Below are 57,671 nucleotides of genomic sequence, written 5' to 3'. Positions count from 1 at the left end.
TCTGTTCCTCAACGGCGAGAAGAAGGTCAGCACCGACAAGCTCGGCAAGCTCACCTACGACCCGCGTACCAACCAGGTCCAGGCCGAGGACGGCCTGACCGTCACGTTCACCGCGACTACCGGGGCCGACGTCCCGAGCGCCGTCGACACCCCGATCGAGGACACCCGCGTCGTCGATTACCTCAAGACGGCCGGCATCGACCTCACCGAGGACGCGCCGAACCTGGCGGCCGGCGCCGACCTCAGCTCGTCGTACACCCAGCAGGGCGCGCGGCCCACGCCGTGGCGGCAGTTCCACACGCCCGGCTGGAGCAGCACCTCGATGAACCACACACCCGGCGCCATCAAGGAGACCGAGCGGCCGGTGTCGCTCGCGGCCGTGACCGACGGCGTCACCGCCAACGAGCCCTACTGGGGCAACTACGGCACGACCGACAAGAACGGCTACATCGAGCTGGACCTCGGGTCGGCCAAATCCTTCGACAACGTCAAGCTGTACGCCGTCAGCGACCGCCAGGCCGGTGGCTACCGCGAGCCCGCGCGCTGGTGGGTGCAGGTGCCCGACGGCGACGGCGGCTGGAAGGAGGTGCCCGGCCAGTTCAAGAACCCGACCGTCCCGTCGGCGAAGTTCAACGAGGCGCTGTTCGACACCGTGACGTCGAGCAAGCTGCGCATCGCCTTCACGAACAACCCGACCCACTACACGGCGATCTCCGAGATCCAGGTGTTCAACTCCGGACGGGACGTACCGGAGGTCTCCAACCAGGCTCCCGTGGTCACCGCCGCACGTGACGGCTCGGCGGACGGCAACCTGTCCACCAGGCTGGCCGGCACGGCGTCCGACGACGGCGTCCCCTACGACAGCGAACTCACCTTCGGCTGGGAGACCGTCTCGGCCCCGCCCGGTGCTGGCGTCATCTTCTCCGACCCGAAGGCGCTGACCACCCGGGTGACCGGCACGGTCGAGGGCGACTACGTGTTCCGGCTCTTCGCCAGCGACGGCGAGAAGCGGTCGGAGGCCACCGTGGCGGTGACCCTCGCCAAGCGGGACGTGGTCGCCGAGTTCGGCTCGTCCGCGACGATCAGCACCAGCGGCACCTCGTCGTGGGAGAACCACCAGCGGGTCAAGGAGAGCACCACACCGAACAGCTCGAACCCGGGTGCCGGAAACGGCTGGGGCAACTGGGGCCAGCCACAGAACGGCACCAGCCCGGAGCGGGAGGCGTGGATCCAGTACCGGTGGACCGCGCCGGTGCGGCTGTCGTCGACCGACATCTACTGGTACGACGACAACGGCGGCACCCGCCGGCCCACCGGCACCACGTACGCGATCGAGAGCTCCGCGGACGGCACCACCTGGACGCCGGTCACCCTCACCGGGGACTCGACGTACGCCGGCGGTCTCGCCACCAACGCCTACAACCACTTCGACTTCCAACCCGTCACCACCAGCTACCTGCGCGTCCGCATCTGGGGCCTCATGGGCAGCGGCGCGGGCACCGGTGTGCTGCGCTGGCGCGCCAACGGCGAGACCGTCGACTCGGTGCGCTCACCGGTGCTCATCCGGACCACGGTGGGCGACGTGCCCACCCTGCCGAGCACGCTCGACGCGGTCTACGCCAGCGGCGCACGTGGCACCGTCGCGTTCAACTGGCAGGAGATCACGCCGGCGATGGTCGCCGAGACCAACGTCGAACCGTTCGTGGTCTACGGCACGAACGACGCGTACGGCCTCATCGCCGAGGCCCGCGTCTACGTGCGGCCCGAGACAGCCCCGGGTGGCATCTCCATTCAGGGCGCCGAGACGTTCGAGCGGACCGTCGACGTGGGCGAGCTTCCCCACCTGCCGGACAAGGTGGAGGTCTCCTACAACGACGGGTCACGGGACAACCAGGCCATCGGCGTCGACTGGGACTTCGACGAGGACATCGTCGACACCCCCGGTCGCTACACCATCATCGGCAACCTGATCCTGCCCGACTACGTCAGCCAGGCCGGCGCCACCCGGACCACGTTGACCCTCACCGTGGGCGACCCGCCGGAGACCCCGACGTGGGACGTCGAGGTGCAGGCGCGCACCCAGTGCATCGGCACCCGCGCGTACGTCTCGGTCAACGCGCGCAACGCCGGGGACGTGCCGCTCACCATCGAGCTGGTCACGCCCTACGGGTCGCGCACGGTGTCCAACGTCGCCCCCGGCGCGTCCGCCTACCAGGCGTTCACCACCCGCGCCTCGGCCGTGCCGGCCGGGGTCGCCACGGTGAAGGCCACCGGCAGCGTGGACGGCCAGCCGGTGACGGTGGCGTTCGAGGCGCCGTTCGGCGCGCTCGCCTGCGGCTGACCCTTCGTGGTGGCGGCGCCGCACCGGCGCCGCCACCACCTCCGGACAACAGTGAGGAGATCGACACCGTGAACACCACAGTGGTGCGCGGCGCCGCCCCACCAACCGGCCGGCCGGCGCGTCGGCTCCGCAGGGCGCTCGCCGCGACGGCGGTCGCCGGACTCGTCGCCGCCGGCCTGGTCGGGGTCGCCGCCCCGGCCCACGCCGCCGACTCGTACACCTTCACCAACACCGTCAACCCGATCCTCGGCGACGGCACCTACTACTCCGCCGACCCGGCGCCGGTCGTCGTGCCGGCCGGCGCTCCCGGCAACGACAGCGGCACGGACCAGCTCTACATCTACACCGGGCACGACCAGGCCGGGCCGTCCACCAACGACTTCATCATGAACGAGTGGGGCGCCTTCCGGACCACGGACGTCGAGGCGGGGGAGTGGACCCACTACCCGTCGCTGATGCGCCCGGAACAGGTCTTCGCCTGGGCGACACCCGGGCGCGCGTATGCCGGTCAGGTCGTCCGGGGCGTGGACGGTCGCTACTACTGGTACGTACCGATCAACGAACAGGACAGCCCGGCCTCGGACAAGTTCGCGATCGGCGTGGCCGTCTCGGACAGCCCGACCGGCCCGTGGACCGACCACGCCGGCGGGCCGATCATCTCCCAGCGGGTGCCGACGCCCAACACCATCCACAACATCGACCCGACGATCCTCATCGACGGCACCGCCCCGAACCAGCGGGTCTACCTGTGGTGGGGCTCGTTCAGCCAACTGCGGATGATCGAGCTCCAGCAGGACATGAAGACGCCGGTCACCACCCAGCGCCCGGTCACCGGCCTGACCGGATTCTTCGAGGCGGCCTGGGCCTTCAAGCGCAACGGCACCTACTACATGGCGTACGCCGGGAACAACGCCGGCCCGACCTCGCAGTGCACCCCGGCGAACTACCACGCCTGCATCGCGTACGCGACGGCGTCGTCGCCGGAGGGGCCGTGGACCTACCGGGGCACCATGCTCCGGCCGGTCTCCTCGACGACGAGCCACCCGGGCATCCTGGAGTTCGACGGCCGGTGGTACATGGCGTACCACACCGCGGACGCCGTGGGCGGCGGCCACTTCCGCCGTTCCGTGGCGATCGACCCCGTCGAGTGGGACGACACGCAGAGCCCGCCGCGGCTGAAACTCGTGACGCCGACGCCGGTCAGGGGACCCGACCGCACCCCGCGGGCGAACATCGCCCAGGCGGCGACGGTCACCGTCTCCAACCAGCCGGTGCCCACCCAGTACTGGGTGAAGGCGCTCAACGACGAGATCGTCCGGTCCAACCCGCTGCCGCCGGACATGTGGGGGACCTGGACGGGCAACAACCCGCCCCAGCAGTGGGTGCAGTACACGTGGGACCAGCCGATGCGGATCTCCGGGTCGCAGATCGACTTCTGGAACGACCAGCCGCAGGGCACCGGCGCGGGCGTCGCGGCGCCCGCCCGCTGGCGCATCCAGTACTGGAACCTCGACAGCGGTCAGTGGGCCGACGTGCCGAGCCCCAGCGGCTTTCCGACCGGCACGCAGGGCTTCCAGAACACCTCGTTCGACCCGGTGACCACCACCCAGGTGCGCGCCGTGTTCGACGCGTCGACCAACGGCAGCACCTATTCGGGCGTGGCGGTCGAGGAGTGGAAGGTCCTCGCCGCTCAGCCGGAGTCCGTCACCCCGCCGGCGATGACGGTGGAGGTGGGGGAGACCGAGCTGCCCGACGGTCTGCCGGTGTCGTTCGGCGCCCAGACGCTGCGGGTGCCGGTCTACTGGGACCCGGTGACGCCGCAGGACGTCGCGACGCCCGGGACGTTCACGGTCGGGGGAAGCGTGCTCGGCTACGCCGCCGGCCGCGTCTCCGCGCAGGTCCGGGTCATCTCACCGGAGGACACCGAGGGTGACGAGACCCCGCCGACGCTGACGCTCACGCCCAGCGGCAGCGCCGGCACCGCCGGCTGGTTCCGGTCCGCGGTGCGCGTGCGCATCGCCGGCGTCGACGATCGGGGCGGCCGGATGACCATCCGGTCGCGGGTGGACGACGCCGAGCCGGTCGTCGCGAGCGCCGTACGGTCCCTGGACGCCACCGTCTCCGGCGACGGCCAGCACACCGTCACGGCGACCGCGACCGACCGCGCGGGCAACACCTCGGAGCCTGCGAGCCTGGCCGTCCGCATCGACGCCACGGCACCGGCCAGCACGGCCACCGTGGACAGCGCCACCCGGGCGGTCACGGTGACCGCGAGCGACGCCACCTCCGGGGTCACCCGCATCGAGTACGCCGTCGACGCCGGAGCGTGGACCGCCTACAGCGGCGCCGTCGCGGCGCCCGACCCGAACCGGCACACCGTGTCGTTCCGTGCCTTCGACGCGGCCGGGAACCTGGAGACCGCGAAGACGGTCACCATCTCGGCGGACCTGTCGGGGCCACTGACCGGCAACGTCGGGCCCATCGCGACCCCGACCGCCTCCTACACGGCGGGGTGGAACAGCGTCGCCGCCCTCAACGACGGCGCCGACCCGGCGAACCCGAGCCAGGCGCAGGTCTGGGGCACCTGGTCCGGCAACCGTCCGGCCACCCAGTGGGTCCAGTACGACTGGACGCGACCGGTGCGCGTCACCGGCACGGAGTTGAAATTCTGGCGGGACTCCAACCGCGGCACCGGCGACGGAGTCGCCGAACCCGACGGGTGGGTGCTGCAGTACTGGGACGAGGCGACCTCGGCCTGGCGCGACGTGACCGGCGCGTCCGCCTACGGCACGAGCACCACCGCGTTCAACACGGTGACCTTCGATCCGGTCACCACGCCCCGGGTGCGGGCCACGATCCGGGCCAACGGGAACGGCACCACGTACTCCGCGGTCGCGATCACGGAGTGGCGGGTCGTCGCCGACGACCCGGGCGTCCAACCCGTCGTGCCGGTCACGGTCAGCGCGCAGGCGCGGTGCGTCGGCGGTCGGGCGTACATCGCCGTGCAGGCGCGCAACGAGCACGACGCGCCGGTGGACATCGTCCTGGAGACGGCCTACGGCCAGCGCTCCGTGGCCGACGTGGCACCCGGTGCGAACGCCTACCAGTCGTTCGCCACCCGGACGGCCTCGGCGCCGGCCGGCTCGGCGACCGTCCGGGCCACCGGGCCCATCAACGGTGTGGACGTGACGACCGTCCGCACCGCAGACCACGCCGGCGCCGACTGTGCCGGCGATCCCCGTCAGGCCCCGTAACCACTAGTGACGATGGAGCGGCAGATGAACGCAGGAAAACGTAGGCGGTTGCTCGCGGCCGGCGCCGCGGGCGCGATGCTGGCCGGGACGGTGGCGCTGCAGGCCCCGGTCCAGGCCGATCCCGGCGACAGCACCGACGTGCGGGTGACGGTCGACATCGAGGAGATCGTCGAACCCGGCGTGCTCGCCATGTCGATCGCCGGCAACTCGGTCGCGCTGTCCGAGGACGGCTCGACCCTGTTGGTCCGCCAGTTCGTCGGCAGCCTGCCGACGGTGACGGTCACCGACACCCGCACGGCCGAGGAGGTGCCCGACGACGCCGCCTGGGCCGTGCTGGGTAGCGCCACCGACTTCGTCGGCGGCGCCGGCCAGGCGCCGATCAGCGCCGGCCACCTCGGCTGGAAGCCGCGCCTGCTCGACGGCGGTGACACCGGCCTGGTCACCGAAGGCGAAGAGGTGGTGACCGTGCTGGACGAGCCGACCCAGCCCGGCAACAACGTGGGCCTGGTCGACCAGGAGCTGCTGGTGTCGACGTTCGACTCCGAGGCGGTCACCGGCGACGCGTACTCCGTCGACGCCGACCTGTACCTGCGCACCCCGGCGGATGTCGCCGCCGGCTCGTACACCTCGACGTTGACCCTCTCCCTGTTCGAGTGACGCCCGGGTGGGGGCCGCGTCGCCGTGGCCCCCACACCCACATCCCTCCGTCGAAGGACCCCGCGATGATCCGGACCTCGCCGCGGACGCCGCTGCGACTGCTCGCCGTGCTGGCCGCAGTGTTCGTCACCGTGCCGATCGCACCCGCCACCGCGATGGCGGAACCAACCAGCCCGACGCTGACCTGGGCGGTCCAGCCGGCCAACCAGCAGGGCCCGGACGGCCGCCGGTGGGTCGAACGGACCCTCGACCCGGGCCAGGTGGTGACCGAGCACCTGGCCGTGCGGAACCTCAGCGACGGCGCGGTGGTGTTCGCGCTCAAGGCGGCCGACGGCTACCTCACCGACAAGGGGCGGTTCAACATGCTCCCGTCCAACCGCGAGTCGGTGGACGGTGGCACCTGGATCCGGGTGCAGGAGACGGTCAGCGTCGGACCCAAGCAGACGAAGGTGGTGCCGTTCACCATCACCGTGCCCCGCGACGCCACGCCGGGGGACCACCCGGCCGGCATCGCGGCGGCGGTCACGAGCGCGGGCGGCACGGTCGCCGTCGAGAGCCGGGTCGGGTTCCGGGTCATGCTGCGAGCCAGCGGCACGGTCACCGCGTCCCTGGCGATCAGCGGCCTCACCGCCCGGTACGAGCGCTCCTGGAACCCCTTCTCGGCCGGCACCGTCCACCTCCGCTACACCACGACGAACGACGGCAACGTCGCGGTGACCGGCGACGGCCGGACGACCGCCGCCGGTCCGCTCGGTCTGACCACACGGCGGACCACGACGAACGTCGAGGAGACACTGCCCGGCGGTAGCCGCGAGGTCGAGGCCCGCCTCGACGGCGTCTGGGCGGTGGGACGACTCCAGACGCGCGTCGACCTCACACCGGCCGTCCTCGGCGGTGACGGGGCCGGCGCCGAGATCAGGCCCGCCACCGCCACCGTCACGATCTGGACGCTGCCGTGGCCGCAACTGGCCCTCGCTGCCGCCGTCGCGGCCCTCGCCCTCGCAATCCGGAGCACCCGTCGCCGACGCCGGCGGCGACTCGCGCAGTTGCTCGCCGACGCCCGGGACGAGGGCCGGGCGGAAGCCCGGACATCGGCCCTGGCCGGCAACGCGCCAACGGCTCCCTGACCCCCCGCTCGAAAGATCCCCGCTCGAAAGGACGATCCGCAATGGTGGAATCCGACAAGATGCCCGTCAGCCGACGTCAGGTACTTCAGGCATCGGCCATCGGCGCCGCGGCAGTGGCCGCCGCCGGCGCGCTCCCGGCGACCGCCGCGGAGGCAGCGACGGCCACCGGGACGACGACCGGCCTGGCCTCTCCGGGCGCCGTCCCGGCCGATCCCGGCCCCGGCGGCACCGCCCCGGTCCGGCCGTTCCAGCTGCGTGACGTGACGCTGGGCGACGGCCTGCTCCAGGAGAAGCGTGACCGCATGAAGAGCTACCTGCGGCAGCTCGACGAGCGGCGCTTCCTCGTGCTGTTCAACAACCAGGCCGGACGACCGAACCCGCCGGGCGTCTCCGTCCCCGGGGGCTGGGAGGACGGTGGGCTGCTCAGCGGCCACTGGGCCGGCCACTTCATGACGGCCCTGGCGCAGGGTTACGCCGACCACGGCGAACCGATCTTCAAGAGCAAGCTCGACTGGATGGTCGACGAGTTGGCGGCGTGCCAGGCCGCGATCACCGCGCGGATGGGCGGGGGCGGCCCGGGCGGCGAGGAACCGGAGGAGCCGCAGATCGGCCGGGTACCGGGTCGCTTCGGAAGCGGCCTGCGCCTGAACGGCCCGAGCCAGGCACAGCACGTCGCCCTGCCGCAGGAGGCGATCAGCCAGCTCGCCGACTTCACGATCGCCGCCTGGGTGAATCTCGCCTCCACCCAGAGCTGGAGCCGGCTGTTCGACTTCGGTCAGAACACCACGGTCAACATGTTCCTGACCCCGCGCGCCGGTGTCACCGGCAACGTGCCGAGGTTCGCGATCACGGTCAGCGGGGGCGGTGGCGAGCAACGGATCGACGGCGCCGCGGCCCTGCCCACGAACCAGTGGGTGCACCTCGCCGTCACCCTCACCCAGAACACCGGCACGCTGTACGTGAACGGTGAACAGGCCGGCCAGAACACGGCCATGACTCTCAGCCCGGCCAACCTCGGAAACCCCGGGAACCGGTGGATCGGGCGGTCGCAGTACGGCGACGCGTACCTGGACGCCACCGTCGACGAGTTCCACATCTTCGACCGGGCCCTGAGCCAGCCGGAGGTCCGGTCGCTGCTGGACTCGGCTGCCGGGAGCACCGGCGGCGGGTCGATCGCCTGGTACCGGTTCGACGAGGAGGGGGGCTCCACCATCAGGGACGCCTCGCCCAACGGCCGGGACGGCGGCATCGTGGCGAGCCAGAGCGGGGGAGCGGCCGACTGGATCCCGACCCACCCGGGCTACCTGGGCGCGATCCCGGAGGACGCGGTGCTCCGGCTCGGTCCGCCACGGTGGGCCGTCTACGGCGGCGACCTGAGCACCAACACCTGGGCGCCGTGGTACACGCAGCACAAGATCATGCGTGGTCTGCTCGACGCGTACTACCACACCGACAACCCCAAGGCCCTCGACGTGGTCGTCAGGATGGCCGAGTGGGCCCACCTGGCGCTGACCGTCGGGGACAAGAACCATCCCGCGTACACGGGCCCGATCACCCGGGACAACCTGAACTACATGTGGGACCTCTACATCGCCGGCGAGACCGGTGGCGCGAACGAGGTGTTCCCCGAGATCTACGCGCTCACCCGCGACGCGCGGCACCTGGACACCGCCAAGCGCTTCGACAACCGGGAGTCGCTCTTCGACGCCTGCGTCGAGAACCGCGACATCCTCGTCACGACGCCGCAGACCCGTCCCGGTCGTCGCCGACCGGATCGGCTGCACGCCAACTCGCACGTGCCGCAGTTCGTCGGCTACCTGCGCGTCTACGAGCACAGCGGTGACCCCGAGTACCTCAAGGCCGCCAAGAACTTCTTCGGCATGGTCGTCCCGCACCGGATGTACGCCAACGGCGGGACCGGCGGCAACTACCCGGGCTCCAACAACAACACCGAGTTGTTCCAGAACCGGGACAACATCGCGAACTCGATCGCCCAGGGTGGCGCGGAGACCTGCACCACCTACAACCTGATCAAGCTGGCTCGTAACCTGTTCCTGCACGAGCACGACCCGGCGTACCTGGACTACTACGAGCGCGGCCTGCTCAACCAGATCCTCGGTTCGCGTGCCGACAACACGAACGTCAACAACCCGCAGGTCACCTACTTCCAACCGCTGACCCCGGGCGCCACCCGCAGCTACGGCAACACCGGCACCTGCTGCGGCGGGACCGGCATGGAGAACCACACCAAGTACCAGGAGACGGTCTACTTCAAGTCGGCCGACGGCAGGGCGCTGTGGGTCAACCTGTACGTGCCGTCGACGCTGACCTGGGCCGAGAAGGGCTTCGTCGTCACCCAGGAGACGAACTACCCGCGGGAGGACCGCACCAGGCTGACCGTCGACGGGCGCGGGCGGCTCGACATCAAGCTGCGGGTGCCGGGCTGGGTGGAGAAGGGCTTCGTCGTGACGGTCAACGGCGTCGTTCAGAAGGGCGCCGCCAAGCCCGGCACCTACCTGACCGTGAGCCGGACGTGGAAGCCGGGCGACACCATCGAGATCCGGATGCCGTTCAGCATCCGGATCGAGCGGGCGCTGGACCGCCCCGACACCCAATCGATCTTCTGGGGTCCCCTCCTGCTGCAGATCCTCGGAAACCCGGGTGTCGGCAACTACCGGGAACTGTCCCTGTACCGCCACCTGAAGCGGGACGGCGACTACGCCCGCGCGGCGATCACAGCCGCCGGCAGCACGGAGGCGGGCGACGCGCTCTTCACCACGCACGGCTTCACCCTGCGGCCGTACCACATCGGCGACACGCAGGCCGCCTCGTCGTACTTCCGGCGGGTCGAGCCGACGATCGTGTTCGGGTCGGTCGACACCGGTGTGCCCAACCGCAAGCGGAACGACGGGTTGCCCAACTACGACGTACCCGTGGCGGGCGTGCCGTCACCCGGCACTGACGGCCCGACCTTCCTCGACCTGCTCTGGGATCAGGCGCCCTTCTCCAACCACGGCCAGTTCGTGTCGGCCGTCAACCACCTCGCGCAGTCGTTCGTCAAGGACGGGCTCCTGAGCCGGGAGGAGAGGTCGATCGTCGTGACGAGCGCCGCGCGGTCCAACAAGGAGCTCGCTCCGTAGGCGTCGCCGGATCGCGGTACGCCCGCGTGCCGGATGGCCGTGGCCCGGTCGACCCGACCGGGCCACGGTGGTTTCGGCGTCGGCGCCATCGTTGGCGCTGCCGCGACCGGCACCGATGTTTCGAGCGTTTTCGGGATGCGCAACCAGGCCCGTGCCGGGGCGACCAGCGCCCCAGGTAGTGTCCGCTCCGGTAGGGGGGCCCGCGCCTGCTGCCGGGGCACACCCGCGCCGCAAGATCTCCGAAAAGGTTTTAGGATGTGCTCCGCTGGCTGATCGACAAGACACCCGGCGACGGCCTCGCCGACGCGCAGCGCACCTGTGTCGGTCGCTGAGAGGGAGCATCGCATGACCACCGAACCCGAGGTCCCCGCCTACCGCCCACCCACGCTCACCGATGTCGCCAAGCTCGCCGGGGTGTCGGTCGCCACCGCGTCCAAGGCCATCAACGGTCGCGGTGAGGTGCGGTCGAGCACGAGGGTCCGGGTGCTGGAGGCCGCGGAGCTGTTGTCCTTCGCGCCGAACGCCCTGGCCCGGGGGTTGCTCAGCGGGCGCACCGGCACCGTCGGCCTGCTGACGAGTGACCTGGAGGGGCGCTTCTCGATCCCCATCCTGATGGGGGCCGAGGACGCGTCCGGAGCCGGGCAGGTCTCGGTCTTCCTCTGCGACGCGCGCGGCGACGCGATCCGGGAGAAGCACCACGTGCAGGCGCTGCTGTCCCGGCGGGTGGACGGCCTGATCGTCGTGGGTTCCCGCACCGACCCCCGGCCGCCGCTGGCCGGCACCATCCCCGTGCCGGTCGTGTACGTCTACGCCCCCTCCGCCGACCCGGCGGACATCTCGATCACGGTCGACAACGTGGGTGGTGGCCGGCTCGCCATCGAGCATCTGCTGGCGTGCGGCCGACGCGCCATCGCCCACATCACCGGGGAGGCCGGGTTCCAGGCGGCGAGGGACCGGGCGGAGGGCGCGGCGGCCGCCCTCGCCGCCGCCGGCCTGCCCATGGTCGGCGACCGGCCCTACTTCGGGTCGTGGGACGAGTCCTGGGGGAGAGCCGCCGCGCACATGGTCATCGAGCAGCATCCCGAGGTCGACGCGATCTTCTGCGGCAGCGACCAGATCGCCCGTGGTGTCCTGGAGACGCTGCGGGACTTCGGACGGGACGTGCCGCGCAGCATCTCGGTCATCGGCTTCGACAACTGGGAGGCCATCGCCGCTGACTCCCGCCCACGACTGACCAGCATCGACATGAACCTGAAGCACCTCGGCGAGGTGGCCGGCCAGCGGCTCTTCGCGGCGATCGACGGCGCCGCGCCCAGCTCGGAAGAGTTTCCCGGTCGCGTCGTGATGCGCGAGTCGACCCTGCCCGTCGGCTGAGCACCGTGCCGCCGTCGCGGTGGCGGTCTCAGTGGTGCAGAACCGGGCCGGTGGACTCACGGACCACCAGGCGGCCGGGTTGCCGGATGACCCCGCTGCCGGCGTTGCCGTCCATCGCGGCGAAGAGATGGTTGACCGCGGCGGCCCCGAGCTGTTCCAGATTGAGGTCCACGGTGGTCAGCGGCGGCCGGCAGTCGGCCGCGAAGAACTCCCAGTTGTCGTATCCCACGATCGCCACGTCGTCGGGGATCCTCCGACCGAGGTCGCGCAGGGTGTCGGCCGCGCCGGCGGCGACCTGGTCGTTGCCGCAGAAGATCGCGTCCACGTCCGGCCGGGCGGCGAGCAGCAGCCGCGCGGCGTGCCGGCCCCACCGTTGCGACCACTCGCCGTAGAGCGGGTCGCCGGCCGGGGTGAGCCCCGCCTCCGCGAGCACCGTTCGGAGGCCGGCGGCGCGGTCACGTGCCGCACGGTACGTGTCCGGCCCGGTGATGTGCCCGATCCTGCGGCGGCCGTGCGACACCAGGTGCTCGGCGGCCAGCCGGGCGCCGCCCTCGTCGTCCGCCACGATCGACAGGTCGTTCGGATCGGTCGACTCGGCGTACGCGTAGACCACCGGGACGGGGATGTCCTGTGTCAACGACGGGCGCACGTCGTTGCTGTCGCCGACCACGATGAACCCGTCGACCTGGCGGGCGAGCAGGGTACGGATGTAGTGCTGCCGGCGGATCGCGTCGCCGCGCGCGTCGCAGAGCAGCACGGACATCTGCCCGTTGCCGAGGGCGTTCTCGGCTCCGAGCAGGATGGGTATGGCGAACCGGCCGCCGAGTTCGTCGGTGAGCAGCCCGACCGTGCGGGTGCGCCCGGAGATCAGCCCGCGAGCCAGCACGTTCGGCTGGAACGACAACTCGGCGGCGGCCCGCAGGACGCGTTCGCGGGTCTCCGGGGCCACCTCGGCTCGGCTGTTGAGTGCCTTGGACGCGGTGGCCACGGAGGTGCCAGCGCGGTTCGCCACGTCGCTCAACGTCACTGACTGGGATCGTCGTCGGCCCACCGAAAGCCTTTCGCAATCATTTCAGGGTGATGAGCGGGTGTCAGCTGCCTCCTGCTCCTCGCAAGCGTAGTGCGCAGGCTGCCTCCCGGGAAGTCGGCGGAGCTGCCGAGACCGGCGATCGCTCGATGCCCTCGACCCCGCTTTGAAACGGTTTTCGGAGAGGACTTTCGGCCCGTCACCGTGAAGTCCCGTCGCGGTCGACCCGCTCCGGGCCGGCTTGTTTCGCTCTGCCGAACCCATTGACACGGTTGTGATCCACCGGAACCATCAGCGACAGTCCACTGCTCCTGCCTCGGCGTCACGAGTTTTCATGACAACGATGTCAGGCTGCGGCTCCGAAGGACCGACCGCACCAGCGACGGTCCACTCTGCCCAGACGTTCGACGTACTCGACCCCGCTCGAGGCGAAAGGCCCTGCCCCTCATGTCGCATCCCCCCACCGCGCGCCGCCTGTCCCCCCGCCTGATCGCCGCGACAACCGCGATCCTGCTGCCGGTGGGACTCATCATCGGCGCGCCCCTGGCCAGCGCCGCGCCCACCACCGCGCCGCCCGGCAACTTCAGCTCCTCGTTCGAGGCGGCCGACCCGCAACCCGCCGCGACCACCGTCGAGGTCGACGCGAAGGGCAAGCCGGTCCAGGCGAACCTGACCGGATCGAGCCGCCGGGTGCTGCCCGGCAGCCTGCTCGACCAGGTCGGCGCGGTGACCGCGAGCGCCGAGAACGCGCCGAACGAAACCGCCGCGAAGCTCGCGGACGGCGATCCGTCGACCAAGTGGCTGGCGCGCAGCCGGACCGGCTGGGTGACGTACCAGCTGGCCAAGCCGTCGACCGTGGTGCGGTACGCGCTGACCTCCGCGAACGACGAGCCGACCCGGGACCCCAGGGACTTCACCGTGCAGGGGTCCAACGACGGCGACACCTGGGTCGACCTGAACCGGCAGACCGGGCAGAGCTTCGCCGGGCGGTTCGCCACCAGGACCTACAGCTTCGCGAACACGACCGCCTACGGCTACTACCGGCTGAACATCACCGCCAACACCGGTGACCCCCTCGTTCAGCTCGCCGGCTGGGACATCAGCGACGGCTCCACCGTCCGACCGCCGGCCGCCCCCATGGTCAGCGTCGTCGGCGCCGGTCCGGCCGACGGTTACACCACCAAGCCGGGGGTCGGCTTCACCGGACTGGCTTCGCTGCGGTACGCGGGCGGCGCCGTAGACGACGGCCGGTCGTACGCGACCAACCGGCTGTTCGACGTGCACATCCCGGTGGGACCGAAGACGCGGCTGTCCTACAAGATCTTCCCCGAGTACACCGGCCAGGACCCCGGGTACCCGTCCACCTTCGCGGCCGTCGACCTGCACTTCACCGACGGCAGCTACCTGAGCCGCCTGTCGCCCGTCGACCAGCACGGTTACGCGCTCACCCCGGCCGGACAGGGCGCGTCGAAGGTGCTCTACGCCGAGCAGTGGAACGCGGTGCGGGCCGACATCGGCGCGATCGCGCGCGGCAAGACGATCGACCGCATCCTGCTCGCGTACGACAACCCGCAGGCAACGGCGGACACCCGGTTCCAGGGCTGGCTCGACGACGTCGCCGTGACGGCCTCCCCGGCGTCGATCGACGGATCGCGGCTCACCAACTACGTCGACACCCGGCGCGGGACGAACTCGACGGGTGGGTTCTCGCGCGGCAACAACCTGCCGATCACCTCGGTGCCGAACGGCTTCAACTTCTTCACGCCGGTGACCGACGCGACGTCCGACTCGTGGGAGTACCAGTACCACCGGGTCAACAACGCCGCCAACCTGCCCACGCTCCAGGGCCTCGCGATCTCGCACGAGCCGAGCCCGTGGATGGGTGACCGCAACCAGATGTCGGTCATGCCGGTGACCGGCGACGGACCCCTCACCGGGCCGCCCAGCAGCCGGGGGCTCGCGTTCAGCCACGACGACGAGACGGCGCAGCCGGACTTCTACCGGGTCGCGCTGCAGAACGGTCTGATCGCCGAGATGTCGCCGACCGACCACGCCGGGATCATGCGGTTCACCTTCCCGTCCGGGCAGGCGACCGGAAGCCTCGTCTTCTACAACGGCACGTTCACCATCGGCGCCGACGGCACGTTCACCGGCTGGGTGGACAACGGAAGTGGCCTGTCGGCCGGTCGTAGCCGGATGTTCGTGTCCGGCGCCTTCGACCGGGCGCCGACCGCGTCCTCCGCGACGGCCGCCACCTTCGACGTGTCCGCGAACCGCCAGGTGACGATGCGCATCGCGACCTCGTTCCTCTCGGTCGACCAGGCGCGCCGGAACCTCGACCTGGAGGTCACCGGGAAGAGCTTCGACCAGGTCCACGCCGCCGCCACCGCCGCGTGGAAGGACCGGCTCGGCCGGGTCGAGGTGCGGGGCGCGACCGAGACGCAGCTCGTGACGATGTACTCAAACCTGTACCGGCTGAACCTGTACCCGAACTCGCAGTCGGAGAACACCGGCACCGCCGCCGCGCCGCGCTGGCAGTACGCGAGCCCGGTGTCGGCGCCCACCGGCACGTCGACCGCCACCCACACCGGCGCGAAGATCGTCGATGGTCAGATCTACGTCAACAACGGCTTCTGGGACACCTACCGCACCGTGTGGCCCGCCTACGCGCTGCTGTACCCGGACGTCGCGGCCAGGATCTCGGACGGGTTCGTCCAGCACTACCGTGACGGCGGCTGGATCGCCCGCTGGTCGTCCCCGGGCTACGCCGACCTGATGACCGGCACCAGCGCCAATGTGGCGCTGGCCCAGGCGTACCTCACCGGCGTCAAGCTGCCCGACCCGATCGCGGCGTACGACGCGGCGGTCAAGGACGCGACCGTCGCCTCCGGCCGCAGCGCCGTGGGCCGCAAGGGCATCGAGACCTCGCTGTTCCTCGGCTACACGCCGACCTCCACCGGAGAGTCGGTGTCGTGGGCGCTGGAAGGCTTCATCAACGACTACGGCATCGGCAACATGGGCGCGGCCCTGGCCAAGGACCCGGCCACGCCGAAGTCGGAGCGCGACCGGCTCAAGGAGGAGTCGCGGTACTTCCTGGAGCGCGCCCGCAACTACGTCCACCTGTTCGACCCGAAGACGAAGCTCTTCCAGGGCCGCGACGCCTCCGGCGCCTTCCTCGCCGGTGACCCGCTGGACTGGGGCGGCGTCTACACCGAGACCAACGGGTGGAACTTCGCGTTCACCGCACAGCAGGACGGCCAGGGACTGGCCAATCTCCACGGTGGGCCGAAGGCGCTGCGCGACAAGCTCGACCAGTTCTTCGCCACCCCGGAGAACGCCGACCGACCCGGCGGTTACGGCCGCACGATCCACGAGATGCTCGAGGCGCGCGCGGTGCGGATGGGCCAGCTCGGCATGAGCAACCAGCCGTCGCACCACATCCCCTACATGTACGCCTACGCGGGCGCCCCGGCCAGGACGCAGGCGATCGTGCGGGAGATCCTGCAACGCCTCTACGTCGGCAGCGAGATCGGCCAGGGCTACCTGGGCGACGAGGACAACGGCGAGATGTCGGCGTGGTACATCCTCAGCTCGCTGGGCATCTATCCGCTGCAGGCCGGGTCGTCCCACTGGGCCATCGGCTCGCCGCAGTTCACGAAGATGACTGTCCGCCGCACGACCGGCGACATCGTCGTCAACGCGCCGGACAACAGCACCAGCAACGTCTACGTGCAGGGCGTCAAGGTCAACGGAAAGAAGCAGCGTGAGCTGTCCGTCGACGTGTCCGCGCTCGCCAGGGGCGGCACGATCGACTTCCAGATGGGCTCCAAGCCGTCGACCTGGGGCACCGGAAAGAACGAGGCGCCGCCGTCCCTGACCCGGGGCGACAAGGCGCCCGAGCCGCTTCAGGACGTCACCGGCCCCGGTCTCGGCACCGCGACCGCGACGGGCGGGCAGGACGCGTCGAAGCTGTTCGACGACTCGTCGACCACGCAGCTGACGTTCGCCACCGCGACGCCGCAGGTCAGCTGGGCCTCCCGTGGCGTCAGGCAGAAGCCGACCTACTACACCCTCACCTCGGGCGCCGACGTCGGCGATCCGACGGACTGGCGGTTGCAGGGCTCCAACGACGGCATCACCTGGAGCACCGTCGACTCCCGCAGGGGCGAGGCGTTCCGGTGGCGTAACCAGACCCGTCCGTTCACCATCGACAAGCCGGGCCGCTTCACGCAGTTCCGCCTCGTCGTGAGCAGGACGGTCGGCGCCGCGCAGGCGAACCTCGCCGAGATCGAACTGCTCGCCGGGGGCGACATCGAGATCGGCGGCGGCGACATCACGGTGACCGCCGCGGGCGCCGTGCACGCGACGTCCGGCGCACCCGTCTCGGTGCCACTGGCCTCCGTCACCGGGGGCACCGCCAGCGACTACCGGGCCACCATCGACTGGGGTGACGGCTCACCCGTCACCGAGGGCACCCTGACGTTGAGCTCGCGGGCCGTCTACAACGTCAGCGGCTCGCACACCTACGCCACGCCGGGTCACCACCAGGCGAGCGTCACGGTGACCGATGGCACCGGCCAGGGCTCGGTCACGGTCGGCGTCGACGTGGCCTACGCGCCGAGCTCCGGCCTCACCGCCGCGTTCGACACGGTCTGCGTCGGCGACGAGGGCGCCCTCGCGGCGAACTGCGACGCCAAGTCGTGGGCGTACTCGCGGGCCGCCCTGACGGCGGCCGGCGTGACGCAGGGCCAGCGCCACCAGGTGCCCGGAACGGAGCTGCGGTTCACGCTGCCGGAGATCCCGGCCGGGCAGCCGGACAACGCCACCGGCAACGGCAGGACGGTCGTTCTCGACCTTCCGGCCGACGCCCGGAGCATCTCGTTCATCGGCGCCGGCACGCAGGGCAACCAGAGCACCACCGGTACGGCGACGTTCAGCGACGGCAGCACGGCCAGCATCCCGATCCAGCTGAGTGACTGGACGCTGGGCGGCAACGCCAACGGCACCCCGTCGTACGGCAACATCGTGGTCGCCAAGGCCGCGTACCGGTTGAGCGGCACGAGCCGGGACGGCGCGCAGCCGTTCCTGTTCGCCACCGCGCCGTACCAGATCCCGGCGGGCAAGACGCTGGTCTCGGTGACCCTGCCGACGCAGACCGGCGACCCCGGCTCGGCGGGCCGGATCCACGTGTTCGCCATCGCGAACGACGGCACGCCGGCCCCCGCGCTGGTGACCACCGCCCCGGCCAACCAGACGGCCAACGCCGGTCAGGTCCTCACGGCCGCCCTCGGGTCGGTGCGCGGAGGCGTTCCCGGCACGACGGGCTACCGCGCCCGGGTGCAGTGGGGCGACGGCACGGTTCCGGACGACGTCACGGTCGGCTCGGACGGTGCGCTGAGTGGACGGCACACCTACGCGCAGGAGGGCACCTACACGGTGCACGTCACCGCCTGGGACACGGTGTCGAGCAGCACCGCGACCTTCACGGTGACCGTGGCGCGTGGCGGGTCTCAGCCGGCGATCGAGGTGTCGGCGTCCGCCACCGTGACCAGCGGTGACGCGGTCGCCGTCAACGGCAGCGGGTTCGCGGCCGGTGAGCGGGTGACGGTGACTCTCGGCGCCAGTCCGGCGCGGACCGCCACGGTCACGGCGTCGGCGGCGGGAGCGGTACGAGCCTCCGTCGCGACGTCCGGTGACGTGCCGCCCGGCCGGTACTCCGTCACCGCCACCGGCGCGTCCTCCCGGACGCCGGCGACGGCCACCGTCCAGGTGACCGACAAGGTGGAGAAGCCGACCTACGAACCGCAGGCGGCGCTGACGAGCACGTCGGGACCGCGGGGCACGTCGATCACGGTCGACGGCGCCGGCTTCGCTCCGAACGAGGAGGTCACGGTCAGCTTCGGCGACGGCCTCGCGGTCCGCACCGTGCGCGCGAACGGTGACGGCGTCATCGCCGGCGCGACGGTCAGCGTCCCCGCGGCGGCGAAGGTCGGCCCGACCAGCGTCGCGCTGACGGGTGCCATCTCGGTGACCAGGGTCGCCCAGCCCTTCACCGTCACCGGGTAGCGACACCGCTGTGGGCGGGCCGGGTCAGGGCCCGCCCACAGCGGGTACGGCGCCCGGCCCCGCGCCGTCGCCGAGGTTGCTCCGCGCAAGCCACCGACCACTCAACGGCCAGCCCGGATTGATGACGGCCGTCGCCGCCGATCGCGACACGCCCGACCCCGACATGTGGGGTGTGACAAACGAGGTCGTCCCTATATATGGTGTCGAGCGCAGCTGGTTCGGCCGCTCATCCGCAGTGGTCGAGGCAAGAGGGAACCCGGTGGAAATCCGGGACTGCCCCGCAGCGGTGAGTGGGAACGATCGCCGTCATCAGCACTGGGCCGCCACGCGGCCTGGGAAGCGACGGCCAGTAGGAGACCGGCGAGCCCGGTCGTGCCCACGAGTCCGAAGACCTGCCAGCGCGCCGCGCACCCGCACCCGGGTGTGCGGCGGTCCGACGCCGCGTGGGACGGCCGACGCCCCCTGACCCACGCCCGGCGTGGCGTCCGCCGGTGTCTGTCTCCTCGCGTCCGAGGGCCATCAGGTCTCGAACTCGCGAGGAGTGAGTGGTGACAGTCACCCAGGTGGTCCCGACCGGCGGCGACACCGCCCAGCCGGGCCGGCGGCGCACGCAGATGCACGTCCGCAAGCGCGACGGCGCCAGCGAACCGGTGGACGTCAACAAGATCGTCCGTGCGGTCGAGCGGTGGACCGACGACCTGACCGACGTCGACCCGCTGCGGGTGGCGACCCGGACGATCAGCGGCCTCTACGACGGTGCGACGACGGCGGAGCTGGACCGGCTGTCCATCCAGACCGCGGCCGAGATGATCGGCGAGGAGCCGCAGTACTCGCGCCTGGCCGCCCGTCTGCTGGCCGGTTACGTCGACAAGGAGGTGCGCCGGCAGGGCATCACCTCGTTCAGCGCGGCGATCCGGATCGGCCGGGCCGAGGGACTGATCGGCGACGAGACCGCCGCCTTCGTCGCCGCCCACGCCCGGACGCTGGACGACGCCGTCGACCCGAACGGCGACCGGCGGTTCGAGTACTTCGGCCTCCGCACGGTGTACGACCGGTACCTGCTGCGCCACCCGACCAGCCGGCTGGTGCTGGAAACGCCGCAGTACTGGCTGCTGCGGGTGGCCTGCGGCCTGTCCCGTACGCCCGACGAGGCGATCGACTTCTACCGGCTGATGTCCAGCCTGGCCTACCTGCCCAGCTCGCCGACGCTGTTCAACTCCGGCACCCGGCACACCCAGATGTCCTCCTGCTACCTGGTCGACTCCCCGCGCGACGAGTTGGACTCGATCTACGCGCGGTACGCCCAGGTCGCCAACCTGTCCAAGTTCGCCGGCGGCATCGGCATCGCGTACTCCCGGGTCCGGTCCCGGGGCGCGCTCATCCGCGGCACCAACGGGCAGTCCAACGGAATCGTGCCGTGGCTGCGCACGCTGGACGCGAGCGTCGCCGCGGTCAACCAGGGTGGCCGGCGCAAGGGCGCCGCCTGCGTCTACCTGGAGCCGTGGCACCCGGACGTCGAGGAGTTCCTGCAACTGCGGGACAACACCGGCGAGGACGCCCGGCGCACCCACAACCTGAACCTGGCCAACTGGATCCCCGACGAGTTCATGCGCCGGGTCGAGGCCGACGAGGTGTGGTCGCTGTTCGACCCGCACGAGGTGCCGGAGCTGCCCGACCTGTGGGGCGACGAGTTCGACGCCGCGTACCGGACGGCCGAGGCGCAGGGCCGCTACGTGCGGCAGGTCCCGGCGCGGGAGCTGTACGGCAAGATGATGCGCACCCTGGCCCAGACCGGCAACGGGTGGATGACGTTCAAGGACGCGGCCAACCGGCTGTGCAACCAGACCGCCGAACCGGGCAACGTGGTGCACCTTTCCAATCTCTGCACCGAGATCATCGAGGTGTCCAGCGACGCCGAGACGGCCGTGTGCAACCTCGGCTCGGTGAACCTCGCGGCGCACCTCACCGACGGCGGCATCGACTGGCAGCGGCTGCGCGCCACGGTCCGTACCGCGGGGACGTTCCTCGACCGGGTCATCGACATCAACTACTACCCGACCGCGCAGGCGGCGGCGAGCAACCCCCGCTGGCGGCCGGTCGGGCTCGGGCTGATGGGCCTGCAGGACGTTTTCTTCGCGCTGCGGCTGCCGTTCGACTCCCCGGCGGCGCGGGAGCTGTCCACCCGGGTCAGCGAGGAGCTGTACCTGACCGCCCTGGAGACCTCCGCCGACCTGGCCCGCCGCTTCGGCGCGCATCCGGCGTACGGGCAGACCAGGGCCGCGCGGGGCCGGTTGCAGCCGGACCTGTGGGGTGTCGAGGGTACGCAGACCGCCCGGTGGACCGCGTTGCGCGAGCGGGTGGCCGCCCACGGGCTGCGCAACTCGCTGCTGGTGGCGGTCGCCCCGACCGCCACCATCGCCTCGATCGCCGGTTGTTACGAGTGCGTCGAGCCGCAGGTGTCCAACCTGTTCAAGCGCGAGACCCTGTCGGGCGAGTTCCTCCAGGTCAACACCGCTCTGGTACGCGAGCTGAAGGCCCGCGGCCTGTGGACCGAGCGGGTCCGGTCGGCGATCAAGCGGGCCGAGGGGTCGGTACAGGACATCGCGGAGCTGCCGGCCGCCGTACGCGAGCTGTTCCGCACCGCGTGGGAGCTGCCGCAGCGGGCGCTGATCGACCTGGCCGCCGCCCGCGCGCCGTTCATCGACCAGTCGCAGTCGCTGAACCTGTTCCTGGCCTCGCCCACCATCGGCAAGCTCTCCTCGATGTACCTGTACGCCTGGAAGGCCGGCCTGAAGACGACCTACTACCTGCGGTCCCGCCCGGCCACCCGGATCCAGCAGGCCACCGTCGCGCCCACTGCCGTCGCCCTCGTCGCGCCGTCCACGGCCGACGCCGAGGCGCTGGCCTGCTCCCTGGAGAACCCCGAGTCGTGCGAGGCCTGCCAGTGACCGCCGCCGCCGACGCCACCACCGACACGAGGACCACGCACATGCTGCTCGACCCCGGGATGGACCTCACCCTCCGCCCGATGCGATACCCGCACTTCTTCGACCGGTTCCGCGACGCCATCCGCAACACGTGGACCGTCGAGGAGGTCGACCTGCACGCCGACCTCGCCGACCTCGACAAGCTCTCGCCCGCCGAGCGGCACCTGGTCAGCCGGCTGGTGGCGTTCTTCGCCACCGGCGACACCATCGTCGCCAACAACCTCGTGCTCAACCTCTACCAGCACGTCAACAGCCCCGAGGGCCGTCTCTACCTGTCCCGGCAGCTGTTCGAGGAGGCGGTGCACGTCCAGTTCTATCTCAACCTGCTCGACACGTACGTGCCCGACGAGAACGAGCGGTTCGCCGCCTTCGCCGCCATCGAGAACATCCCCTCGATCCGCCGCAAGGCCGACTTCTGCTTCCGGTGGATCGACTCCCTCAACGACCTGCGCGAGCTGCGGTCCCGCGAGGACCGGCGCACGTTCCTGCTCAACCTGATCTGCTTCGCCGCCTGCATCGAGGGGCTGTTCTTCTACGGCGCGTTCGCGTACGTGTACTTCCTGCGCTCCCGCGGTCTGCTCCACGGCCTCGCCTCCGGCACCAACTGGGTGTTCCGCGACGAGTCCATGCACATGGCCTTCGCGTTCGACGTCGTCGACACGGTGCGCGCCGAGGAGCCGGACCTGTTCGACGACGACCTCGCCGACCAGGTCCGTCAGATGCTCGCCGAGGCCGTGGAGTGCGAGGTCCAGTTCGCCGAGGACCTGCTCGGCCACGGCGTGCCCGGCCTGACGCTGGCCGACATGCGGGAGTACCTCCAGCACGTCGCCGACCGGCGTCTCGCCCAGCTCGGGATCGCGCCGCACTACGGGTCGGCCAACCCGTTCGCCTTCATGGAGTTGCAGGACGTGCAGGAGCTGTCTAACTTCTTCGAGCGGCGGGTGTCGGCGTACCAGGTCGGGGTCAGCGGAACGGTCGCCTTCGACGACGACTTCTAGTGCCGAGCAGGCGACGGCGGGAGACCGCCGTCGCCTGCTCGACGGGTCCCGACGCCGCCGAAATTAGGTGAGGCTAACCTGTCGTGGTCGCAGGGAGGGTTCATCTCGTGTACGCAACTGTCCGGCTCGTCGACGGCCCGGCCCGACCATCGGCTCGGCTGTCATGATCCGCCCGCCCGTGGCAGCCGGCGAGACCAGCGCTGGTGTCGTGCTGCGCCGCGCCCTGCGGCGCCAGCGCGGCCGGGTGCTGGCCGGCACCCTGCTGCTCTGTCTGCACCAGGTCACCGAGGTCCTCGTCCCGGTGGCGATCGGCGTGATCATCGACCGCGCGGTCGCCACCGGGGACGTGCGGGCGTTGCTGCTCTCGCTCGCCGGCCTCGCCGCCCTCTTCACCGTCCTCGCCTTCGCCTACCGGACCGGCGCCCGGCTGGCCTACGCCGCCGTGGAACGGGAGGCGCACGCCGTGCGGGTCGAGATCGCCGGGCGCGCCCTGGACCCGCGCGGACACCGCTCGGGCATGCGCGACGGCGAACTGCTCTCGGTCACCGCCTCCGACGCCGAGCTGTCCGCGCTCGTGGTGCGGGTCGCGGGGCTCTCCGCCGCGGCGATCACCGCGATCGTGGTCGCGGCGGTCGCGCTGCTCGTCGTCGACGTTCCGCTCGGTCTCGGGGTGCTCGTCGGCGTACCCCTGGTGGTCGTCGCCCTGCAACGGATGGCGCCGTTGCTCACCCGGCGCAGCGCGAGTCAGCAGGAGGCGCTCGCCACCACGACCGCGCTCGCCGTGGACCTCGTCAGCGGTCTCCGCGTCCTGCGCGGCATCGGCGCCCAGGACCACGCCGCACGCCGGTACGCGGCCACCAGCCAGCAGGCACTCGGGGTCACCCTGCGCGCGGCCACCACCAAGGGCCTGCACGCCGGGCTCACCACCACGGTCAACGGCCTCTTCCTCGCGGTGGTCGCCGGCGTCGCCGGCTGGCTCGCGCTACAGGGTCGACTCACCATCGGTGAACTCGTCGCGGTCGTGGGCCTGGCCCAGTTCATCGCCGAGCCCGTGCAGACACTCGGGTACTGCGTCCAGCTCTTCGCCATGGCCCGCGGCTCCGCGGGACGGGTCGCCCGGGTCCTGGGAGCGGCGCCGGTCGTCCGGCCGGGCACCGCCGGACCGCCCGACCCGAGCCCGTCGCGACTCGTCCTCGACAGCGTCGGGTACGCGGGGCTCGACGGATTCAGCCTGCGCGTCGACGCCGGCGAGGTTCTGGGCGTGCTCGCCTACGATCCGAGCGAGGCCGAGGCGCTGGTCGCGCTGCTGTCCGGTCGCGTGCCCCGCGAGGACCACCGGGGGACGCTGTACGTCGACGGCGTGCCCGCCGAAGACCTGCACATCGACGCCCTGCGTGGCGCGGTCCTGGTCGAGCAGCACGACGTGGCGCTGTTCGAGGGGACGCTGCGCGACAACCTCGCCGCCGGCGCCGACGTGGACGAGACGGTCCTGCGCGCGGCGGTGCGCGCCGCGGCCGCCGAGGACGTCCTCGACGCGCACCCACAGGGCATCGACCGCCAGCTCACCGAGCGGGGGGCGAACCTCTCCGGTGGGCAACGGCAACGGATCGGGCTGGCCAGGGCGCTCGTCGCCGACCCCCCGGTGCTGGTGCTGCACAACCCCACGACGGCGATCGACGCCGTGACCGAGGCGTACCTCGCCGACGGGTTGGCTTCGGCACGCGGAACGGCGGGGGCCCACGGAACGGCGGGGGCCCGCAGCACGGTGCTGATCTCCAGTAGCCCGGCGCTGCTCCGGGTCACGCATCGGGTGGCCGTCATCGATCGAGGACGGGTCGTCGCCGAGGGCTCCCACGAGCACCTCCTCGCCAGCGACGCCCGCTACCGGGAGGAGGTCCTGCGGTGACCCACAAGACGACGGTGCCCGGCGGCGCGTCCCGGCAACTGCTGCCGACAGCCACCGGCCGGCGGACCTGGGCCGCTCTCCGATCCGAGTTCGCCCGGCTGCCCGGGCTCAGCGCGGCCGCGGGCGCACTGCTCGTCGTCGCCGCCGGGGCGGGGCTCGTCGCCCCCTGGGTGCTCGGTCGCCTCGTCGACGACGTCATCGCCGGCTCCGGCACGCGGCAGGTCGTGTCCTGGGCGGGTGTGATCGGGGGCGCCGCGGTGCTCGCCGGCCTCCTCACCGCCGCCGGGGCGACGGTCGCCGCCCGCCTCGGCGAGACCGTGCTGGCGCGGCTGCGGGAGCGGGTCCTCGACCGTGCCCTGCACCTCCCCTCGGCCACCCTGGAGCGGGCCGGGACCGGGGACCTGGTGGCACGGGCCGGCGACGACGTGGCCGTCGTGACGAACGTGATCACCACCAGTGGCCCCGCCTTCCTCGGCGCGCTGCTGTCCGTCGTGCTGACCGCGGCAGGTCTCTTCGCCCTCGACTGGCGGCTCGGGCTCGCCGGGTTGGCCGCGGCCCCGGCCTACGCGCTGGCGTTGCGCTGGTACCTGAAGCGCTCGGTGCCGTACTACGCGCGTGAGCGGGTGGCGACGGGGGAGCGGGCGCAGGCGATGGCCGGTGCGCTGCGCGGCTCGGCGACGGTGCGCGCCTACCGGACGGAAGACGCCCACGTCGGCCGGATCGCCGACCGCTCCGCCGTGGCCCGCGACCTGTCGCTGGAGATCTTCAATCTGCACACCCGGTTCGGCCTGCGGATCAATCGGGCGGAGTTCGTGGGACTCGCCGCCGTGCTGCTCGCCGGCTTCCTGCTGGTGCGCGACAACCTGTCCACCGTCGGCGCCGCCACCACGGCCGCCCTCTACTTCCACCGCCTCTTCAACCCGATCGGCCTGCTGCTGCTCGAGTCGGACTCCGTGCTCCAGGCCGGGGCGAGCCTCGCCCGGCTCGTCGGCGTCACCTCGCTGCCGGGCACCGATTCCGCCGACGGTCGCGGGCCCGCCCGGGAGGGACGGTCCGGCACGGTGGATCGCGGCACGGCAGGTCGTGGCACGGCCGAGCCCGCGGCGCTGGAGGTGGTCGTCGACCAGCACTGCTATGACGACGGACCCGTGGTGTTGCAGGACGTCGTGCTCCGGCTCGCGCCCGGGGAACGCGTCGCGCTCGTCGGAGCGAGCGGGGCAGGCAAGAGCACACTCGCCGGCATCACCGCCGGGCTCATCGCGCCCACCCGTGGCTCGGTGCGGCTGCGCGGCGTGCCGCTGGCGCAGCTGGGCGAGCACCGGGTCCGCCGTGAGATCGCCCTGATCAGCCAGGAGGTGCACGTCTTCGCCGGGCCGCTCGCGGACGACCTGCGCCTCGCTGACCCGGACGCCACGGACGCCGAGATGACCGCCGCCCTCGACCTGGTCGGCGCCACCGCCTGGATCCGTACCCTTCCGGACGGCCTCGCCACTGCCGTGGGCGAGGGCGGCTGGCACCTCACCGCCGCCCAGGCGCAGCAGCTCGCCCTGGCTCGGCTCGTCCTCGCCGACGCCGCCGTCGCCGTTCTCGACGAGGCCACCGCGGAGGCCGGCAGCGCGGGCGCACGCGACCTCGACCGCGCCGCGTCGGCGGCCACCGAGGGCCGCACGACGCTCATCGTCGCCCACCGCCTCAGCCAGGCGGCCACCGCGGACCGCATCGTCGTCCTCGAACACGGGCGCGTCGCCGAGCACGGCACGCACGACCAGTTGCTGGAGGCCGGCGGCGGTTACAGCCGCCTGTGGCGCTCCTGGAGCACGCCCGATCCGGTGGTGCGGCAGCGGCGCGGGAGCGAGGAGTACGCCGAGGGCGGCCCGCTGGACGGAATCGGCGTGTCGACGACGGTCCCGTAGCCGTCGGGCCGTCCTCTGGTCGAGCTCTCGGTCGGCCGGGTCGTCGCGCCCGTTCAGACGTCGTCGACGTTCACCGACACGCGATGCTCGCTGGATCTCCAGTTGGGCACGTTGATCACGTCGTACCCGCCGCCGCGCTGACCCACGGTGATCCGCACGACGCCGAGGTGCGCGGGCGCGGCCGGAATGAACACGTCCATGCCGGTGATGAAGGTCTGGCTGAAGAACTCCGGCAGCGGAGCGGTCAGGTCGGTGACGCCGTCACTGCCGTCGTCGAACGCGAAGACGGCGATCGTCCGCTTCACGCGCGGCGTGTTGGCCGGGTTCAGGACATCCCGGCCGTTGATCCACAGGTGGTCGCCGGCGTCTCCCTGGTCTCCCCACCACTCCTTCTGGCGCTGGATCGTCAGCGCCGTGTGCCGGTCGCTGGCGTCGACCAGCGCGCCGAGACCCTCGCCCGGCCGGCTCGTCGCCAGCCTCAGGAACGAGTCGGAGCGGAGGAACGGCTGGAAGTAGAAGTGGTGGGTCGCCGCTCCGGCGCGCACGATCGCGAACTCGTACCGGGCGGTCGCGAGCACCGGGAACGGTCCGAACGAGCCGTCGCCGGCGAGTGGCACCCGATGCGCGGGTCGGTTCGACAGCCGACCGCCGGTGAGGGAACTGACCGGGTAGACCTCGAGGGTCGCGTCGTCGACGCCGGCGTTGCTCGGGAAGAGCACCGCGCGGCCGGAGACCCGGGCGGTGCCGAAGAGTTGGGGCACGATGCTCGTCGTGCGTGGCGCACGGTCCCGGAGGAACCGGAAGATCTCGCGGAACGACTCCCGCGACGACACCGTCTGGGTGTGGGACTGGTCCGGGAAGTAGACGTTGCGCGCGCCCGCGACGGCCCGCGCCGGGTCCCCCTCGCCCCAGATCGCGAGCGTGGGTACGCCGCCCGGTGGTGACGCCGCGGTGCGCCCGTCCAGGTTGACGTAGTGCGCGACCCGGGCGGCCCGGTCGGGGGAACTGCTGAGGTAGCCCTGCATGACGAAGGTGCCCAGGGAGTGTGCGAGCAGATCCACCCGGTCCGCTCCGGTCGCCGTCAGCAGCCGGGAGATCCGAGCGTCCAGTCCCGCGTACACCTGAGGCAGGATCGAGGCGATGTTCGGCGAATCGTATTCGTGCGCCTCGATGATGTCGATCGGGTAGCCGTTGCTGGCCAGGCGCTTGGCCTGGGTCTGGAACTGCGACGCCGACCCCGCGCTGCCGTGCACGAAGATCACTGGACGGTACGCCGGCGCGGCGGCCTCGGCGACGCTCGGGACGGCGGCGACGGCCGGGCCTGCGGCGAGCGCCACGCCGGCGATCAGGGAGAGCAGTCTCCGTCGGAACGTGTGCATCGATCCTCCACCTCGGTAGACGAACTGTCTGCACCAGCAGTGCAGGTATCGTCTCAGGGTGGCGGTCGGTGGTCCACACCTTCCTCGCTACTTCCGGCCGGCGCAGCCGACGCACGTGCTCGCTGAGGGGCGGGCGGCGAGTCGCTCAGCGGGAATCGGGCGGGAGCATCGTTCACACACGCCGTAGGTGCCGGCCTCGATCCGCCGCAGGGCGACGTCGAGTTCGGCCAGGCGTCGGCGCGTCGCCTCCAGAACGGCGGTGAGCTGGGCCCGCTCGAACGCGATCGTGCTGCCTTCCGGGTCGTGTTCGTCGTCGGCGTTGGACGACCGGGAGGCCTCGAAGAGACTCCGCAGATCGCTGTCCAACGCGGCGGCCTGAGCCCGGCTCTGGTCGCGTAGGTGCAGCAGTTCCGCACGGATCGGGCTGACATCCCTGTTCATGGCCGTTCCACCGTACTGCGGACGGCCCATCCCGGCGTCGCCCCGTCGACGGCGTCTACATGAAGTTGCGGGTGTGCAGGGCGGAGAGCGCCGCCGCCTCGTCGGGCCGGAAGCCCAGCCGTACCAGCCGGCGCTGCCGGCCCTGGTCCATCACGTGGTGCAACCGCTGCACCTGCTCGAAGCCGGCGGACACGTCATCGGGGTGCCAGCCACCGGCCGCGAGCACCACCAGCGCGTCGAACACGTCCGCGTTGAGGCCGGCGGTGTCGACGAGCGCGTCGTGGCGGCGGTGGATGGCCGCGCGGAGCCGGTCCCGCAGCAGCGGGTCCACGCTCGCCTGGTGCTCCAGGTGCGCCATGCCGAACACCACGTGCCGGCGCTCGTCCTGCATCGCCAGCCAGCAGACGCGACGGGTCACCGGGTCCGGCGCGTGCTGCTCCAGGAAGGAGAGCAGGTCGACGAAGCTGCCCTCACCCAGGACGGAGAGCAGGAACGAGGCCAACGCGAAGTCGGACTCGGCGACGAGCGTGAAGAGCGACTGCCGACCGCCGGCCGACGACGTGCCCAGTGCGGCGCCCCGGAGCAGCGCCCGCCGGCTGAACACCTCCATGTGCCGGGCCTCGTCGGCCATCTGCACCGCGAGGAGCTGCATCACCTCGCGGAAGTGCGGGTGTATCCGCCCGACGAACCGCGCCGGCACGACGAGTGCGGCCTGCTCGTTCTCGACCAGGTAGGTCATCACCTGCACCACCGCCGCCTCGACGTCCGCCGGCAGCGCGAAGGCGTCGTCCCACGGCACGGCGGTCTCCGGGTCCCACTGCCGGGCCGCCGCCTGCGCGTACAGCTTGGGTGCGACGTCGGCCCACACCAGGTCGCGCTCGTCCAGGTCGAACCGCGCCTCGGGGCCACCGGCCTCCAGCAGCGCACCTCGGGCGCCGAGCCCCCACCGTGGCGGGGGGCGCCTGCTGAGCGCCGACGGCAGGGCAGGCCCCGCCCGCTCCGCGCCGAACCACCGGTCGTCATCCGCCGTGCCGCGCACGACCACCGCGACCAGCTCGCTCCGGTCGGCCGGATCCGGCCATTCGACCCGGTGGCCGCGGCTGCGGCACCAGGCCGGCAGGTGCACGGGCAGGGTCGGGTCGCGGCCGGAGACCGCCAACCGGCCGCCGGGCGGAAGTGCGGCGAGGGCGCGTTGCACCAGCAGGTGCGCGCCCCGACCGAAGCCCAGACCCTCGAGGTGGACCTCGGCGTCGGTGGCCGGCGCGCCGGTCACGGCCGGTAGTCCGCGGCGGTCACCCGCCCGTCGGCCGCGTAGAACCCGCTGGCGTCGACCGCCCGGGCGAGGGCGTCGTATCCCGTGGTGCGGCCGTCCTCCCAGGCGGTCAGCCCTTCGAGGTCCAGCAGTGGGCGTACCTCCGGGTCGGCGTACGACATGCCGCGCAGCAGCGTGCCGAAGAGCCGGACCCCGGCGGACGCCGGATCGCGGACCGTCATGTTGCAGTGGTCGTACCGTGCGGTCTGCGCGACGATCCGGGTGCCCTCGGGCGGCAGCGTGCCCTCCTGGACGAACGCCAGGTGGTTGGCGTCGATCATGCAGGCGGCGTCCACCTCCTTGGCCATCAGGGCCCGGGCGGCGTCGCGCTCGCCACCGATGTGGTCACCGTGCAACCCGACACCGACGTCGAACCGGCGCACGTCGACCTCGACTCCCGCCGCCGCGAGGTGCCCGAGTGGGATCAGCGTCGCCTGTGGACTGTCGACCGAGCCGACGCCGACGAGCGAGCCGGACAGGTCCTCGACCTGTCGCAGCGGTGAGTCGGCGCGCACCACCACGACCGAGGTGAGGTCACGGTCGGTGTCGCGCATGGTGAGGGCGCTCACCGTGCCGCCGCTGGCCGCCGCCAGCCGTTCGGCCCGCAGCCAGGCGAGCGGTGAGTTCCACGCCGCGTCGATCCGCCCGGCGACCAGATCCTCGACCTGCCGCTCGTAGTGCGAGTACAGGACGAAGTCGAAGTCCAGGCCGCGCCCTCGCAGCCAGGCGCGGAAGCCCTCCCAGATGGTCACCACCTTGGGGTCGTACGCGACCGCGCCCATCAGGACAGCTGGCGCCGGCATCAGCGGTTGGCCTCGTCGAGCAGCGGCAGCCCGGTCGCGACCCGGCCGACGAAGTCGTGCAGGGCGTCGGTGGTGGGTGCCATCACCCGGGCCGCGCGGGAGTCCCGGAACCGGCGTTCCAGGCCCAACTCCTTGCGGAACGCGCTGCCGCCGCAGAGCTGCATCGCGCCGTCGGTCACCTCGGCGGCCGTCTCACCGGCGAGCGCCTTGACCTGCAACACCCGCAGCATCGCGTCCTCCCGGCCGGTCTCCAGCGCGGTCAGGGTGTCGTCGAGGAAGGCGCGCAGGGCGTCGGTGCGGATCTTCAGTTGGGCGAAGGCGCGCCGGGTGACCGGCGCGTCGCGAAGGGCGGCGCCGGTGTGCGCGAGCGTGGTCCTCGTCAGGTGCCGGCCGGCCTCGCCGACCGCGCTGTCCGCGAGGCCGAGGCAGAACGCGGCGTTCAGGACCAGGAACCAGGGGAGGACCGCGCCGAGCGCGGTGTCGAGCCCGGCCCCGTCGACGGCCATCATCGCGCCGGGCGGGACGCGGACCCCGTCGGCGGTCATCGGCCGGGAGCCGTTGCCACGCAGGCCGAGCCCGTCGAACTCACCGGCGATGCGGAGGCCGCCGCTGCCGGCGGGAACGAGCCACAGCGTCATCGGGCCCGCTCCGGGGGCGAGGGGGAGGCTCGACCAGACGTAGCTGTCGGCCTCGCCGGCCGAGGTGACCCAGCTCTTCCTGGCGTCGAGCCGGACGGCGCCGTCGTCGCCGGCCGTCGCGGTGCCGGTCGGCGACCAGAAGTGGCTGCGCGAGCCGAACTCGGAGAACGCCAGCGTGCTCAGGTGCTGGCCGGCGGCGATGGCCGCACGGACATCACGCGGGCCGTGCGCCTCGATGACGGCGGTCGCCGCGTAGTGCATGAGAACGACCATCGCGGTGGAGCCGCACTCGGCGGCCAACCGTTCGACGACCTCCGCGACCGGGCGCATGCCCCTGCCGCCACCACCCACCTCGATCGAGGAGGCCAGGCCGAGCAGACCAGCCGCGGCGAGGGCGTCCACGCTCTGCCGGGGGAAGGTGCCGTCCCGGTCGACGGTCGCGGCCTGCGGACGGATCACGTCGTCGATCAGCCTGCCGAGCGGATCCAGATCGTCGGTGTTCGAGCGGACATTGTCGACACTGGCGGTCATGTGGATGTCCCTTCGGCCGGACCGATGGCACCGCCATCGAGGCTAACCCAGCCGAGGGGCGAGAGGCGAGAACGTCGGATGCCCGTCATGCGCGCCGGTCGTTCCGGTGGCGCCGCCGCGGAGGACGAGCAGCACCGCGGCAGACTCAGCGTCCGGCGCGGGCGTCCTCGCGGTGCGGGCGGCCGTGCCCGTCCTCGCGGTCGATCCGCAGCTCCCGCTCCAGCTCGGCGATCACCGCGCGCAGGTCGTCCAGCCGTTGGCTGATCGCGATGCGGTCCACCTCGTCCGGTACGCCGTCGCCGTCCTCGTCGAACCCCGGGGCCAGGCGTTCGGTCATCTCCAGCCGGCGTGCCTCCTCCATCGAGTTGACGATCACCGCGATGAGGATGTTGAGCAGCAGGTTGACGGTGATGACCACGTAGCTGACGTAGTAGAGCAGCGTCCACGGCGAGATCGTCATGCCCTGCTCGATGAGGTCCGGCAGCGTCTCCAGGGACAACAGCACGAACAACGTCAGCAGGGACCGGCCGATGTCGCCGTACTGGTCGGGGAAACTGCTCCCGAAGATCAGCCAGCCGGCCATGCCGTACACGTAGAGCGTCACCACGGCCAGGGCGAGGAAGCCACCGACGCCGGGCAGGCTGCGCCACAGGGCGGACACGATGGTACGAAGGCCCGGGGAGAAACGCACCAAGCGAACCATCCGGGCGACCCGCACCACGCGGAGCAGGGCCGGGTCGCCGTGCAGGCCCGGAATGAAGATCGCCGCGATCACGGCGAAGTCGAACACGTTCCAGCCGTGCCGGAAGAAGTCCTGTGGGCGGCGGCCGTAGGCGGCCAGCCGGATGCCGATCTCGACGACGAAGACGGCGCGGAAGAGCAACTCCAGCCAGTGCAGCGCGGCGCTCGCCACGGTCAGGTCGCGGTACGTCTCCAGGCCGAGGACCACCCCGTTGGCGAGGATGACCACGACGATGCCGATCTCGAACGGGCGCGACCGGGCGAGCCGTGCGCACGCGTCGACCACTCTGGACGTCGGGCGTGCGGGTGCGGTCGGCCCGCCGCGCTGCACGGGTACGCGCGCGCCACTCACCAGACGCCCGGCTCGCTGGTGCGTGCCGAGGCCGCCGGGCGGGCCCACCTCCGGCCGTCGTCGTGGCGGTGCGGGGGGCGTGCGGGCATGCCCATCACCCTAACCAAGCGCCCGAGCCGCAGCCGAGCGTCTCGCGCTCGGCCACGGGCGGGGGCGACCGGGCGGCGGGTCAGGGGTGGCCGGTACGTTCCGGCGTCACCGGCGCGCCGAAGAACGTGGCGAGCGGGTCGACGAGCCTCGGGTGGGCCCGGTTGACGGCGTCGTGACCGCTGCGGGGAATCACCAGGGTCCGGGCTCGGGGCAGCGTGCGGGCCAGCGCCTCGTTGAGGTCGACGTAGTAGGGCGGGCCGTCGGCGCCGCAGGTCAGCAGCACCTTCGCGGTGACGCCCTCCCACCGGCTGGCGGGGCCGTCGTTGGCCCGGATCAGGGCGGACTCGTCCAGGGTCATCGGCAGCAGGTCGCCCATCATCCGTCCGATCGGCGTCCGCAGGAACGCGCGGATGATGACCAGCCGTACGCCGAGCGGAAGCTTCGCCGCCGCCATCTGAGGGTTGATGCCGGCGGCCGTGATGGCGAAGCTCCGAGCGGTGTCCCCAACCCGCAGCGCCTCCTGTGCGGCGTCGAGCCACTCGGCGGGGAAGCCCCCGTCGATGGAGACGGCGGCGTCGTAGAGGGCGAGCCGGTGGATCGGCAGCCGGAGCGCGGCCTGGAGTGCGATGAAGCCGCCGGAGCTGTGGCCGATGACGTTGCCGGACCCGGTGTGCTCCAGCACCACGGCGAGGTCGTCGATGTCCTGCTCGAAGGTGTACGGCTCCGACCTCGCCGGGGCGTCCCCGCGCCCCCGCCGGTTGTAGAGGTGCACGGTGAACCGGTCGGCCAGCGCGGTGGCCAGCCGTCGGTAGACGTCGATGGTGACCCCGCCGCCGTGCACCACGACCACACCCGGGCCGGTGCCCGTCGAGTGCAGCACGATGCTCGCGCCGTCCCGTGCCGTGATCCGCTCCATCGTCGGCCCACCTCCCGTGATTGAACTGCGAACGACGTTTGCAGTTTACAGTAGATCGGTGAGCGACGCACCCACGAGATCCGGCGACGGTGACTCCGACCGGCAGCCGATCTGGACCAGGCCCGAACGCGGCAGCCGCGGGCCCGCCCCGGCGCACAGTCGCGACGCCATCGTGGCGGCCGCCATCGCCCTGGCGGACGCGGACGGCCTCGCGGCCGTGTCGATGCGAGGCGTCGCCACCGCGCTGGGCACCGGCGCGGGATCGCTCTACCGGTACCTGTCCTCCCGCGACGACCTGCTGGACCTGATGACCGACCGGGCGGTGGGGGAGTTGCGGCCGTACCCGCCGCCGGCGGGCGACTGGTTGGACACGATGCTGCTGCTGGCCCGCCGCCAGTTGGCGCTGCACCGGCGTCATCCGTGGCTGATCGACGTGATCCACCGGCCGTCCGGCATCGGTCCGGAGAGTCTGGCCTGGTTCGACAACTGCCTCCGGGTCCTGGAACCCGTCGGCTGCGCCGCGACCGCGAAATTCGAGGCGATCGCGATGGTGACCGGCGTGGTGAGCCTCTTCGCCCGCAGCGAGGCCACGGCCGGGTCGGTCACCTTCGCCGGCGCCGACCTCGCGGCGTACCCGCACCTGGTCGCGGCGTTCAGCCAGCCGTCGCCACCCGTGCCCCGGACGGACCTCTTCGAGCGGACCCTGCGTGGCCTGCTGACCGGTCTGCTCCTCGCCGAGCCCCCGGAGTCGGGCTGAACCCCGACGCGACGTCGGGCGGTCCGGCATCGGTGGTGGCGACGCGAACGATGATCAGGCCCGCGCCGCCCGGATCGCGTCGCGCAGCGGAGTGCTCGGCCGGCCGATCAGCCGGGTGAGGTCGTCGCTGTCGGTCGCCAGCTCGCCGATGGCGATCGAGTGGTCGAGCGCGGCGACGAACCCGGCGGTGCCGGCGTCGAGCCCGACGTTCTCCAGGGCCGAGGCCAGCTCGGGGGCCGACAGGTCCTGGTGGACGACCGTGGTGCCGGTGACCTCGGTGACGGCCGCCGCCAGCTCGTCGAAGGTGAAGGCGGTGCCACCCAGCTCGTGGACGGCGTTGCCGTCCTCCTCGCGGGTCAGAGCCGCGACGCCGGCCGCCGCGTAGTCGGCCCGGGTCGCGGCGGAGACCTTGCTGCCACCGGTGGCGCCGAGGATCGTGCCGGTCCGCAGGTACTGCGGGAGCTGGTCGGTGTAGTTCTCGGTGTACCAGCTGTTGCGCAGCACGGTGTGGGGGAGGCCCGAGGCGGCGAGGACCTCCTCGGTGGCCTTGTGCTCCGGCGCCAGCGGATTGGTGGTGGTGTCGGCCTTCAGAATGCTGGTGTAGATCAGGCGCTCGACCCCGGCGAGCCTGGCCGCGTCGATGACCGCGGTGTGCTGGGCCACCCGCCGGCCGGGCGCGTCACCGGAGATGAGCAGCAGTCGACGTACGCCGGCCACGGCGCCGGGCAGCGTCGACGGGTCGTCGTAGGTGGCCCGCCGGATCTCGACGCCACGCGCGGCGAGGTCGGCGGCCTTCTCCGGGGTGCGGACGACGGCGGCGATCTCGGCGGCGGGCACACCGGTGTCGAGCAACTGCTCGATCACCAGGCGGCCGAGGCGGCCGGTGGCGCCGGTGACGGCATAGGTGGGCATGACGACCTCCGATGGGTGATGCAAGCGGGTAAGCACTTACTAATCTACAGCGCATGCTACTACGTAATCGTGAGGTAACCTGGTGCGGTGAGCGACAAGCCGGCCCGGGACCCGGCGGGGCCTACCCAGGAACTCGTCAGCGATGTCTTCGCGCGGGGCTGCACCTCCCGCGCGGCCTTCGAGGACGTCACCTCGAAGTGGGCCTCGCTGGCCCTGCTGGCACTGGGTGAGGGTCGGTACCGGTTCAACGCGCTGCGCCGCCGCATCGACGGCGTCAGCGAGCGGATGCTCTCCCAGACCCTGCAGACCCTCGAGCGCGACGGCATGCTCACCCGCGAGGTCCTCACGGCGATCCCGCCGCGCGTCGAATACTCGCTCACGCCTCTCGGCGCCCGGGTCGCCGAGCAGCTTCGCGGCCTCGCTGACCTGCTGGAGGCCTCGGTGCCCGAGTTGCAGACGGCGCGTGACGCCCACGAGCATGACCGGGGCTAGCCCCTGCCGGTAGGCGTCTCGTCGATCGTCCCCGCCCTGAAGATCATCGCGGGTTGTAGCCTCAGCCCTCATGAGCTGGCTGCCGGACGACTTCGTCCACCCCCTCCACGTGCCCGTGCCGAACACCACGCTGCACCTGCGACCGATCCGGGAGTCGGACACCGCGCTCGACTACCCCGCCGTGATGGGCTCCCGGGAACGCCTGTGGGAGATCTTCGGCCCGGCCTGGGCGTGGCCCAGCGAGACGATGACCTTCGAAGAGGACCGCGTCGACCTGCTGCGGCACGAGAAGGAGATAGCCGCGCACCAGTCGTTCAACTACGCGCTGCTCGACGAGGACGAGACGGCGATCCTCGGCTGCGTCTACATCGACCCGCCCGAGCGCACCGGCTCCGACGGCGAGATCGCCTGGTGGGTGGTGGACGACCTGGTCGGCGGCGAGGCGGAGCGCGCACTCGACGCGCTCGTACCGCGGTGGATCGCCGCGGACTGGCCCTTCCAGCAGCCCCGCTTCCTGGGCCGCGACATCACCTGGCAGGAATGGCTCGCCCTGCCGCGCGCCTCCTGACACCCGGGGCGGCGCCTGGACCACGCACCGCCCCGCTTCCCGAGCCGTGGAACGGGGGCCCGCGTAGCCGGTCCATCTTGGACAATCCTTGGACAGGCTTGAAGGCTTGACTGGCGCGGCTTCCCGGCGTGATGCCCGGGTGAAGGAACGGTGTGGATGCCCACGGAATTCGGCCTGCTCGGTGAGCTCCAGGCGCAGGTGGACGGCCAACCGCTCAACGTCGGTCACGTCCGTCAGCGCTGCGTCCTGGCCGCGCTGCTCGTCGACGTCAACCAGGTCGTGCAGGTCGGGCAACTCGTCGACCGGGTGTGGGGCGAGCATGCGCCGGCGGGCGTGAATGCCACGCTCTACAGCTACGTCTCCCGGCTGCGCGCCTGCCTCACGACCGCCGACGACGTGCGGATCGTCCGCCAGTCCGGTGGATACCTGCTCGCCGCCGACCCCGACTCGGTGGACCTGCACCGGTTCCACCGCCTGGCGGGGCTGGCCCGGACGACACCGGACGCCGCGCAGGCGCTACGGATCTTCGACGAGTCGCTGAACCTCTGGCGCGGCGAGCCGCTCACGCCGTTGGACACGCCCTGGGCGAACGGCCTGCGGGACGCGTTGCAGCGCGACCGGATCGCCGTCGACCGGGACCGCAGCGACCTGGCCCTGCGCCACGGTCAGCACGCCACGCTGGCGCCGTACCTGATGGCGTGCGTCGACGAGCACCCACTCGACGAGCGGCTCGTCGGTCAGCTGATGCTCGCGCTGAGCCGTTCCGGTCTCCAGGCGGAGGCGCTCGACCAGTACGACCGACTGCGGCGTCGTCTCGCCGACTCGCTCGGCGTCGACCCGACGCCGGAGCTGCAACGGCTGCACACGGACGTCCTCAAGGGCGACACCGAGCTGCCGGACCGGGCCGGGACGGTCGTGGTCGGCGAGGCGACGGTCCCGCGTCAGCTACCCGCGCCGCCGCCCCACTTCGCCGGCCGCGCCCGCGAGCTGTCGGAGCTGACCCGCCTGCTGTCCGTCCGCGACGACGGCGGGCAGGCGGTGGCGATGTGCGCCGTGGGCGGGCCGGGTGGCGTCGGCAAGACCTCCCTCGCGCTGCGCTGGGCCCACGACAATCTCGCCAGCTTCCCGGACGGCCAGCTGTACGTGAACCTGCGCGGCTTCGATCCGGCCGGCCCGATGCCTCCCGAGGTCGCGCTGCGCGGGTTCCTCGACGGGTTGCGGGTGCCGGCCACGTCCGTACCGGCGGACCTGGACGCCCGCGCCGCGCTCTACCGCAGCCTGGTCGCCGGCCGGAGGATGCTGATCCTGCTCGACAACGCGCACGGCCTGGAGCAGGTGGTGCCGCTGCTGCCCGGTGGCCCCGGCTGCGTCGTGCTGATCACCAGCCGGGTCCGACTCGGCGGGCTGATCACCGCCTACGGCGCGCGGTGGGTCGGGTTGGACGTCCTCGACGGCGACGAGGCGCACGACCTGCTGGCCCGGCTGCTCAGCCGGCAGCGGGCGGACGCCGAGGCGGCCAGCCTCCGGGAGATCGTGCGGCGCTGTGGCGGGCTGCCGCTGGCGCTGAGCATCGTCGCCGCGCGGGCGGTGATGCAGCCCGGCCTGCCGCTCGACGCGGTGACTGAGGAGCTGCGCGAGGAGGCCACCCGGCTGGACGCGCTGAACGCGGGCGACCTGACCGCCGACCTCCGTGCCGTCTTCGCCACCTCGCACCACCGCCTCGCCGCCGCGCCGAGCCGCCTGTTCCTGCTGCTGGGGCTGGCTCCCGGGCCGGAGATCGGGCTCGCGGCCGTGGCGCGGCTGGCCGACCTGCCGCCCACCCGGGCCCGGCTGCTGATGCAGACGTTGCAGGACCACCATCTGGTCCAGCAGCACCGGCCGGAGCGCTACCGGCTGCACGATCTGGTGCGCCTGTACGCCGCCGACCGGGCGCACCGCGACCAGCCGCCGGAGCTGCTGGCCGCCGCCCTGCTCCGGCTGGTCGAGCACTACCTGCACACCGCGCAGCGGGCCGCGCGGGTGCTCGACCCCCAGCGGGAGCCGGTGGCCGCGTGGCCGGCGCCGACCGGCTGGTCGGTGGCGGAGTTCTCCGGCCAGCCCGAGGCGCTGGCCTGGTTCGCGCGCGAGCACCCGATGCTGCTCGCCGCCCTGGAGCACACCGCCGCGCAGGGGCTCGACCGGCACACCTGGCACCTCGCGTGGACCCTGGAGACCTTCCTCGACTACCAGGGTCACTGGCGGGACTGGGCGCAGACCCAGCGCCTCGCGCTGGACGCCGCGCGGCGACTCCAGGACCCCCTGCGGCAGGCGCACGCCTACCGCAGCCTGGGCCTGGCCGGCACCCAGCTGGGGCTGCTCGACGAGGCGTACGACAACCAGCGGCGGGCGCTCGCGCTCTTCGGCGAGCTGGGTGACGAGGGTCGGCAGGCGGACATCGCGCGTGGGCTGGGCTGGATCTGCCACCAGCGGGGCAACTGGGCCGAGGCGCTCGACTTCAACCAGCAGGCCCTGAAGCTCTACCAGCATCTCGACCATCGGCCGGGGCAGGCGCTGGCGCTGAACAACCTCGGCTGGCTGCACGTGCTGCTCGGCGAACACCGACAGGCGCTGGCCTTCTGCGCCGAGGCCGTGGCGGTGCACCAGAAGATCGGCGACGCGCACGCGGAGGCCGGCGCGTGGGACAGTCTCGGCTTCGCCCACCACCACCTCGGGGAGTACGCGCAGGCCGCCCGATGCTACGAACGGGCGTTGGAGCTGGTCCGCGGGTTCCACGACCGGTTCAACGAGGCGGACATCCTGCGCCACCTGGCGGAGACGCGGCAGGCGACCGGAGATCCCGACGCGGCCCGGGGCTGCCTGGAGGCGGCCCTGACCCTGCTGAGGCAGCTCGACCATCCGGATGCCGAGCAGGTACGGGCCGACCTCGACCGGCTCGGCGGGTCACCGTAGCGCCGGTTCCCGGGCGGCGCCCGGAAGGGGGTGCTGGACGGGCGATCCGAGCTGGCCCGGTCAGGCGTTGAGCGTCTCGCGCGGGGGCACGCCGTAGCTGGCGTGGTACCGGGCGGTGAACCTGCTGTGGCTGGCGAACCCCCACCGGCTGGCGATCGCCGACACGGTGTCCCGGCCCGGGTCGGCCCGCAGCAGGTCGTGGTGGGCCCGGTCGAGCCGGATCCGACGCAGGTACGCCATCGGGGTGGTGTCGAGGTGACGGCGGAAGGCGAGCTGCACCGCCCGCAGGGAAACGGCGGCGGCGTCGGCGATGTCGGCCGCGGTGATGTCCCGGTCCGCGTACTCGTGCATGAAGGCGACCGCCCGGCGCAGCGTGGCGGTGGTCGCGTCTCGTCGGTCCTCGATGGTCGGATCGGTGACCGCGGTGTTGGGAAAGATGGTGAGCGCCGACGCGGCGAGCATCCGCGCGGCGTTGCCGATCACCAGCGGTTGCGCGGGGCCGGTCGGACTGGTCAGGACGACGTCGCGGACGTAGCTGGTGGTGTTGCGCCACTGCCGGGCGAGGGGCGCGGTGGCGGGGCTGATGTCGGTGAACCGGATCCGGCCGGGGCGTCGGGCGGGCGCGGCGGTGGCGACCTGTGCCAGCACCGCCAGGTCCAGCACGCAGATCTCCACCTCGCCGGGGTGCCAACTGACGGCGAACGGCAGCTCGGGTCTGGTGGCGAGGAAGACGTCACCGGGAACGAGTCGGTGGGTCGCGCCGTCGCAGGTGCGGTCGACGCGGGCGGTGCGGGCACGGCAGATGACCAGGCCGTCGATCTCGCCCACCCCGATGTCGAGGGAGGCCGTCTGCTCGATGGTCACGAGGGCGAACGGCCCTGCGTCGACGCGCTGGTGGACGAGACGGTATCCGTCGTCCCCACCGCGGATGCGCAGGTCGGTACCGTACGTCCTGGTCAGGAAGGCGTGGATGGCCGACGGATCGCCGCTGTCGAACCCGCGGGTCTGCACTGGTGACGTCATCCGCTGTGTCTCCGTCCGGGATGGTGCTGCCGGGAGGTGAACCAGGACCGACGAGGATCGAATTCCCACTATGGCAATAGCCATTGATGGGAATTTCACAATACGATAGGCCGCGGCTGTGTCGCTCGCCCTCGTCCAATCAGCCCTTCGTGGACTTCGCTTTCCGACTAACGCGTCCGGTGATCCTGCGTCTGCTGACCTAGCCGTGCACCTTGCACCGGCGGAATTCTGGTCACGACTTCCCGGGATGCCGCGACTGCCGGGCGGCTCGCACCTAGGGGGAACCGTTGGACAGCACCGAATCCGACCGGGTCGTCCGGCTGGCCGTGGCCGAGACGTTGGCACGGGTGGCGAGCGAGGACGGTCTGGCGCTGGGCGGGACGGACGCGGTGCGGAGCCTCGACGGTGCGCTGCGCGAGGTACTGCGCCGGGCGCTCGACGACCGGGTGCCGCTCACGACGCCCCGGTTCGTCGACCTGTGCCGCGACCTGGGCCTGAACCGCGACTCCCTGGACCTGCTGGGGCACCACCTGCTGACGGCGCTGCTGACCCACCACGTGGGGCCGGACGCCCTGATCCGCGTGGGCGCGCTCCTCGGCACCGTCCGGCGCTACCTGCCCGCCGCCCTGCGGCCCGGGCGCCGCAACGACCGGCCGGTGCCGCGGCGCCGCGACGGCCGCGCGGACAACAACGTCGTCGGCCGGTACCGGCCGAGGCTGCCGGAGCACCTGCCCAGCCCGCCGAGCTGGACGTGCACCGGGTGCGGTCGAGACTGGCCCTGCGCCACCAAGCAGAGTCAGCTCCTCGCCGAGTTCGGCGGGGCCCGCGCCGCTCTCGCCGTGTACCTCGGCTCCTGCCTCGTCGCCGCTGCCCAGGACCTGCCCACGCTGCCGTTGCCCGGGGCCCGGCTCCGCTTCCTCGGCTGGCTGCCCCGCGCCCGGATCTGACGACGTCCCGCCCGGTCCCGCCGCTCGCGGCTCGCCGCTCGCCGCTTCCGACCATCGGGGAAGGCGCACGCTCAGCCGACCGGATCGACGCGGACACTAGGCAAGAGGGACATCGATGCGGTGGAATGTGATCCACGCGTCGCACCCTGGGGAGGACACCGATGTCGCCCGCACCGTCGCCCGCCCGCACCCGTGCCCTCACCGCCGCTGTCCTGACCGGATTGCTGGTCGCGGCGCTGCCCACCGCTCCGGGGGCCGCCGCCCCGGCGGCCACCACCGTCGAGGCAACCGAGGCGGCAGCTCGGCACCGCCCGACCCCGCCGCACGTCGTCGGCGACAAGACCGTCCCCGTCTACTCCTACGCCGACGCGATCCGGGAGAGCGTCTGGGTGGAGACCCGGGCGGACAGCGACGGCGACGGCGTACGGGACCGGGTGGCCGTCGACCTGGTCCGGCCCCGGGAGGCCGCCGCCGCGGGAGTCCGGGTGCCGGTCATCATGGACGCCTCGCCCTACTACCTCTGCTGCGGCCGGGGCAACGAGAGCGAGCGCAAGACGTACGACGCGGCCGGCGTGATCGCCAAGGCGCCGCTGTTCTACGACAACTACTTCGTGCCGCGCGGCTACGCGTTCGCCGCGGTGGACCTCGCCGGCACCGCCCGGTCCACCGGCTGCGAGGACGTCGGTGGCCCGGCCGAGGTGGGCAGCGCCAAGGCCGTGGTGGACTGGCTCAACGGGCGGGCCCGCGCCTTCACCGCCGACGGACGACCGGTCGGCGCGGCCTGGAGCACCGGGCGGGTCGGCATGATCGGCAAGTCCTGGGACGGCTCGGTCGCCAACGGCGTCGCCGCCACCGGGGTGCCGGGGCTGGCGACCATCGTGCCGATCTCCGCGATCTCCAGCTGGTACGACTACATGCGCTACCAGGGGGTGCTGCGGTCCGCCGACTACCCCGGATACCTGCACTCGTACGTCAACGGCCGCACCGACGAGGCCTGCGCGGACGTGCTGGCCCGGCTGCGTGCGGACAGCGCCGAGGAGACCGGTGACTACAACGGTTTCTGGGCGCAGCGCGACTACCGGCCCGACGCCGGCCGGGTCCGGGCCAGCGTGTTCGTGGCGCACGGCGTCAACGACCTGAACGTCACGACCAGCCAGTTCGCCCGCTGGTGGCAGGAGCTGGCCGAGCAGGGCGTGCCCCGTAAGCTCTGGCTCTACCAGGCCGGCCACGAGGACCCGTTCGACGTCCGGCGCGCCGAGTGGGTGAACTCCCTGCACCGTTGGTTCGACTACTGGTTGCAGGGGCTGCGCAACGGGGTCATGGACGAGCCGCGGGTCGACCTGGAGACCGCGCCCGGGACGTGGACGACGCAGCGGGACTGGCCGGCGCCCGGCACCCGGCCGGTCCGGGTCGCGCTCGGCGCCGGGGACGGCGTGACCGGCACCCTCGGGGGACGGGGCGCGCGGCCGGGCCGCGCGCAGGCGTACGTCGACGAGTCGCTGACCGAGGCCGAGCTGGTCGCCGAGCCGAGCACCGCGACCGCCGGGCGGTTGGTCTTCCTCTCCGGCGCGCTCGCCGCGCCGGTGCGGATCTCCGGCAGCCCCTCGGTGCGGCTGCGGGTCCGGGTGGACCGGCCGACCACCGAGCTGACCGCCCGGCTGGTCGACTACGGCACCGCCGAGCGGATCCGGTACGACAGTTCCGAGGGCGTGCGGACACTGAACACCGAGTCCTGCTGGGGAGCTTCCACGGCCGCGGACGACGCCTGCTACCGGGACACCGAGGAGATCACCGAGGTCTCCGACCACGCGGTGCTGACCCGGGGCTGGCTCGACGCCGCCCACCACCGCTCACTGCGGTTCAGCACCCCGCTGCGACCGGACCGCTGGTACACGGTGACCGTGCCGCTGAACGCGTACGACGCGTTGGTGCCCGCCGGCCACGTGCTCGGGTTGGTGCTCGGCCAGAGCGACCCGGAGTTCACCGAGACCGACGACCGGGACGCCACCGTCCGGGTCGACCTGGGTCGCAGCGAGCTGATCCTCCCGCTCGCCGGCCGGGCCGGGCTGCCCGCGGTCGACGTCGCGCCTCGGGTGGTCACCGCTCCGGCCGACCCGTCGGCCGCCCGGACCACGCGGGCCACCCGGCAGGTGCCGTGACCGGGCGGGCACGCCGCGCCGTCCCGGCCTGACCGCACGGGCGTCCCGCCGGTGGCGTCCGAGCGTTCGCCGTGGGTCCGGGCAGGGTGTTCATCGTGGACCCGTGTCACGTACAGCCGCCGTTCATGACCCTCTCGGAGGCTCCTTGATCGAAAGAGCATTCGCTTGATCGAGGAGAGGCTCTCACGTGAGGGACAAGCAACCCGAAGAGGTCGAGCGCGCGCAGCTGTCGCGGCGCAAGCTGGTCAAGTACGCGGGCGTCGGCGCGACGCTGGCCGCGGCCAGCCCGCTGGTGGGCGCCGGCGCGGCCTGGGCGGACGAGGAGCGCCGGCCCGGCGACGACAGGGACGACCGGGGCAACTCGAAGGCCCGGGCGTGGCGCGCCGGTGACCACCACGTCCACTCGGAGTACAGCGGCGAGTTCGACACCACGAAGTCGCCGGTGGTGTTCCACAAGGGCGCGGACGCGGTCTACCCGATCGTCACCAACGCCATCATGGCCAAGAACTTCGGCCTGAGCTGGGCCATGTGCACCGACCACGGTGGACCGACCCACTCGAAGGTGAACATCGAGCAGGCGTACCCCGACCTGCTGCGCTCGCGCAAGCTGGTCCCCGAGGTGCTCCAGTTCTGGGGCATGGAGTTCGACGCGCCCTCGCTGGACCACCACACGCTGATGATCCCGCGCCACGACGACGAGGCGAAGCAGCTGTTCGAGCTGGAGAGCCGGTTCGCCAAGTACGACGCGTTCCCCACCGACCCGGCCCGGGACACCGAGGCCAAGATGGTGGAGTTCCTCAAGGTCGCGCGGGGCATGCCGCACAAGCCGCTGGTGATCGCCCACCACGCGTCCCGCTCCGCGCCCGGGCTCGGCGTCTACGGCCAGGACACGCCGCGCGAGTTCCGTAACGGCAACAACGCCGCGCCGGACGTCTACATCGGCTTCGAGGGCGCGCCCGGGCACCAGGCGGGCCCGCTCAACGGCGGCGCTCGGGGCGGGTACGGCAACCACCCCACCTACGGCGGCTTCGACCAGATGACCGCGCGGGTCGGTGGGCTGTGGGACTCGCTGCTCGGCGAGGGCCGGCGTTGGTGGATCACCGCGACCTCGGACTCGCACGTGCACTGGACGCGTGGCGGCTCGGACTTCTGGCCGGGCGAGTACAGCAAGACCTACGTGCACGCCCGCCAGGACTACGGCGACATCATGGACGGCCTGCGCAACGGCCGGATCTGGGTCACCACCGGCGACCTGGTCCGCAGCCTCGACGTCACCGCCAGCTCCCAGGGCCGGACCGCCGAGGTGGGCGAGACCATCACGGTCAGCCGCCGCAGTCGCACCGACGTCGAGATCGAGATCAAGTTCCGCCCGCTGGACGGTGAGAACGCCAACGGTGACCGTCCCGAGGTCCGCCGGGTCGACCTGATCGTCGGCCAGATCACCGGCCCGAGCGCGAGCCCGGACGCCGACACCAACCCCACCACCAAGGTGGTGGCCCGGTTCGGCCCGCGGGACTGGCGTCGGCAGGGCGCGGACTACGTCATCCGGCACACGCTGCGCAACGTCGAGGCCGATACCTACGCGCGGGTACGGGGCACCAGCACCGACGAGGCCGAGCCTCTCGCCGACGGGCTGGAGAGCCCGTGGGACGACCTGTGGTTCTACTCGAACCCGGTGTTCGTGCACGTGCGCTGACCGACACGACAGCGACTCGGCGGGTCCGCCGGCACGGCTCGACGTACGACGGTCGGGCGGTGCCGGCGGACCCGCGCCGCGTTCGGCGGGCAGTCGGTGGGTCAGTCGGTGCCGCGGCGGCGGGCGCGGGCGACGGATGCCCGCCGGCCCGGCTCGCGCGCTGCCCCGGACCGGCTCGGGGGAGGGGTGGCGGGGTCGGGTCGAACCTGCTCGACCGCCTCGCAGAGGTCGCGCAGCGGGTCGACCGCCTGGGCCGAGCAGGCGACCCGCTGGAGCAGGGCCCGCAGCGTCGCCGACTCGGCCGGTGCGAGTGCCCCCAGCAGGTGCGACTCGACGGTCCGCAGCGCCCGCCGGCGCTCCTCCCACGCCGCGCGGCCGGCGTCGGTGACGTCCACCAGCCGGCTGCGCCGGTCGGCCGGGTCCGCCCGACGGGCCACGAACCCGGGGCGTTCCAGGTCGTCGATCAGGTAGGTGAGCACGGTGCGGTCGATGCCGAGCTCCTCGGCGATCGCGCCCTGGTTCCGGGCCGGCGCGTTGATCGCGGCGGTGAGCACCTGGTAGCCGCGCGGGCCGCCGGGAAAGTCGGTGAGCGCGTGCTCGGCCGCCCGGACGTAGCCACGGAACACGATCCCGAGCATCCAGCCCAGGTCCTCGTCGAGCGGATCGGGCCGGTCCCGCGTGTCAGTGGCAGCCGTCATGCGTCGACAGTAGCGCAGCACCGCAGACCTTGTTGGCAGAAGATGTTCTGTGTGGCATAAGGTTTAGGTCATGACGCGTCGTACCGAGGCGTCGCGCGAAAATCGGGAGGCTCCGCAGATGGGCGACTACGGCCACGACCTGCTCTTCGGATCGTTCATCACGCCGGGCAGCGACGATCCGGAGCGCACCGTCGCCCTCGCCGTCCTGGCCGAGCAGGTCGGGCTGGACCTGGTCACCTTCCAGGATCACCCCTACCAGCCGAGGTTCCTCGACACCTGGACGCTGCTGAGCTACGTCGCCGCGCGGACCGGTCGGGTGCACCTGTCGGCGAACGTCACGAACCTGCCGCTACGCCCGCCGGCCGTGCTCGCCCGCAGCGTCGCCAGCCTGGACCTGCTCAGTGGCGGCCGGGTCGAGCTCGGCCTCGGCGCGGGAGCGTTCTGGGAGGCCATCGAGGCGATGGGCGGCCGACGGCTGACCCCCGGGCAGGGAGTGCGGGCGTTGGAGGAGGCCATCGACGTCATCCGCCAGCTCTGGGACGCCGAGGCGCGGGGCGGCGTACGGGTCGACGGCGAGTTCCACCGGGTCGTCGGCGCGAAGCGCGGTCCGGCCCCGGCGCACGCGGTGCCGATCTGGCTGGGCGCGTACAAGCCGCGCATGCTCGAGCTCACCGGCCGCCGGGCCGACGGGTGGCTGCCGTCGCTGGGCTACCTGCACTCCGGTGACCTGGCCAAGGGCAACGAGATCATCGACGACGCCGCGCGGCGGGCCGGCCGCTCGCCCGGGGATGTTCGTCGGTTGCTCAACATCTCCGGCCAGTTCGCGTCCGCGGAGCGCGGCCCGCTGCACGGGCCCGCCGAGCAGTGGGTGCGGGAGCTGGCCGAGCTCGCGCTCAACGACGGCATCAGCGCCTTCATCCTCGGCAGCGACGATCCCGACGACCTGCGCCGGTTCGCCAACGAGGTGGCCCCCGCCGTCCGTGAGCTGGTCGCCGCCGAGCGCGACCGGGCCACGGCGCCGGAGCGTACGCCGGTCACCGAGCCGGCGCCGGTCGTCGCGCCCGCGGCGCGGCCGGCCCGGGCGCGCGTGACCGGCGGCGCCTTCGCCGTGGTGCCGACCCCCGACGACGGCCGGCGGCGCAGCGACCGGCAGGTCTGGGACGAGTCGGCCCGCCCGAGTGGGCCCGCACCCGACCCGGCGCGCACGTACACCCCGCAGGAGCAGGCCAACGGCCAGCACCTGGTGCAGGTGCACGACGGCCTGCGCGGCGAGCTGGCCCAGATCCACGACCTGATCGAGCAGGTCGCCGCCGGCGAGATCGACGCCGGGGCGGCCCGGTCGCACATCAACACGATGACGATGCGGCAGAACAGGTGGACGCTCGGCGCCTACTGCGAGTCCTACTGCCGCATCGTCACCACCCACCACACCATCGAGGACCAGGCACTCTTTCCACGGCTACGGCAGGCCGACCCCCGGCTCCGCCCGGTCATCGACCGGCTGGAGCAGGAGCACCACGTCATTCACGACGTCCTGGAGGGCGTCGATCGGGCCCTGGTCGCGTACGTCGGGGCGCCGGACGGGTTGGCCGAGCTGCGCGCCGCGGTGGACCTGCTCACCGACACCCTGCTGTCCCACCTCAGCTACGAGGAGCGCGAGCTGGTCGAGCCGCTGGCCCGGCTGGGGGTGAGCTGACCCGCGGCGATCCGGCTCGGCCCGGGGGTTGCCCCGGTTGACGTGAGAGACTACTTTCGAAACATGTCTCTCAAGAACCCGTACGGAGATTTCGAGATCACCGAGCCGCAGGCGCTGCGGGCGCTGGCCCATCCGGTCCGGCTGGCCATCCTCGACCGCCTCCAGCGGCACGGCCCCGCCACCGCCACCGGGCTGTCGTCACACGTGGGCGCCACACCCTCGGTGGTCAGCTGGCACCTGCGGCATCTCGCGACGTTCGGCCTGGTCACCGACTGGGAGGGGGCCACCAGCAAGCGGGAACGCTGGTGGCAGGCGGCCGCCCGGGGCTTCCGCTTCACGCTGCCCGACGACGCCGAGGGGCAGGCCGCCGGCCGTCAACTGCGCGGCGAGATGTTCGCCCGGACCGCCGACGCGCCGCAGCAGTGGCTGCTGCACGACGAGCCCCGGTTGGACGCCGAGTGGCGCGGGCTGGCCGGGGTGGCCGACACCCGGTTCGTGGCCACCGCCGACGAGCTGCGGGAGCTGGAGGATGCCATCGAGCAGCTGCTCGCCCCGTACGTGCGCCGCAAGGACGAGCAGACGCCACCGGCCGGAGCGCGCGTCGTCCGGATGCTGCGCTACCTGCTGCCCGAGACCGGCGACGACGACCCGGCGACGCCGTGACCGCCGTCGGCACGGCACCCCGGCCGGCACTGCACCGCGACCGGCGGTTCCGCACCTTCTGGATCGGCGAGACGGTCTCCCAGTTCGGCGACCGGATCAGCGAGCTGGCCCTCCCACTGATCGCCGTCTCCCTGCTGGCCGCGACGCCCGCGCAGGTCAGCATCCTCACCGCGCTGATCTGGTTGCCCAACCTGCTGGGACTGTTCCTGGGCGCGTGGGTCGACCAGCGCACCCACAAACGTCGCCTGCTGATCATCGCCGACCTGATCCGCGCCGCGGTGCTGCTCAGCCTGCCGGTGGCGTACCTCTTCGGCGCGGTCACCCTCACCCAGCTCTACCTGGTGGCGCTGCTCACCGGCGCCGGGGCGGTGCTGTTCGCCATGGCGCGCCAGGCGTTCTTCGTCGCCCTGGTGCCGCCGTCGGCCTACATCGACGCGACCAGCAAGCTGAGCATGAGCCGGGCGGTGTCGTTCGTGGCCGGCCCGGCCGTCGGCGGGGGACTGGTCCAGGCACTGACCGCGCCGGTCGCGGTCGTCGTCGACGCGGTGTCCTTCCTCGCCTCCGCGCTGCTGATCGGCCGCATCCCGGTGGCCGAGGCGCCACCGCCGCCGCGGCGGACGTCCACCCTCGGCCTGGTACGCGACGGGCTCGTGCTGGTGGTACGCCACCCGGTGCTGCGCGCGGCGCTCGGCTGCACCAGCACCGTCAACTTCTTCTCGTTCATCGCGACCGCGTTGCTGGTGCTCTACGCCAGCCGCGAGCTCGATCTGTCCGCCGGCGCCATCGGCATCGCGTTCGGCGCCGGTGCGATCGGCGGGTTGGCGGGCGCGGCGCTGGCACCCCGGGTCACCCGCGCCATCGGGTTGGGGCGTACCACGATGATCGGCGTCGTCCTCTTTCCCGCGCCGCTGGCCCTGACCGCGCTGGTGACCGGCCCCACCTGGGCGAAGGTCGCCATGCTGGCCGCCATCGAGCTGGTCTCCAGCGTCGGGGTGATGCTGATGGACGTCAACCTGAACGCCCTGCTCACCGCGGTCACGCCCGACGACGCGCGGGGTCGGCGGGCCGGCGCGTACAGCGCCGTCAACTACGGCATCCGGCCGCTGGGCGCGCTGGTCGGCGGCGCTCTGGGCACGACCATCGGGCTGCGGCCGACGCTCGTCATCGCGGGCCTGGGCGGCGTGCTCGCCGTGCTGTGGTTGTTCGCGTCGCCGGTGCGCCACATCGCCACCCTCGACGACGCGGTGACCTGATCGGCCCGTCGGGCGCCCACCAGGGGACGCCCGACGCGCGGAGCCGGGCCCGAACCCGGGCGGATCAGCCCGCTGCCTCGAGCAGCAGCCGGGCCAGCTCGGCAGGCTGGGAGACCATCGGCCAGTGGCCGGTGTCCATCGTGACCAGTCGCCAGTGGTCGCTGGTCAGCAGCCCAACCACCGTGTCTTTGGGCTCGGGCCCGTCGAGCAGGCACTTGACGTACGTGGTGGGCAGCTCTCCGAGCGGGCGGGTCAGCACGGCCGGCTCGGTCAGCGTGGCGCCGGGGTGCGGGGTGAAGCCCTTGGTCAGTCGGGTGATCTGTTCCTCGGTGAGCCCCTGGCCGTCGAGATCGGCCGGGCTCGCCGGCGGCCAGTAGCCGCCGTTGTCGGCGATCAACGACTCCAGCGCCGCCGGACCCTGCCACCAGCCGGACGCGAACGACCCGCCGTCGACCGGCACCTCCGAGTCGACGAAGACGACCCGGGTCAGCCGGTCGCCGATCCGCTCGGCCGCCTGACCCACCGGGATGCCCGAGTAGCTGTGCCCGACCAGCACCACGTCGCGCAGGTCGCGCCGCTCGATCTCACCGACGATGTCCTGCACGTGGGTCTGCTGCCCGGCCGGCACACCCTGCTTGTCGGCGACGCCGGAGAGGGTCAGCGGGTGGGTGCCGTGCCCGGCCGCGCGCAACGGCGGCAGCACCTCGTCCCACACCCACGAGCCCAGCCATGCCCCTGCCACCAGTACGAACTCTGCCATGGCCGCGACCCTAGCGCCGCCCCCCGACAGCGCCGCCGCTTCCGACCGGCGTGGCGGACGTCGGGTCACGGCCAGGTCCGGGCCTGGGCGGCGAAGACCTCCGGTGGGCTCTCCACCGGCAGGACGCAGACCAGATGCCCACCGGGCGCTCGCAGGACGCGGCACTCCAGCCACCGGGACACCTCGGTGGCGCCGAGGGCGATCAACCGCGCCGTCTCGGCTGCCACGTCGTCGGTCTCGATGTCGAGGTGGAAGCGGGGCGCGTCATCGACCGCCTGAACCGCCGTGACCAGGCCGGGCAGCGCCTCGTGCAGATTAGTGAACTGCGGCTCGGCGGGATCGGACCGGGTGCTGACGCCCAACGCCGCCGACCAGAACGCCGCCGCCCGGGCGGCCTCCGCCTCGGGAGCGTCGATCAGCAGGGCGTAGACGCGGCTTCGGTGCATGCGAGGCAGGATATCGACGAATCGCGCGCCCGACCGGCCCGCGTCGCCCGGTCCTGCGCTCAGGGGTGGTCGAGTGCTGGCGGGCCGGCGTCGACCGGCATCCGGTAGATCCGGACCGGGTAGTCGACGGCGGCGTGCCCGCCGTTGAGCCCGGCGGTCAGGTGCAGCTGGGCGGCCGGCAGCCAGAGCCGCGCGTCGGCGTCGATCCACATCGCGTCCACCCAGGCCAGCCGGGGGTCGGCGACGAGCGTGCGCACGGTGCGGTCCGGCGCCAGGGTGAGGACGCGCCGTCGTTCCACGTCGCTGAGGTAGATGGTGCCGGCGGCGTCGATCGCCGTACCGCCGGTGCCGGGGCTGTCCCACCACGGTTCGACCCGTCGGCCCAACTCCTCGGCGGACACCGACGGGTCGTCCAGCCACCGGGTGGCGATGCGGGACATCCCGCCGGAGGCGGGCTGGTAGTACAACCACCGGCCGTCGGGCGACACCTCCAACTGGTCGGCGTGCACGTGGACCGCCCCGCCGTCGGGGTCGCGCAGCGGGCGGCCGTCCGCCACCAGAGGCCGGCCCACGGTGCTCGGATGCCCGTCGAGCACCCGCCGGACCTGTCCCGAGTCGAGGTCGAGCACGAGCAGGCCGGGCGATCCGGCGTCGGTGAGGTAACCGACGCCGTCGTGGAACCGGACGTCGTCGACGTAGCTGGTGGGATGTACCGCCGCGTCCAGGTGGTAGACCCGGTCGACCCGGTCGCCGTCCGGGTCGACCACGATCAGCCGGGCCCCGCCCGGCACCTGCCGGACGCCGATCCCCGGCGCGCCCGCGTCGATGATCCACAGCCGGCCGTCCGGGCCGGCCCGCAGCCCGTTGACGTTGACGAACGCCCCGTCCGGCGGCTGGTCCGTCGCGTTCCACGCGGCATCCGGGTACGGGACGCGCCGGCCGTCCGGCAACGCCTCGGCGACCCGCACGCCCGGCCGGTCCGCCGACGGGTAACTCAGGAAGACCCGCTCCCGCACGGTCGTCACGCCCGTGCACACCCGGTCCTCGGCGAGCACCGGCGTCAGTCGGAGATCCTCCTCGGTGGGCAGCGTGGCCACGGAACCGCTCCTCACTCGCCCGACGGCGCCCCTCGACTCCAACCGGTGGCCGAGGAACCGACCACCCGGCGCGCGGTATCCCCGGGTCGCGCTGCGCGAAACCGGTGGCCCGTGGGTCGCCAGCCCACGCGGTCGGTCGGGCCGCCCGGCGGGACGCTCAGCCGGGTGGCGCGGCCGGTCGGTCCACCAGGGCGGCAAGTCGCTTCGGGGCGAGCAGGCAGTAGCTCTCGGCCAGCAGCTCGGCAACCTCGCCCCAGTCGATGCCCCCGTCCACGACCATGCCCAGCACGCTCGGGCCCCACGCCGGCTTGTAGAAGGGATGCCCGCTGGCCACCAGCCCGGCTATCTCGTCGGGTGGCGACCGGAAGATCAGCAGACAGGCCGGTTGGTCCACGTCTGCGGCGCGGGCATGGGCGACCTGATGATCGGGATCGACGGTGAGCACGTGGGCGAAGGTCCGCTTGCGGATCCGCCAGCGGGTGCCCACCCAGGCCGGCTCCTCGTAGGTCTCCGGCAGCTCGAGGCAGATCGGCCGGAGCCGGTCGAGGACCTCGGACGGGACGTCTCCGGGTTCGGTCACGGTCAGTGACCCTAGCCGGCCGGTACGACAGGTCACCCGCCTCGGCCGGTCCGGCCGGCGTACCTCGGTGTCGTCCACACGGGCCGGTCCCTGCGGCACGGGGCGACCCGGGTGGTTTCGCCGCGCGGGCCCGGGGGACATCTCCCGGTACTACATCGATGAAGGGAAATAACATGGTTGGCAGGCTCGGTTCCGACACCGCGACGGGTGTCAAACACCCGGTGAAGACGGCTGCACAGGTCGTCGGCGTGGTCTTCCTGCTGGTCGGCGTGCTCGGCTTCATCCCGGGCATCACCAGCAACTACGACACGATGATGTTCGCCGGCCACGAGTCCGAGGCAAAGCTGCTCGGCCTGTTCCAGGTGTCCATCCTGCACAACCTGGTGCACCTCGCGTTCGGGGTGGCCGGGCTGGCCCTGGCGCGTACGGTCTCCGGCGCCCGCGGGTACTTGATCGGCGGTGGCGCGGTCTATCTCGTGCTCTGGCTCTACGGGCTGGTCATCGACCACTCCAGCGGCGCCAACTTCGTTCCGCTCAACGGCGCGGACAACTGGCTGCACCTGTTCCTCGGCCTCGGCATGATCGCGCTCGGCGTGGCGCTGACCCGCCGGCCCGCCGACCGTCGCTGACCGTCGGGCCCACCCCGTCCGGCGTTGTCGTCCGCACCGCCGCGTCCCCCAGGGCGCGGCGGTGCCCCGCCGCCGGTGGTGCACGATCGGCCGATCCGTCAGGATGGGCCGGGGCGACGCCGGGCTGGCGCCCCGGACCGAGCCGCCCCCGTGCCCGAAGAGGAGTGCCGTGCCGTCCACCCTGCTCTCCCGCCGTGACCTGGATTTCCTGCTGCACGACTGGCTGCGGGTGTCCCAGCTGGTCGAACGCCCCCGCTACGCCGAGCACTCCCGGGAGACCTTCGACGACGCCCTGGACCTCGCCGAGCGGGTGGCGACCGAGCAGTTCGCGCCGCACAACCGGGCCGCCGACCTGGCCGAGCCCACCTTCGACGGGCAGCGGGTACGGCTGATCCCGCAGGTCCGCGCGGCGCTGGAGAGTTTCGCCGAGACCGGCCTGCTCACCGCCGGGCTGGACGCGTCCGTCGGCGGTCTGCAACTGCCGCACGCCGTCGCGGCGGCCTGCTTCACCTGGTTCCAGGCGGCCAACGTCTCCACCTCCGCGTACCCGTTCCTCACCCTGGGCAACGCCAACCTCCTGCTGGCGCACGGCAGCGCGGAGCAGGTCGACACCTACGTGCGACCCATGCTGGAGGGCCGGTTCTTCGGCACCATGTGCCTGTCCGAGCCGCACGCCGGCAGCTCGCTGGCCGACATCACCACCCGTGCCGAACCGCAGCCGGACGGCACGTACCGGCTCTTCGGCACCAAGATGTGGATCTCCGGCGGTGATCACGAGCTGGCCGAGAACATCGTGCACCTGGTGCTGGCACGGATCCCCGGCGGCCCGCCCGGGGTGAAGGGCATCTCGCTGTTCATCGTGCCCAAGGTGCTGGTCGGGCCGGACGGCTCGCTCGGCGACCGCAACGACGTGGTGCTGGTCGGGCTCAACCACAAGATGGGCTTCCGGGGCACGACCAACACCCTGCTCAGCTTCGGCGACGGCGGCCACACCCCCGCCGGCCGCCCCGGCGCCGTCGGTCACCTGGTCGGTCCACCACACCAGGGGCTGGCCCAGATGTTCCACATGATGAACGAGGCCCGGATCGGGGTGGGCGCCGGCGCCACCGCGCTCGGCTACACCGGCTACCTCAAGAGCCTGGCGTATGCCCGGGAGCGGCCGCAGGGCCGGCCGGTCGGCGCGAAGGACCCGGGCACGCCGCAGGTGCCGATCATCGACCACCCCGACGTACGACGGATGCTGCTGGCGCAGAAGAGCTACGTCGAGGGGGCGCTGGCGCTGGTGCTCTACTGCGCGCGGCTGCTCGACGAGGAGAAGACCGCCCCGGTCGAGGCCGACCGCAAGCGGGCGCACCTGCTGCTGGACGTGCTCACCCCGATCACCAAGAGTTGGCCGTCACAGTGGTGCCTGACCGCCAACGACCTGGCGATCCAGGTGCTCGGCGGGGCCGGCTACACCCGCGACCACGATGTGGAGCAGCACTACCGGGACAACCGGCTCAACCCGATCCACGAGGGCACCCACGGCATCCAGGCGCTGGACCTGCTGGGACGCAAGATGACCATGCACGGTGGGGCGGGTCTGACCCTGCTGACCTCGACGATCCGCGAGACCGTCGACCGGGCCGGGAAGGCCGGGGGCGAGGCCGCCGAGCTGGCCGACCGGCTGGCCGAGGCGGTGGACCGGGTCGTCGCGGTCACCCGCGGACTCTGGGCCGACGGTGACCCGGTGCTCGCGCTGGCCAACGCGAGCGCCTACCTGGAGGCGGTCGGGCACGTCGTGATCGCGTGGATGTGGCTGGAGCAGGTGCTGGCCCTGCCCCCGGAAGAGTCCGGCGACGCGTTCCACGCCGGCAAGCGGCAGGCCGCGCGGTACTTCTTCAGGGTCGAGCTGCCCCGCACCGGCCCGCAGTTCGACCTGCTGGACAGCCGGGACCGGACCACGCTGGACATGCGCGCCGACTGGTTCTGAGGGGCCGGCCCCTCACCGTCGCCTGGTCTGGTGCTGCATGGCCTGCCGGCCCTTGACGACACCCAGGATGATCACGATCACCAGCGCGATCAACCCGATGATGATCAGCCAGCGGACCGCCTCGAGGATCAGCCCGAGCAGGATCAGCACGCCGGCGACCACGCCGACAACCCAGAGCAGCGCGCGCATGTCCACCTCCGGTAACCGGTCGCGCCCGTGGCGGCGACGTCCGGGTCACCTTCCCGATCCGGACGAAACCATGCCCGAGCGCGGCCACGGGCGGTGGGGAGGTGGAAACCCGACCCGCCCGCGCGCCGCTTCATCGACTCAGGATCGCCGACATGGGGCTGTCACCGACGACGGGATACCGCGATGTCGCCGACACCGTGTCGATCATGCGGTCGTGCGGGCTGGGTCGGCTCAGCCGGCCGTGCGGGCTGGGGCGGCTCACCCCGCCGTGCGGGCTGGGGCGGCTCGCCCCGCCGTGCGGGCCGGGCGGCTCACCCCGCCGTGCGGGCTGGGCGACTCACCACGCCGTGCGGGCCGGGTCGCTCAGCCGGCCGTGAGGGCGACGTAGACGGTGTTGGCGGACTCGCCGCCGGTCAGCGGGTTGGCGAACGGCACGACGTGCGCCCGCGCGGTCGCGAACACCTCGGTGAGCGCCGCCGTGAACTCGGCGTCCGGCGGGTCGTCCGACCAGAGCGCGAAGACCCCCTCGGGGCGGAGCAGGGCGGCCAGGCGACGCAGCCCGGCCGGTGCGTAGAAGGCGGCGTGGCTGGGGTGCAGGACGTTGCGTGGAGAGTGGTCGACGTCGAGCAGCACGGCGTCGAACACCCGCCCCGGCGCCTCGGCGTCGAACCCGGTGTCGCCGGCCACCGCGGCGAAGAAGTCGGCGTGGGCGAACCGGGTCCGTGGGTCCTCGGCGAGCCCCGCCGCGAACGGCAGCAGTCCGCGCCGGTGCCAGTCGATCACGTCCTCGATCGCCTCCACCACCAGCATTGACCGCACCCGCGGGTCGTCCAGCGCGGCGCGGGCGGTGTAGCCCAGCCCGAGGCCGCCGACCACCACGTCGAGCGTGTCACCGGCGAGCTCGGCCAGGCCCAGCCGGGCCAGCTCGATCTCCGCGACCGGGAAGAGGCTGGACATCAGGAACTCGTCGTCGAGCTTGACCTCGTACACCTCGACCTCGAGCGCCGGGTCGCGGCGCCGGCGCAGGCTGATCGCGCCGATCGGGGTCTCCCGCCAGGCCAGCTCCTCGAAACGCGTGCCCACGGGTGCCCTCTCGCCGCCGGAATCGTCCCCGGATGGTACCGGCCCGACCGGCGGCGGCCACGCAGGGTCCGCGGGACATCGACGCAGCGCTTATCCTGTGCCCGGCCGATCCAGCGGGAAGGGACCTCATGCCGTCGCGGCAGGACCAGCTGCACTCCTACCAGTTCAGCGTCCAGCGGGCGGTCGCCGCCCTGGTGATGCGCGAGACCGATCCGGCCCAGTCACCGTTCCGGCGCCTGGCCGGCGCCGCCCTGGCCAGCGTCCTGGTCGCGGCGATCGGGTTGGGCGGCTCGGCGCTCTACGGCCTGTTCGCCGGCGGCGGCAGCGGCTGGCGCGACCCGGGCGCGGTGATCGTCGAGAAGGAGTCCGGCGCCCGGTTCGTCTACCGCGAGCAGAAGCTGCACCCGGTGCTCAACTACGCCTCGGCGTTGCTGATCGTCGGCGCGGACCGCTCGAAGACGGTGCTGGTCTCCCGCCGGTCCATCGACGGCGTGCCGCGGGGGCTGCCGCTGGGCATCGCCGACGCGCCGGATTCGCTGCCCGCCCCGGGCCGGTTGGCCACGGCGGGGTGGACGGTCTGTTCGACGATCCCGGCCGGCGGGGCCGGCGAGGCGCCCCGCTCCGCGTTGCTGATCGGCACCCAGCCCGGCGGTGGCCGGCCACTCGGCGACGAGGCCCTGCTGGCGCGCCACCCGGACGGCGGGCTGCACCTGGTCTGGCACCAGCGGCGCTACCTGATCCGCGACCCCAACCGGGTGTTGGCGGCGCTGGCCACCACCCGGGCCCGGGCCGTGCCGGTGGCGCCCGCCCTGCTCAACTCGCTGCCCGCCGGCGCCGACCTGGCCCCGCTCGCCCTGCCCGAGCTGGGCCGGCGTGCCACCGGGGTGCCCGGCGCCACGATCGGCCAGGTGTACCTGGTACGCAACTCCGGGGGCGGCCGGCAGTACGCGGTGGCGCTCGAGGCCGGCCTGGCCGGAATCACCGAGTTGCAGGCCGGGCTGTTGCTGGCCCGCACCGGGCAGGGCGAACCGGAACCGATGACGCTGGGCCGGTTCGCGGCGCTGCCCACGGCCCCCGACCTCGCCCCGAACGGCCCCACCGCACCGCCG

At 72.4% G+C, this 57,671-nt stretch carries 41 protein-coding genes and 1 riboswitch (1 of these 42 running past the window's edge); of the genes, 24 read left to right on the top strand and 17 right to left on the bottom strand.

Annotation, left to right across the window (positions count from 1 at the left end; translation table 11 throughout):
• The 6 genes from EAD89_RS23370 to EAD89_RS23345 form a co-directional block, all read left to right on the top strand.
• Positions 1-2,341, top strand: the end of a protein-coding gene (locus EAD89_RS23370) for an Ig-like domain-containing protein (protein ID WP_233578997.1). 2,399 nt of this gene lie to the left of the window's left edge; only the last 2,341 of its 4,740 coding nucleotides appear in the window; its start codon lies beyond the left edge, outside the window; it ends in the stop codon at positions 2,339-2,341.
• A gap of 59 nt (positions 2,342-2,400) precedes the next feature.
• A complete protein-coding gene (locus EAD89_RS23365; RefSeq protein ID WP_121677226.1) occupies positions 2,401-5,595 on the top strand; it encodes a family 43 glycosylhydrolase in 3,195 nt (1,064 codons plus the stop codon).
• A 24-nt stretch (positions 5,596-5,619) separates the two neighbouring features.
• Positions 5,620-6,252 carry a hypothetical protein gene (locus tag EAD89_RS23360; RefSeq protein WP_121653357.1) on the top strand — a complete coding sequence of 211 codons (633 nt, stop codon included), beginning with the start codon at positions 5,620-5,622 and terminating at the stop codon, positions 6,250-6,252.
• A gap of 65 nt (positions 6,253-6,317) precedes the next feature.
• Entirely contained in the window at positions 6,318-7,379 is a 1,062-nt protein-coding gene (locus tag EAD89_RS23355; protein ID WP_121653345.1) for a hypothetical protein, read from the top strand.
• Between the two features lie 41 nt (positions 7,380-7,420).
• Positions 7,421-10,519 carry a beta-L-arabinofuranosidase domain-containing protein gene (locus EAD89_RS23350; protein ID WP_233578985.1) on the top strand — a complete coding sequence of 1,033 codons (3,099 nt, stop codon included), beginning with the start codon at positions 7,421-7,423 and terminating at the stop codon, positions 10,517-10,519.
• A gap of 345 nt (positions 10,520-10,864) precedes the next feature.
• The gene (locus EAD89_RS23345; RefSeq protein WP_121653344.1) at positions 10,865-11,893 is read left to right on the top strand and encodes a LacI family DNA-binding transcriptional regulator; all 1,029 of its coding nucleotides are present in this window, start codon (positions 10,865-10,867) and stop codon (positions 11,891-11,893) included.
• Positions 11,894-11,921: 28 nt separating this feature from the next.
• On the opposite strand, the gene EAD89_RS23340 is transcribed toward EAD89_RS23345, so the two are convergent.
• Entirely contained in the window at positions 11,922-12,944 is a 1,023-nt protein-coding gene (locus EAD89_RS23340; RefSeq protein WP_121653343.1) for a LacI family DNA-binding transcriptional regulator, read from the bottom strand.
• Between the two features lie 423 nt (positions 12,945-13,367).
• Between EAD89_RS23340 and EAD89_RS23335 the strand changes: the two genes are divergently transcribed.
• From EAD89_RS23335 to EAD89_RS23315, 5 genes are all read left to right on the top strand, one after another.
• Positions 13,368-18,986 carry a GH92 family glycosyl hydrolase gene (locus EAD89_RS23335; protein WP_121677216.1) on the top strand — a complete coding sequence of 1,873 codons (5,619 nt, stop codon included), beginning with the start codon at positions 13,368-13,370 and terminating at the stop codon, positions 18,984-18,986.
• A gap of 197 nt (positions 18,987-19,183) precedes the next feature.
• A riboswitch (cobalamin riboswitch) is annotated at positions 19,184-19,401 on the top strand.
• Positions 19,402-19,600: 199 nt separating this feature from the next.
• Positions 19,601-21,934, top strand: coding sequence for a ribonucleoside-diphosphate reductase subunit alpha (locus EAD89_RS23330; protein ID WP_233579018.1), 2,334 nt, complete (start codon positions 19,601-19,603; stop codon positions 21,932-21,934).
• Positions 21,935-21,975: 41 nt separating this feature from the next.
• Positions 21,976-22,971, top strand: coding sequence for a ribonucleotide-diphosphate reductase subunit beta (locus EAD89_RS23325; protein ID WP_121677225.1), 996 nt, complete (start codon positions 21,976-21,978; stop codon positions 22,969-22,971).
• Between the two features lie 163 nt (positions 22,972-23,134).
• Entirely contained in the window at positions 23,135-24,877 is a 1,743-nt protein-coding gene (locus tag EAD89_RS23320; protein ID WP_121677214.1) for an ABC transporter ATP-binding protein, read from the top strand.
• A complete protein-coding gene (locus tag EAD89_RS23315; RefSeq protein ID WP_233578974.1) occupies positions 24,874-26,790 on the top strand; it encodes an ABC transporter ATP-binding protein in 1,917 nt (638 codons plus the stop codon). Before EAD89_RS23320 ends, EAD89_RS23315 begins: the two co-directional genes overlap by 4 nt.
• A 53-nt stretch (positions 26,791-26,843) precedes the next feature.
• Here EAD89_RS23315 and EAD89_RS23310 read toward each other — a convergent pair whose 3' ends face one another.
• The 7 genes from EAD89_RS23310 to EAD89_RS23280 all read right to left on the bottom strand — a co-directional run bounded on the left by EAD89_RS23310 (position 26,844) and on the right by EAD89_RS23280 (position 33,993).
• The gene (locus EAD89_RS23310; RefSeq protein ID WP_121677213.1) at positions 26,844-28,169 is read right to left on the bottom strand and encodes an alpha/beta hydrolase; all 1,326 of its coding nucleotides are present in this window, start codon (positions 28,167-28,169) and stop codon (positions 26,844-26,846) included.
• Between the two features lie 87 nt (positions 28,170-28,256).
• Entirely contained in the window at positions 28,257-28,610 is a 354-nt protein-coding gene (locus EAD89_RS23305) for a TraR/DksA C4-type zinc finger protein (protein ID WP_121653354.1), read from the bottom strand.
• Between the two features lie 55 nt (positions 28,611-28,665).
• Complete coding sequence (locus EAD89_RS23300; protein WP_121677212.1) at positions 28,666-29,883, bottom strand: ferritin-like domain-containing protein; 1,218 nt, start codon at positions 29,881-29,883, stop codon at positions 28,666-28,668.
• A complete protein-coding gene (locus EAD89_RS23295; RefSeq protein WP_121677211.1) occupies positions 29,880-30,725 on the bottom strand; it encodes a phosphate/phosphite/phosphonate ABC transporter substrate-binding protein in 846 nt (281 codons plus the stop codon). The genes EAD89_RS23300 and EAD89_RS23295 overlap by 4 nt, the downstream gene beginning before the upstream one ends.
• Positions 30,725-31,894: an acyl-CoA dehydrogenase family protein gene (locus tag EAD89_RS23290; protein ID WP_121677210.1), complete on the bottom strand. Its 1,170-nt coding sequence runs from the start codon at positions 31,892-31,894 to the stop codon at positions 30,725-30,727. The genes EAD89_RS23295 and EAD89_RS23290 overlap by 1 nt, the downstream gene beginning before the upstream one ends.
• A 145-nt stretch (positions 31,895-32,039) precedes the next feature.
• A complete protein-coding gene (locus tag EAD89_RS23285) occupies positions 32,040-32,921 on the bottom strand; it encodes an ion transporter (protein WP_233578972.1) in 882 nt (293 codons plus the stop codon).
• A gap of 235 nt (positions 32,922-33,156) precedes the next feature.
• Positions 33,157-33,993, bottom strand: a complete 837-nt coding sequence (locus tag EAD89_RS23280) for an alpha/beta fold hydrolase (RefSeq protein WP_121677209.1) — start codon at positions 33,991-33,993, stop codon at positions 33,157-33,159.
• Positions 33,994-34,051: 58 nt separating this feature from the next.
• Here EAD89_RS23280 and EAD89_RS23275 point away from each other — a divergent pair, with 58 nt between their 5' ends.
• On the top strand, positions 34,052-34,750 hold the full coding sequence (locus EAD89_RS23275) for a TetR family transcriptional regulator (protein WP_121677208.1): 699 nt from the start codon (positions 34,052-34,054) through the stop codon (positions 34,748-34,750).
• A gap of 54 nt (positions 34,751-34,804) precedes the next feature.
• Here EAD89_RS23275 and EAD89_RS23270 read toward each other — a convergent pair whose 3' ends face one another.
• Positions 34,805-35,662, bottom strand: a complete 858-nt coding sequence (locus tag EAD89_RS23270; RefSeq protein WP_121677207.1) for an NAD(P)H-binding protein — start codon at positions 35,660-35,662, stop codon at positions 34,805-34,807.
• 87 nt (positions 35,663-35,749) lie between these two features.
• Between EAD89_RS23270 and EAD89_RS23265 the strand changes: the two genes are divergently transcribed.
• The 3 genes from EAD89_RS23265 (at position 35,750) to EAD89_RS23255 (ending at position 39,671) form a co-directional block, all read left to right on the top strand.
• On the top strand, positions 35,750-36,154 hold the full coding sequence (locus EAD89_RS23265; RefSeq protein ID WP_121677206.1) for a helix-turn-helix domain-containing protein: 405 nt from the start codon (positions 35,750-35,752) through the stop codon (positions 36,152-36,154).
• A 70-nt stretch (positions 36,155-36,224) separates the two neighbouring features.
• Positions 36,225-36,722 (top strand): GNAT family N-acetyltransferase, encoded by a 498-nt coding sequence (locus EAD89_RS23260; protein WP_121677205.1) that lies wholly within the window; start codon positions 36,225-36,227, stop codon positions 36,720-36,722.
• A gap of 156 nt (positions 36,723-36,878) precedes the next feature.
• Complete coding sequence (locus EAD89_RS23255) at positions 36,879-39,671, top strand: BTAD domain-containing putative transcriptional regulator (RefSeq protein WP_121677204.1); 2,793 nt, start codon at positions 36,879-36,881, stop codon at positions 39,669-39,671.
• Between the two features lie 60 nt (positions 39,672-39,731).
• Here EAD89_RS23255 and EAD89_RS23250 read toward each other — a convergent pair whose 3' ends face one another.
• Positions 39,732-40,694 carry an AraC family transcriptional regulator gene (locus EAD89_RS23250; protein ID WP_147457352.1) on the bottom strand — a complete coding sequence of 321 codons (963 nt, stop codon included), beginning with the start codon at positions 40,692-40,694 and terminating at the stop codon, positions 39,732-39,734.
• A gap of 287 nt (positions 40,695-40,981) precedes the next feature.
• Here EAD89_RS23250 and EAD89_RS31150 point away from each other — a divergent pair, with 287 nt between their 5' ends.
• From EAD89_RS31150 to EAD89_RS23235, 3 genes are all read left to right on the top strand, one after another.
• Positions 40,982-41,641 carry a hypothetical protein gene (locus EAD89_RS31150; protein WP_233578970.1) on the top strand — a complete coding sequence of 220 codons (660 nt, stop codon included), beginning with the start codon at positions 40,982-40,984 and terminating at the stop codon, positions 41,639-41,641.
• 161 nt (positions 41,642-41,802) lie between these two features.
• Positions 41,803-43,800: a Xaa-Pro dipeptidyl-peptidase gene (locus EAD89_RS23240; RefSeq protein ID WP_121677203.1), complete on the top strand. Its 1,998-nt coding sequence runs from the start codon at positions 41,803-41,805 to the stop codon at positions 43,798-43,800.
• A 187-nt stretch (positions 43,801-43,987) separates the two neighbouring features.
• Positions 43,988-45,496 carry a phosphoesterase gene (locus tag EAD89_RS23235; protein WP_121653327.1) on the top strand — a complete coding sequence of 503 codons (1,509 nt, stop codon included), beginning with the start codon at positions 43,988-43,990 and terminating at the stop codon, positions 45,494-45,496.
• Positions 45,497-45,597: 101 nt separating this feature from the next.
• On the opposite strand, the gene EAD89_RS23230 is transcribed toward EAD89_RS23235, so the two are convergent.
• The gene (locus tag EAD89_RS23230; protein ID WP_199733602.1) at positions 45,598-46,194 is read right to left on the bottom strand and encodes a MarR family winged helix-turn-helix transcriptional regulator; all 597 of its coding nucleotides are present in this window, start codon (positions 46,192-46,194) and stop codon (positions 45,598-45,600) included.
• 70 nt (positions 46,195-46,264) lie between these two features.
• Between EAD89_RS23230 and EAD89_RS23225 the strand changes: the two genes are divergently transcribed.
• From EAD89_RS23225 to EAD89_RS23215, 3 genes are all read left to right on the top strand, one after another.
• Positions 46,265-47,890, top strand: coding sequence for an LLM class flavin-dependent oxidoreductase (locus EAD89_RS23225; RefSeq protein ID WP_233578968.1), 1,626 nt, complete (start codon positions 46,265-46,267; stop codon positions 47,888-47,890).
• A 63-nt stretch (positions 47,891-47,953) separates the two neighbouring features.
• The gene (locus EAD89_RS23220; protein WP_121655704.1) at positions 47,954-48,553 is read left to right on the top strand and encodes a helix-turn-helix transcriptional regulator; all 600 of its coding nucleotides are present in this window, start codon (positions 47,954-47,956) and stop codon (positions 48,551-48,553) included.
• Positions 48,550-49,806, top strand: coding sequence for an MFS transporter (locus EAD89_RS23215; RefSeq protein ID WP_121677200.1), 1,257 nt, complete (start codon positions 48,550-48,552; stop codon positions 49,804-49,806). Before EAD89_RS23220 ends, EAD89_RS23215 begins: the two co-directional genes overlap by 4 nt.
• A gap of 64 nt (positions 49,807-49,870) precedes the next feature.
• Here EAD89_RS23215 and EAD89_RS23210 read toward each other — a convergent pair whose 3' ends face one another.
• The 4 genes from EAD89_RS23210 to EAD89_RS23195 all read right to left on the bottom strand — a co-directional run bounded on the left by EAD89_RS23210 (position 49,871) and on the right by EAD89_RS23195 (position 52,689).
• Positions 49,871-50,566: an alpha/beta fold hydrolase gene (locus EAD89_RS23210; RefSeq protein ID WP_121677199.1), complete on the bottom strand. Its 696-nt coding sequence runs from the start codon at positions 50,564-50,566 to the stop codon at positions 49,871-49,873.
• Positions 50,567-50,631: 65 nt separating this feature from the next.
• On the bottom strand, positions 50,632-51,012 hold the full coding sequence (locus tag EAD89_RS23205) for a VOC family protein (protein ID WP_121655707.1): 381 nt from the start codon (positions 51,010-51,012) through the stop codon (positions 50,632-50,634).
• A gap of 59 nt (positions 51,013-51,071) precedes the next feature.
• Positions 51,072-52,109 (bottom strand): L-dopachrome tautomerase-related protein, encoded by a 1,038-nt coding sequence (locus EAD89_RS23200; protein ID WP_121677198.1) that lies wholly within the window; start codon positions 52,107-52,109, stop codon positions 51,072-51,074.
• A gap of 157 nt (positions 52,110-52,266) precedes the next feature.
• Positions 52,267-52,689, bottom strand: coding sequence for an MmcQ/YjbR family DNA-binding protein (locus EAD89_RS23195; protein ID WP_121655709.1), 423 nt, complete (start codon positions 52,687-52,689; stop codon positions 52,267-52,269).
• Positions 52,690-52,862: 173 nt separating this feature from the next.
• Here EAD89_RS23195 and EAD89_RS23190 point away from each other — a divergent pair, with 173 nt between their 5' ends.
• Both EAD89_RS23190 and EAD89_RS23185 read left to right on the top strand, forming a co-directional pair.
• Positions 52,863-53,318: a DUF4383 domain-containing protein gene (locus tag EAD89_RS23190; RefSeq protein ID WP_121655710.1), complete on the top strand. Its 456-nt coding sequence runs from the start codon at positions 52,863-52,865 to the stop codon at positions 53,316-53,318.
• 169 nt (positions 53,319-53,487) lie between these two features.
• Entirely contained in the window at positions 53,488-55,290 is a 1,803-nt protein-coding gene (locus tag EAD89_RS23185) for an acyl-CoA dehydrogenase (RefSeq protein WP_121677222.1), read from the top strand.
• Between the two features lie 12 nt (positions 55,291-55,302).
• Here the strand turns inward: EAD89_RS23185 and EAD89_RS30810 are convergent, their stop codons facing one another.
• Entirely contained in the window at positions 55,303-55,479 is a 177-nt protein-coding gene (locus tag EAD89_RS30810) for a hypothetical protein (RefSeq protein WP_167627024.1), read from the bottom strand.
• A 363-nt stretch (positions 55,480-55,842) separates the two neighbouring features.
• Complete coding sequence (locus tag EAD89_RS23180) at positions 55,843-56,562, bottom strand: spermidine synthase (RefSeq protein WP_121677197.1); 720 nt, start codon at positions 56,560-56,562, stop codon at positions 55,843-55,845.
• Positions 56,563-56,690: 128 nt separating this feature from the next.
• Between EAD89_RS23180 and eccB the strand changes: the two genes are divergently transcribed.
• Positions 56,691-57,671 (top strand): type VII secretion protein EccB (eccB, locus tag EAD89_RS23175; protein WP_121677196.1); only part of this gene is annotated, 981 nt, incomplete at its 3' end.

It is taken from the genome of Micromonospora sp. BL4 (genome assembly GCF_003667505.1).
GTDB lineage: Bacteria > Actinomycetota > Actinomycetes > Mycobacteriales > Micromonosporaceae > Micromonospora.
This window is presented reverse-complemented; position numbering and strand designations above follow the sequence as displayed.

Coding starts and splice junctions, on each gene's coding strand:
- EAD89_RS23360 (WP_121653357.1), top strand. CDS start 5,620: ATGAACGCAGGAAAACGTAGGCGGTTGCTCGCGGCCGGCGCCGCGGGC.
- EAD89_RS23355 (WP_121653345.1), top strand. CDS start 6,318: ATGATCCGGACCTCGCCGCGGACGCCGCTGCGACTGCTCGCCGTGCTG.
- EAD89_RS23350 (WP_233578985.1), top strand. CDS start 7,421: ATGGTGGAATCCGACAAGATGCCCGTCAGCCGACGTCAGGTACTTCAG.
- EAD89_RS23345 (WP_121653344.1), top strand. CDS start 10,865: ATGACCACCGAACCCGAGGTCCCCGCCTACCGCCCACCCACGCTCACC.
- EAD89_RS23335 (WP_121677216.1), top strand. CDS start 13,368: ATGTCGCATCCCCCCACCGCGCGCCGCCTGTCCCCCCGCCTGATCGCC.
- EAD89_RS23330 (WP_233579018.1), top strand. CDS start 19,601: ATGCACGTCCGCAAGCGCGACGGCGCCAGCGAACCGGTGGACGTCAAC.
- EAD89_RS23325 (WP_121677225.1), top strand. CDS start 21,976: ATGCTGCTCGACCCCGGGATGGACCTCACCCTCCGCCCGATGCGATAC.
- EAD89_RS23320 (WP_121677214.1), top strand. CDS start 23,135: ATGATCCGCCCGCCCGTGGCAGCCGGCGAGACCAGCGCTGGTGTCGTG.
- EAD89_RS23310 (WP_121677213.1), bottom strand. CDS start 28,169: ATGCACACGTTCCGACGGAGACTGCTCTCCCTGATCGCCGGCGTGGCG.
- EAD89_RS23305 (WP_121653354.1), bottom strand. CDS start 28,610: ATGAACAGGGATGTCAGCCCGATCCGTGCGGAACTGCTGCACCTACGC.
- EAD89_RS23295 (WP_121677211.1), bottom strand. CDS start 30,725: ATGCCGGCGCCAGCTGTCCTGATGGGCGCGGTCGCGTACGACCCCAAG.
- EAD89_RS23290 (WP_121677210.1), bottom strand. CDS start 31,894: ATGACCGCCAGTGTCGACAATGTCCGCTCGAACACCGACGATCTGGAT.
- EAD89_RS23280 (WP_121677209.1), bottom strand. CDS start 33,993: ATGGAGCGGATCACGGCACGGGACGGCGCGAGCATCGTGCTGCACTCG.
- EAD89_RS23270 (WP_121677207.1), bottom strand. CDS start 35,662: ATGCCCACCTATGCCGTCACCGGCGCCACCGGCCGCCTCGGCCGCCTG.
- EAD89_RS23260 (WP_121677205.1), top strand. CDS start 36,225: ATGAGCTGGCTGCCGGACGACTTCGTCCACCCCCTCCACGTGCCCGTG.
- EAD89_RS23255 (WP_121677204.1), top strand. CDS start 36,879: ATGCCCACGGAATTCGGCCTGCTCGGTGAGCTCCAGGCGCAGGTGGAC.
- EAD89_RS23250 (WP_147457352.1), bottom strand. CDS start 40,694: ATGACGTCACCAGTGCAGACCCGCGGGTTCGACAGCGGCGATCCGTCG.
- EAD89_RS23240 (WP_121677203.1), top strand. CDS start 41,803: ATGTCGCCCGCACCGTCGCCCGCCCGCACCCGTGCCCTCACCGCCGCT.
- EAD89_RS23230 (WP_199733602.1), bottom strand. CDS start 46,194: ATGACGGCTGCCACTGACACGCGGGACCGGCCCGATCCGCTCGACGAG.
- EAD89_RS23225 (WP_233578968.1), top strand. CDS start 46,265: ATGACGCGTCGTACCGAGGCGTCGCGCGAAAATCGGGAGGCTCCGCAG.
- EAD89_RS23220 (WP_121655704.1), top strand. CDS start 47,954: ATGTCTCTCAAGAACCCGTACGGAGATTTCGAGATCACCGAGCCGCAG.
- EAD89_RS23210 (WP_121677199.1), bottom strand. CDS start 50,566: ATGGCAGAGTTCGTACTGGTGGCAGGGGCATGGCTGGGCTCGTGGGTG.
- EAD89_RS23205 (WP_121655707.1), bottom strand. CDS start 51,012: ATGCACCGAAGCCGCGTCTACGCCCTGCTGATCGACGCTCCCGAGGCG.
- EAD89_RS23190 (WP_121655710.1), top strand. CDS start 52,863: ATGGTTGGCAGGCTCGGTTCCGACACCGCGACGGGTGTCAAACACCCG.
- EAD89_RS30810 (WP_167627024.1), bottom strand. CDS start 55,479: ATGCGCGCGCTGCTCTGGGTTGTCGGCGTGGTCGCCGGCGTGCTGATC.